This window comes from Nonomuraea sp. NPDC003214, from assembly GCF_053590035.1.
Genome location: NZ_JBSFSX010000007.1, coordinates 168,958 through 223,362, shown reverse-complemented (window position 1 = coordinate 223,362; position 54,405 = coordinate 168,958). Strand labels below are relative to the sequence as shown.

The window sequence follows — 54,405 nt, the reverse complement described above, 5'->3', positions numbered from 1 at the left end:
GGGCGCGCCGAGGTTGCGGCCCGCCTCGACCACGCGCACGTGCGGGAAGTGGCGCCGGACGAAGCCGGGAGTGCCGTCGGTGGAGCCGTTGTCGACGAGGATCACCGGCCCCGGATGGCGGGGGAGCGAGCGTTGCAGCGCGCGCAGCCGGTTCATCGTGGCCACGACGACCGTCACCCGGCTGGAGTTGTCCGTCACACGGCCTCACCTTTCCGGTGAGGACCGGCTTACTCGCGTTGACGCCGGGCGGCGGGTGCGATAGAAAGACGGTAACAGTGTTACCGTGCAGAAACGGTGTTACCAGTGACCGTGTACCAGCAGGCCCAGCGCGAAGGCCAGGACGTCGTCCGGGCCGCCATCCTCGACACCGCGACCCACCTCCTGGTGACCGAGGGCCCCGCCGCGCTGACCGTGCGCCGGATCTCCGGCGAGGCGGGCTGCTCCACGAAAGTGATCTACACGCTCTTCGGCGGCAAGGACGGCCTCGCCGAGGCGCTCTGGCTGGAGGGGTTCGCCCGGTTCGAGCAGCGGCTGCTCTCGGTGCCCGGCGACGGGCCCCTGGAGCGCCTGCAGGTCGGGATCACCGCCTACCGGGCGTACGCGCTGGACCAGCCCGACTACTACCGGGCCATGTTCATGGGCGCGCTGTCCCGGTTCGAGCCCGGCGCCGACGCGGCACACGCGGCGCGCCGGACCTTCGACCTGCTCGTGACCTGGGTCCAGCAGTGCCTCGACACCGGCCTGCTGCGCGGTCCCGCCGCCGTGGAGATCTCCGACGTGCTCTGGATGGCCATGCACGGCGCCGTGAGCCTGGAGATCTCCGGTTACTTCGAGCCGGAGGAGGCCGAGGCGCGTTACCGGCTCCTCTGCGCCTCGGTGCTCCACCCCTTCCTGACCCACGACGAGAGGACCACCTGATGGACACCCCGTACCGGGGCGGATTCACGCCCGCGACCGAGGAGATCACCGCCTACGACCTGCCGGTCACCGGCCGGATCCCGGCCGAGCTCAACGGCCGCTACCTGCGCAACGGGCCCAACCCGCTCGGCCTCGACGACCCCGGCGCCTCCCACCTGTTCCTCGGCGCGGGCATGGTGCACGGCGTGCGGCTGCGCGACGGCCGCGCCGAGTGGTACCGCAACCGGTGGGTCCGCAGCGTCGACGTCGCCGGGCGGCTCGGCGAGCAGCCCAGGTCCGCGCTGTCGCACGCCGGCCTGGACTTCTCGCCCAACACCCACGTGATCGGCGTGGCCGGGCGCACGTACGCGACGATGGAGGCCGGCACGCTGCCGTACGAGCTGGACTACGAGCTCGAGACGCTCGGCCCGGTCGACTTCGACGGCGGCCTGCCCGGCGGTTACGCCGCCCACACCCACCTCGACCCGGTCACCGGCGAGCTCCACGCGGTCGCGTACTCCGTCAACTGGGACCACAACCAGCACATCGTGCTCGACGCCAAGGGCACGGTGATCCACACGCGCGACATCCAGCTCGCCGACAAGCCGATGATGCACGACTTCGCGCTCACCGCCCGCTACGTCGTCCTGTACGACCTGCCGGTGACGTTCAGCATGGCCCACGCCGAGCAGGGCGCGCCGATGCCGTACGCGTGGAACGACGACCACCCCTCCCGCGTCGGCCTGATGTCGCGCGCGACCGGCGAGATCCGCTGGGTGGAGATCGAGCCGTGCTGGGTCTTCCACACCCTCAACGCCTACGACGACGGCGACCAGGTCGTCGTCGACGTGGTCAGCTACCCCAAGCGGTTCGTCGACGCCCGCCTCGACCGCGGCGGCGAGCCGACGCTCGACCGGTGGCGGATCGACCCGGCGTCCGGCCGGGTGAGCCGGACCCGGCTGGACGAGCGGGCCCAGGAGTTCCCCCGCATGGACGAGCGGCGCACCGGCCTGCCCTACCGCTACGGCTACACCGCCGCCACCCACGACCTGACGGACGTCCTCTACCCCGGCGACGCCGAGATGGAGGACCTGCCCGACGAGGCGTTCGACAACACGCTCGTCAAGCACGACCTCAGGAGCGGCACCCAGGAGCGGCGGCAGTTCGGCCGCGGCGCGTACGTGGGCGAGCCGGTGTTCGTCGCCGCCGGCGAGGCCGAGGACGACGGGTACGTGCTCTCCTACGTCAACAACCCCGACCGGGGCGCCGCCGACCTGGTGATCCTCCCGGCGCAGGACTTCACCGGCGAACCCGTCGCCGTCGTCCACCTGCCCGCCCGGGTGCCGCTCGGCTTCCACGGGAGCTGGGTCGCCGACTGACGGGAGGCGGTAGCCTCTTCAGGTTGGGTAAAGAAGCTGAAGAGGGAGAGTCGTGACCGGTCTGGTCGTCGCCATGGACGGCCCTTCGGGGTCGGGCAAGTCGAGCGCGTCGCGCGGAGTCGCCCGCGCGCTGGGTCTGCGCTACCTGGACACCGGCGCCCAATACCGGGCCATGACCTGGTGGATGCTCAAGCAGGGCGTCGACCTCACCGACCCGGAGGCCGTCGCGGCGCGCTGCGGCGAGGCCGAGATCGTCTCCGGCACCGACCCCGACGCCCCGTCCATCCACGTCGGCGGCACGGACGTGTCCGGGCCGATCCGCGAGGACGAGGTGACCGGCGCGGTGTCCGCCGTGGCGGCGGTCCCCGAGGTGCGCGCCCGGCTGGTCGCGCTCCAGCGGGAGATCATCGGCGCCGGGGGCATCGTGGTCGAGGGCCGCGACATCGGCACCGTCGTCGCTCCCGCCGCCCCCGTCAAGATCTTCCTGACGGCCAGCCCCGAGGCCCGCGCCCTGCGGCGCTCCGCGGAGCTGACCGGCACCACGGCCGAGGCGCAGGTCGCGGCCCTGGCCAGGCGTGACACCCTGGACTCGACACGCAAGACGGATCCACTCTCGATGGCGGCTGGCGCCGTCGAGCTCGACACCACCGCGCTCAACCTCGAGGAGGTCATCGCGGAGGTGCTGAGACTGGTCAAGGAGCGCACCTGAGGGTGCGGGACTCATAAGGACGAACACTGTGTCAACGGGGGATTGGGTCGAGGCAGACCTCGACGATCTCGAAGTATCCGACGAGCAGGCCGACAGCGGCCCGCTCCCGGTCGTGGCCATCGTCGGCCGCCCCAACGTGGGCAAGTCGACGCTGGTCAACCGGGTCATCGGCCGCCGTGAGGCGGTCGTCGAAGACGTGCCGGGCGTGACCCGCGACCGCGTCACCTACGAGGCCAACTGGCGTGGCCGCCGCTTCACCGTCGTCGACACCGGCGGCTGGGACCCCGACGCCACCGGCATGAACCTGCGCATCGCCGAGCAGGCGCAGGTCGCCGTCGAGCTGGCCGACGTCATCGTGTTCGTGGTCGACGCGAGCGTGGGCGCCACCGACGCCGACGAGATCGTCGGCTCGGTGCTGCGGCAGTCCGGCAAACCGGTCATCCTGGCCGCCAACAAGGTCGACAACCAGCAGCTCGAGCTGGAGGCCGCGGCCCTGTGGTCGCTCGGCCTGGGCGAGCCCCACCCGGTCTCCGCCCTGCACGGCCGCTCCAGCGGCGACCTGCTCGACGTCGTGCTCGACGCGCTCCCCGAGACGCCCGCCGTCACGTTCGGCGAGCAGCGCGGCCCCTACCGGGTGGCGCTGCTCGGCAAGCCCAACGTCGGCAAGTCCTCGCTGCTCAACAAGCTCGCGGGCGAGGAGCGGGTGCTCGTCGACCCGATGGCCGGCACCACCCGCGACCCGGTCGACGAGCTGATCGAGCTCGGCGGGCGCACCTGGCGCTTCGTCGACACCGCCGGCATCCGGCGGCGCGACCGCGAGCTGCAGGGCGCCGACTTCTACGCCGCCATGCGCACCAGGGCGGCGCTGGAGCGCTCGGAGGTGGCGATCGTGCTCATCGACGCCAGCGAGCCGCTCACCGAGCAGGACCTGCGCATCATCACCCTGGTCATCGAGTCCGGCCGCGCCATGGTCGTCGCCTTCAACAAGTGGGACCTGGTCGACGAGGACCGCCGCTACTACCTGGAGAAGGAGATCGACCGCCAGCTCGTCCGCACCCCGTGGGCGCTGCGCGTCAACATCTCCGCCAAGACCGGCCGCCACATGGACCGGCTCGTCCCGGCCCTGGAGAAGGCGCTCGACTCCTGGTCCACGCGGGTGCCCACGTCCAGGCTGAACGCGTTCCTCACCGAGCTGATCCAGCAGACGCCGCCCCCCGTGCGCGGCGGCAAGCAGCCGAAGATCCTGTTCGCCACCCAGGCGTCCATCGAGCCGCCCAAGTTCGTGCTGTTCACCTCGGGCTGGCTGGAGGACACCTACCGCCGCTTCATCGAGCGGCGCATCCGCGAGGAGTTCGGCTTCGCCGGATCGCCCATCGAGGTCACGATGAAGATCCGCGAGAAGCGCCCGAAGAAGGACCGCTGATACGATGCGGGACAACGCGTAGACGGAGACGAGTAACCGGGGCCCGCGCGGGCCGAGAGAGCCGCCGGGCGCTGTGAAGGCGGCCCCGCGCCCCCCGGTGAAGACACTCCCGAGTGCGAGGAGGAAATGCCTCGCCGGTCTGACCCCCGTCATCGGGTCCTGGAGGCCGCCCCTCGCGGGCGGTGAAAGTGCGGTGGCACCGGGAGCTCCCTTCTCCCCCGCACTCCCAAGGGGTCACGCATATCCGCGAGGAGTTGTGATGATCTCTCGTGTCCTGTCCGCCGAGCTCGCCGAGTTCGCCGGACGACGAGTGACGATCGCCGGCTGGGTCCATCGCCGCCGGCAACTGAAATCCGTGTCCTTCCTCATCGTCAGGGACCGAGCCGGGCTCGCCCAGGCGGTCTTCCACGACGCCGCCCTGCCCGGCGAGGAGAGCGTCGTCGAGGTCACCGGCACCGTGACGGCCGGCGAGCAGGCGCCAGGCGGCGTCGAACTCACCGAGGCCCAGGTGCGCGTGCTGACCGAGCCGGTTCAGGCGCCGCCGTTCGACCTCTACCGGCCGTCGATCCCCGCCGCGCTGCCGACGGTGCTCGACCACGCCCCCGCCGCGCTGCGCCACCCGGCGCTGCGCGCGCCCCTGGAGATCTCCGCCGCGTCCGTCGCCGGGTTCCGCGGCACGCTCGACCGGCTCGGCTTCACCGAGGTCCACACGCCCAAGATCGTCGCCTCGGCCACCGAGTCCGGCGCGAACGTCTTCGGCATCGGCTACTTCGGCCGGCCCGCCTACCTCGCCCAGTCGCCCCAGTTCTACAAGCAGGCGATGGTCGGCGTGTTCGAGCGGGTCTACGAGGTGGGGCCGGTGTTCCGCGCCGAACCGCACGACACCGTCCGCCACCTCGCCCAGTACACCAGCCTGGACGCCGAGCTCGGCTTCGTGCGCGACCACCGCGACGTGATGGCGGTCCTGCGCGAAGCCCTGGCGGGCATGCTCGACTCCGTACGGGACCACGCCCCCGCCGCCGTCGCCACGCTCGGCGCCCGGCTGCCCGACGTGCCCCAGGAGATCCCCGCCATCCACTTCACCGAGGCGCAGCGCATGACCGGCGAGGACGAACCCGACCTGTCACCCGCCCAGGAACGGTGGCTGTCGGAATGGGCGCTCGCCGAGCACGGGTCCGAGTTCCTGTACGTGACCGGCTACCCGATGGCCAAACGACCCTTCTACACCCATCCCGACCCTGACCGGCCCGGCTACTCCAACGGCTTCGACCTGCTCTTCAGAGGGCTGGAACTGGTGACCGGAGGACAGCGGCTGCACCGGCACCAGGACTACCTGGACGCCCTCGCCGCCCGGGGTGAGGACACCGCCCCGTACGAGGGCTACCTCCAGGCGTTCGCGTACGGGATGCCGCCGCACGGAGGGTTCGCGATCGGGCTGGAACGCTGGACCGCCCGGCTCACCGGCGCCGCCAACATCCGGCAGGTCACCGCGTTCCCGCGCGACCTGCACCGCCTCACGCCGTGACCCCGGGGTGACTCCGGGGTGACCCGCCTCTGCCGGGGGCGGGTCACCCCTTCCTGGGCATCAGCAGCGCGACCGCCGCGCCCGCCAGGCAGATGAACGCCGTCACCAGGAACATCTCCGTGTACTCGACATGCAGCGCCGCCTCCACCCGCGCCGTGTACGCCTCCAGCCGCTCGGCGTAGACCGCCGCGTCGACGCCGAACGGCAGCGGCGTGTCCAGATGCGCCGTGAGCGACTGGAACCGGTAGAAACCCCACGCGGACACGGCGGCGATGCCGATGAGCATGCCCATCATCCGCGCCACCACGACCGCCGACGAGGCCACCCCGTGCTGGCGCGGCGGCGTCAGCCGCAGCACCGCCGCCGACACCGGCGCGATCACCAGGCCCACCCCCAGCCCCGCCACCACCAGCGTGCCGTCCACCATCGCCCGCGCCTCCGCCAGCTCCAGCGGCCACCGGCTCATCAGCGCATAACCGGCCGCCGCCACCAGCAGCCCGCCCACGGTCACCAGCCGATCGCCCAACCGGCGCGCCAGCAGCCCGCCCAGCAGCGCGCCCACCGGCAGCGCGATCAGGAACCGGCCCAGCACCAGCGCCCCGTCCAGCGCGTCCAGCCCCAGCAGCGTCTGCGCCGTGAACTGCACGAACACCATCGTCACCAGGAGCGCCGCGCCCGTCAGGAAGCTCACCGCCAGCGTCGCCAGCAGCGGGCCCTTGCGCACCCGCGACAGATCCAGCAGGCGCACCGGGGAGCGGATCTCCCACCACACGAACGCCGCCCCCGCCACCAGGCCCGCCCCGATCACCGGCAGGCCCCACGGCGGCAGGACGGCATGGGCGGGATCCGGGTTGTACAGACCCACCACGAGCAACGCCAGCGCCAGCGCCAGCAACCCGCCCCCGACCAGATCCACCGCCTCCGCCTGAGAACCCTTGCTCCCGGCCTGCTCCACAGCCTCTTCGACGGAACCCCGCCCCTCCAGGGCACGGGCGCCCTCGGCGGGGATGGGCACGTCGGAAGGGTGGGCGCCCTCGGCGGGGGCGGGTCCTTCCAAGGGGAGGGGTTGCGCGGGCGCGGGGAGCCCGTCCACGAGCCCGGGGGAACCGGGGGTTTCGGCGGCGGCGTGCCCTCCCGATGGGACGGCTTGTGCGGGTGCGGGGAGCCCCTGTGCGAGGCCGGGGCCGCCGGAGGAGGCGGGGGCGTCAGCGGGGGGCCGTTCTTCCGGAGAGCGGGCGTCCTCGCCGGAGGGGTGGGTGCCCTCGGCGGGAGCTGCGGGGGAGGGGGGTGGGGGTTTGGTGGGGGAGGGGAGGGCGTGGTGGACGGCCAGGGCGGCGGCGAGGGTGAGAGGGACGTTGATCCAGAAGATGGCGTGCCATCCGCCCACCTCGACGCCCAGCAGCGAGGCGGCGGGGACGCCGGCGAGGAGGCCGCCGTAGACGGGCCCGAGGGCGCTGCCGAGCTCCTGGGCGGCCCCGACCGCGCCGAGGGCCAGGGGGCGCTCCCGCTCGCCCCACAGGTCGCCGATGAGCGCCATCGTGATCGGCAGCAGCGCGCCCCCGGCCACGCCCTGGACGGTGCGGCCGGCCACCACCATCACCTCGCCGGACGCCAGCGCCGTCAGCACGGAGCCGGCCGCGAAGGCCGCCAGGCAGGCGTGGATGAGCGGCCGCCGCCCGAACCGGTCGGACAGCCGCCCCAGCAGCGGCATCGCCGCCACGTACCCGAGCAGGAACCCGGTGACCACGGGCGTGACCCGTTCGAGCCGGTTGAGCGGGATGCCGATGTCGGTGGCGATGTCGATGAGGACGGTCACGACCACGTACGCGTCGAGGGCGGCGAGCAGCACCACCGCCCCGCCCACGCCGAGGACGACCCGGCGGGCGCTCCTCATCCGGCGGACGGCGCCGACGACGACGATGACGACGGCGGGGGCGTGATCGTCACCGGCGCGTCGTAGTCGGCGAACGAGACCGTCACCGTGCCCTCGCGCAGCTGCAGCAGCACCTTGGTGAGCCTGCTGCTGGCCCGGTCGACCCAGACGGTGCCGTTGACGCCCTCGGTGACGCCGGGCACCAGCGTGCTCAGCGCCTGCCCGGTGAAGGCCACGTCGACCCGGTAGGCGCCGTCCTCCTCGGCCCGGACGAGCGGGTCGGCGGCGGTGGCGAGCAGCCCCGGGATGCCCTTGGCGGAGTCGAGGATGAGCGACGGGTCGTAGAGCTGGGCGAGCTGCTGCCGGGTCATCTCCTGGTAGCCGCCGGTCGGCCCCTTGAAGTGGACCTTGTCGCCGATGAGCATGAACGACACCTCCTGGAGGTTGCCGAACACCTCCAGCGTGATGGTCCCGTCGGCGTCGCCCTCGGCGGTGAGCCGCCCGTCGGCCTTCTTGACGGGCACGTTCGGCTTGCCCTCGGTGGCGATGGAGAACGCGGCGGATCTGACCGTCTTCATCGCCTCGGCGGCCTGGCGCATCAGGTCGGGCCCGGCGGGCAGCGCCGCGCCCTCGCCTGCGGAGGAGCAGGCCGCCAGGGCCACGACGGCCAGGGCCACCACGAGCAGCTTTCTCAACATGAGCGGATCGTAGCGAGCGGGACGGACACCCGGGCGGCCCCTGCGGTATCGACTGCGTGTCAGCGCAGTTTCTTCAGATGCTCCACGATGGGCCCGTAGGCGGCCTCGAGCTCCTTGAGCTGGTCGTCGGTGAGCCGGTCGACGAAGTGCTCGCGCACCCCGGCCACGTGGTCGGGCGCCACCCGCTGGATCGTCTCCCAGCCCTCGTCGGTCAGCACGGCGAACGTGCCGCGCCGGTCGTCGCGGCAGTCTTCGCGGGTGACCAGGCCCTTGGCCTCCATCCGGGAGATCTGGTGGGAGAGCCGGCTGCGGGACTGGATGGTCGCGTCGGCCAGGTCGCTCATCCGCATGCGCCGCGCCGGGCTCTCGGACAGGTTGACCAGGATCTCGTAGTCGTTGAGTGACAGGGCGTGTTCCTGAAGCTCCCGGTCCAGGCGGTGCATGAGCAGCTTGTGCAGGGCCAGGTGGGTTCGCCAGGCACGCTGCTCAGCGGGGGAAAGCCAGCGAGGCGCGCTCATGATCTCCAATCTAGCGCACGTAGAGTGACGAAGGTGGGGGAGAAGTCGGGAGAGAGCCTGGGCACCGTGCTGGTGGCCGGGGCGGCGAACCTCGCCATCGCGGTGGCCAAGCTGCTGGCGGGGATCGTCAGCGGGTCGGCGGCGATGCTGTCGGAGGCGGCGCACTCGGCGGCCGACACGGTGACGGAGGTGCTGCTGCTGGTCGCGGTCCGGCGTTCGGGCAAGCCGGCCGACCGGCGCCATCCGTTCGGGTACGGCAAGGCGGGGTTCTTCTGGGCGATGATGGCGGCGTTCGCGACGCTGGCGGGCGGCGCCGGGTTCTCGATCACCCACGGCGTGCACGAGATCGTCCGCGGGGAGGAGTTGTCGGCGCTCACCCCGGCGTACGTGGTGCTGGCGGTCTCGTTCGTCATCGAGGGGGTGTCGTTCCTCAAGGCGTACGGGCAGCTGCGCGGCGAGGCGGGCCGGTGGCGGGTCAGCCCGCTGCGGCTGGCCACGAAGACGTCCGACACGGCGCTGAAGGCGGTGCTGCTGGAGGACGGGGCGGCGCTGGCCGGGCTGGTGATCGCGGCGCTGGGGCTGCTCGGCTCGCAGCTCACCGGGTCGTCGCTGTGGGACGGCCTGGCGTCGGTCCTCATCGGCGTGCTGCTGCTGGTGGTCGCGCTCACGCTCATCCAGGCGAACCTGTCGCTGCTCATCGGCCAGGCGGCGCCGCGGCCGATCGAGACGGGGGTGCGCGCGGTGCTCCTCGTCCAGCCGGAGGTGGAGGACGTGGTCGAGCTGCTCACCATGGTCATCGGGCCGGGCCGGTTCCTGGTCGCGGCGAAGATCGACTTCCGGGACGAGGTGCGCGCCGGCGGTGTGGAGCGCGCCTGTGAGGAGGTGGACCGCAGGCTGCGGGAGCGCTTCCCCGGCATCGACCAGGTGTTCCTCGACCCCACCCCGCCCCGCCGCCGCTAGTCGAACGCCATGACGATCGCCACGCCGACGACGTGCATGACGACCACGGCGACGAGCAGCGACACGAACACGAACTTGGCCGGCCCGTGCTCGAACGTCCGGCCCTCTTCGAGGGGGCGTCGCTGGGCCATCCGGTCCGCGATGCGCTCCTCCAGGGGCTTCTTGTAGAACATGCGCCCACATTATCCGGACATCGGCAGGCGGGTGGCGGGCGAGTCGGTGATCACGGCCACCAGGACGTCCGGCTCCGCGCGCCATTCCAGCAGGTGGCGGCCTGTCCAGTCCGGTTCGGCCGTGGCCATCTCGGCGAGGGTCAGCTCGCCCCGCTTGATCAGCGCCTCCTTGCGCACCCAGTGGCGGATCAGGTCCTCGTTGCCGCGCGCCCCGGCCAGCTCGGCGGGGGTGAGCGCGATCGGGGCCAGCGTGCGGTCGAGCGGGCCGGGCGGCACCCGCTCGGCGTCCACGCCGACGCGGCCGGGGCCGGCCGCCGCGCACACGTAGCCGCGCGTGTGGCTGAGGCTCACGCCCAGTTCGGGGGCTTCGACCAGGTACGGCCTGCCGTGCCCCGGCCCGTGCACGTCGCAGTGCTGCGCCAGCGTCAGCTCGCCGGGATCGGCGCCCAGCACCCGGCCGGCGCAGAGCCGTACCAGCAGGTGGGCGGCGACGAACGCGATCCGGTCGGGGGCGAAGCGGAAGCGCCCGGCGCGGTCGCGCTCGACGTCCGTCAGCCACTCCAGGGGCGCGCGCACCTCGTCGGGCGGGCAGCCCATCGCCGCCGCCAGGGCCGTCGCAGGAGTGATCGTCACTGGGTGGATCGTACCTCCCGCGCAGGGAATTTGAGGGGGATTTCACCGCCCGCCAACCCCTCCAAATACGGATAAATCCTAGGATTAAGTGATATTTCGGGATAAGTCGCGCACTGGGGGTGGCGGCATGGTCCAGCTGATCAAGCCGGAGCTCGACAGGCTCCGCGACCGCTGCGCCGGGCGGGTCGTCACCCGCCACGACACCGAGTACGACGTGCTGCGCTCGATCTGGAACGGCGCCATCGACCGCCGCCCCGCCGTGATCGTCCGGTGCAGCGGCCCCGAGGACGTCTCGGCGGGCGTGCTCTTCGCCCGCGAGGAAGGGCTGGAGATCTCCGTACGCGGCGGCGGCCACGGCTTCGGCGGCTCGGCCGTCACCGACGGCGGCCTCATGCTCGACCTCAGCCCGCTGCGCCTGGTCGACGTCGACCCCGCCACCCGCAGCGCGGTCTGCTGCGGCGGCGCCACCTGGGCCGACGTCGACGCCGCCACCCAGGCCCACGGCCTGGCCACGCCGGGCGGCACGATCAGCCACACCGGCATCGGCGGCCTGACGCTCGGCGGCGGGTTCGGCTGGCTGACCCACAGGCACGGGCTGACGATCGACAACCTCGAGGCGGCCGACCTGGTGCTGGCCGGGGGCGAGCAGGTGCACGCCTCCGCCCGGGACCACCCGGACCTGTTCTGGGCCCTGCGGGGCGGCGGCGGCAACTTCGGCGTCGTCACCGCGTTCACCTACCGGCTGCACCCCGTCGGCCCGGCCGTGCACGTCGCCGTGCTGTTCTGGGAGGCCGAACGCGGCAGGCAGGCCGCCGAGGTCATCGACGCCGCCGCCACGGGCCTGCCGGACGACGCCGCCGTGCTGATCGGCTTCGGGATGAGCGCCCCGCCCGCCCCGTTCGTGCCCGAGGAGCACCGGCTGCGCCCCGGCCACGCGCTGATCGTCGCCGGGTTCTCCACGGCCGAGCGGCACGAGGCGGTGCTGGCCGCCATCAGGCGGGAGCTGGAGCCGCTGTTCGAGTTCGTCGCGCCGATGCCGTACACGCAACTGCAGTCGCTGCTCGACGAGAGCGCGCCGTGGGGGATCTCCGCCTACGAGAAGGCGCTCGACCTGCCCGGCCTCACGCCCGAGGCGATGACGGCGATCTGCGAGCAGGCGGCGGGCAAGTCCTCCCCGCTGTCGTTCCTGCCGACCTTCCGGCTCGACGGCGCCTTCGCCGCCAGGGACGACGACGCCACCGCGTTCAGCGGCAGCCGCGCGCCGCACTACACGATGTCCATCGCCGCGATCACGCCCTCGGCGGACGAGCTGCCCGCCGAGCGGGAGTGGGCGCGCTCCGCCTGGGAGGCGCTGCTCCCGTACGCCGGGGGCACGGGCTCGTACGTGAACTTCATCGCCGACCGGGACGAGGAGCGGGTGCGCGCCTCGTACGGGGCGAAGTACGACCGGCTGGCGGCCGTCAAGGCGGCCTACGACCCCGACAACGTCTTCCACCTGAACGCCAACGTCAGGCCCCGGCCGGGGCGGGAGGAACCGCCCCGGCCGTGACCGTCATCGGGTGAGGCGGTAGCCGGGCAGCCCGGGGATCGGGCCGGTCGGCGGCCGGTGACGCAGGGCGGACACCTCGGCCGGCGGCACGGCCTGGCACCGCAGGCCCCGCTCCGGCGGGTCGACGGAGACCAGGTAGGCGTCGATCGCCCGCGTCGGGCAGTCGCCGCGGCCGTAGATGCCGTGACCCCAGCCCTCGTAGGTGATCAGCCGGGCCTCACGGCCGATCTGCCGCGCCGCGCTCACCGCCCACGGGTAGCCCGTGGCCGGATCGTGCAGGGCGTTGCCCAGCAGCAGCGGGGGCGTGCCGTCGACGCGCAGCCGGTGCTGCGGGTTGGGGATCGGCGCCTCGGTGCCCAGGCACGCCGCGGTGATCGGGTGCGCCGCCGCGCTCACCAGCATGTCCGGCGCGATGCGCGCGGACCTGCGCAGGTGCTGCTCGTAGGCGCGGTAGTCGCGGATGGGCAGCAGGTAGTCCTGGCAGAAGACGCGCGTCGGATCGTTGATCGTCTCCTCGGCCGACGAGGCGGAGGAGGGCTGGGTCAGGATCGGGCGGGCGGTCGGCGCGCCGCTCTCCACCGCCACCAGGAACTCGGCCAGCTCCTTGAACGCCGGGCCGTAGAACGCGCCGAACGCCTGCCCGATCAGGTCGAGCTTGCCCAGCTTGATCTCCGGGGAGCCCGGCAGGCTCAGCTCGCCGAGCTCCGCCCGCGCCAGCAGGTCCGCCCAGACGGCCCGCACGTCCCTGCCGTGCAGCGCGCACGTCCGGGTGCGCTCGCACCAGGCGACGAACTCGTCGAAGGAGTCCTGCGCGGTCCACGACTCGGTGTCGAGGAACGCCCGCGTGCCCAGGCTGTGGTCCATGTTGCTGTCGAGCGCCAGCGCGCGGATCCGGTGCGGGAAGCGCTCGGCGTAGAGCTGGCCGATGAGCGTGCCGTAGGAGATGCCGTAGTAGGTGAGCTTGTCGTCGCCGAGCGCGGCGCGCAGGGCGTCGAGGTCGCGCACCACGCTGCCGGTGTCGACGTGGTCGAACAGCGGCCCGGTGCGGGCCCGGCAGTCGTCGCGGTAGCGCCGGTTGTGCGCCAGCAGCGCGTCGAACCCGGCCTGGTCCTTGATCGACAGCGGGTCGGGCGCCTGGAGGGCCAGCTCCAGCGAGCACAGGACCGGATGGCTGCGCGCCACGCCGCGGGGGTCGAAGCCCACCACGTCGAAGCGGCTGGTGATCTCCGGGGTGAAGCCGAGGTAGTCGCCCACCACGGCGTCCACGCCGGAGCCGCCGGGGCCGCCCGGGTTGATGACGAGCGAGCCGATCCGGGCCGCCGGATCGCTCGCCTTGCGCCGGGCCAGCGCGAGCTCGAACGTCTCGCCGCGCGGCTTGCGCCAGTCGACGGGCACGGTCAGCGTGCCGCACTCGGCCGACGGGTCCTCGGCGCACGGAGCCCAGGAGATCGCGCCCGCGCCCGCGCTCGCCGTTGCCGGCGTCAGGGGCGCGAGAAGGCTGAGGACGAGGGCGGGAAGGAGCGAGAGGATCAGGACAGGTCTTCGCACTGCGCGTCCAATCGTCGGGGATCCGATCATCGACCGGATCTTCCGACAAGACCATCCGACTGGAGGACGAAACGGATGTCATCCTCCAGGCCGACATCAGCGCAGCAGACCGGCCATCCAGTCCTCCACCTCGTCGGGGTGGCGGGGCAGCGCGCCGGACATCAGACGGGCGCCGTCGGCCGTGATGACCAGGTCGTCCTCGATCCGCACGCCCAGGCCGCGGAACTCCTCCGGCAGGGTGAGATCGTCCGGCTGCAGGTACAGGCCGGGCTCGACGGTGAGCACCTGGCCCTCCTCCAGGACGCCGTCGAGATAGACCTCGGCGCGCGCCCTGGCGCAGTCGTGCACGTCCAGGCCGAGCATGTGGCCGCTGCTGCACAGCGTGTAGCGGCGGTACAGGCCCGTCTCCATGAGCGTGTCGGGCGACTCCTTGAGCAGGCCCCAGTCGTTCAGCCCCTCGCAGATGACGCGCATGGCCGCCTGGTGGAAGTCGCGGAAGCGGGCGCCGGGCCGCAGCGTGGCGATCGCGGCCGCCTGCGCCTCGTACACCAGCTCGTACACCTGCCGCTGCACCGGCCCGAACCGGCCCGACAGCGGCAGCGTGCGGGTGACGTCGGCGGTGTAGAGCGTGTCGGACTCCACGCCCGCGTCGAGCAGCAGCAGGTGCGCCGGGTCGAGCGGGCCGTCGTTGCGGATCCAGTGCAGCACGCAGGCGTGCGCCCCCGAGGCCACGATGCTGTCGTAGCCGGTCGCGTTGCCCTCCAGCCGCGAGCGCAGCCCGAACACGCCCTCCAGATAGCGCTCGCCGCGCGGGTGGCCGAGCGCCGCGGGCAGGGCGCGCACCACGTCCTCGAAGCCGCGCGCGGTGGCGTCGACCGCCCCCTGCAGCTCGCCGACCTCCCACTCGTCCTTGATCAGCCGCATCTCCGACAGGAAGCCCTCGAACTCGGCGTCGCCGTCGCCGGGCGCCACCATCGCGTCCACGGCGGCGTCCACGCCGCGCAGCACCCGCGCCGAGCCCTTCAGGTCCAGCTCACGGATGTGCGCGCAGTCCACCTGGTACAGCTCCGACGCCTCGGCCAGGTCCGGCCTGCGGCCCACCCAGAACTCGCCGTAGCGGCGGTCGCGGTAGAACTCCTCGCCCTCCTCGCGGGGCGAGCGCGGCCTGACGTACAGCCGCGCCTCGCCGGACGGCTCGATCACGAGCACGTCGTCCGGCTCGCCCGCGCCCGTCAGGTACGCGTACGCGCTGTGCGGGCGGAAGCGGTAGTCGCTGTCGTTGCTGCGGACCTTGAGCCGCCCCGACGGCACCACCAGCCGCTCCCCGGGGAACCGGCTCGCCAGCGCCGCCCGCCGCTTGGCCGCCCACGGCGCGACCGGCAGCGCCGTGACGTCCGTGCGCCGGGTGTCGGCCCACCCGGTCCGCATGAACGCGGCCAGCTCCCCGGTGATCGGCAGGTCGTGGCTCCCGGTGTTGAGCGGCTCGTTCATCAGGTGTCTCTCCGCAGGTGGATCGTGATTATCCCGGACTTTCGGTACGGCAGCTTACGTGACTCCTTGACGGGCTCCCACCCGGTTGCTTGCCTGGGACGACAAGCGCTTAACCGGGTGCCCGCCGGGGTAACTCAGAGCCGAGGTGGTGCAGATGCTCATCGGGACGATCCTGCGCGGCAAGGGAAGCGGCGTCACGACGGTGGCGCCGGAGGCCACCGTCCGCGACCTGCTGGACAAGCTCGCCGAGCACAACATCGGCGCCGTCGTGGTCTCCGCCGACGGCGTGACCATCGACGGCATCGTGTCCGAACGCGACGTGGTGCGCCGCCTGCACGACCGGGGCGCCGCCATCCTCGCCGAGCCGGTGTCGTCGATCATGACGGCCGAGGTGCGCACCGTCGCGCCCGGCGACCGGGTCGACGAGCTGCGCAAGATCATGACCACGCACCGGGTGCGGCACATGCCCGTGGTCGAGGACGGCCGCCTGGTCGGCATCGTCAGCATCGGCGACGTGGTCAAGAGCGCGATCGAGGAGCTGGAGACCGAGAAGGCGTCGCTGGTGGACTATCTTCACCGCTGACCGGGGTGGGACCCTGGTCGGGTGATGTACGGGCCTCCCGAATACCCTCGCGCGTCCAGCAGCCCGACGATCATCCTGCTGGTGTCGGGGATGACCGGTGTGCTGGGGTTCCTGATCGGCTTCTTCGCCGGGCTCGGCTCGGGGGAGACGGCCGCCCCACCCGCGCCCCGGGTCACGGTGACGGTCGAGGGGCCGACGGCCGAGCCGGAGCCCGCTCCGACGGCCACCGAGGCTCCCGGCACGGGCGCGCCCGACACCGGCGCGCCCGACACCGGCACGCCCGACACCGGCGCGCAGCCCCCGGGCACCGGCACGCCGCCCGTGACCGCCGGGCCCGGCGGCGGCAACGCCACGCTCCGCACCCTGGTCGTCGGCGTCGACATCCAGCCCGGCACCTACCGCACCACCGGCCCCGTCACCGCCTCCCAGAGCTGCTACTGGGCCCGGATGAAGGGCACCACCGCCTCGATCGCCGACGTGATCGACGCCGGCATGCCGACCGGCCCCGCCACCGTCACCATCCTCGCCACCGACAAGTCGTTCCAGACCGGCGGCTGCGCCGAGTGGACCAAGGCGTGAAGCAGGTGTTTGCGGAGGCCACACCGCACGTAGGAGGATTCCCTCAGCCCACCTAGGAGGATGACATGTCGGTGTTGCGGAGCTTCGTGGACAGCGTACGGAACGGCTCGATCGAGGTGATCGACCTGACCGCGCCCCTCTCCTCGGACACGCCGATCCTCCAGCTCCCCGAGCCGTTCGGCAACACGATCCCGTTCCGCCTGGAGGAGATCAGCCGCTACGACGACCGCGGCCCCGCCTGGTACTGGAACGACATCCACACCGGCGAGCACACCGGCACCCACTTCGACGCCCCCGTCCACTGGGTCACCGCCCGCGACGGCCAGGACGTGTCCCAGGTGCCCGTGACGAGCCTGCTCGCCCCCGCCGTCGTCCTCGACTTCGCCGCCGAGGCCGCCAAGGACCCCGACTTCCTCCTCCAGGTCGACCACGTCAAGGAATGGGAACGCGCCAACGGCCCGCTCCCCGACGGCGGCTGGCTCCTCTACCGCACCGGCTGGGACTCCCGCTCCGGCGACCAGGCCGCGTTCCTCAACGCCGACGAGACCGGCCCGCACACGCCCGGCATCTCCGTCGAGTGCGCCCGCTGGCTGGCCGAGGAGACGCCCGTGCTCGGGCTCGGCGTCGAGACCGTCGGCACCGACGCGGGCGCCGCCCACTCCTTCGACCCCGCCTTCCCGTGCCACTCCTACCTGCTGGGAGCCGGCAAGTACGGCCTCACCCAGCTGCGCAACCTCGACCGGCTCCCGGTGACCGGCGCCGTCGTCGTCGCGCCGCCGCTGCCCATCCTCGGCGGCTCCGGCAGCCCCGTACGCGTGCTCGCCCTCGTCGAGCGCGGCGGCGGCGAGGCCGGGCAGGCACGGTGACCGTCGCCGAGGCCGTCGGGCGGGCCCTGGCCGCCGCCGGGGCCCGCGTCGCGTTCGGGGTGGTCGGCAGCGGCAACTTCCACGTCACCAACGCCCTCGTACGGCACGGCGCGCGCTTCGTCGCCGCCCGCCACGAAGGCGGCGCGGCCACCATGGCCGACGCCTACGCCCGTACGAGCGGCCACGTCGGCGTCGTCACCGTCCACCAGGGGCCCGGGCTCACCAACGCGGTCACCGGCATCGCCGAGGCCGCCAAGAGCCGCACCCCGCTCGTCGTGCTGGCCGGCGAGGCCACCGACGCGCGCTCCAACTTCCACGTCGACCAGGACGCCCTGGCCCGCTCCGTGGGCGCCGTCGCCCTGCGCGTCACCTCCCCGGCCACGGCCGTCGCCGAGGCCCTGGAGGCGTTCCGCCTGGCCCGCGACGACCGCCGCACCGTCCTGCTCAACCTTCCCCTGGACCTCCAGGCCGCCGACGCCGAGGCCCGTACGGAGTCCTCCCGCGTCGAAGAAGTCCCGGACCGAGGGGGCGCCGCCCTGGAGGGGCCCGCCACCGGCCAGGAAGATCTTCGCGCCAGGGTGGCGGAGCTCGCGCGGTTGTTGCGGGAGGCGCGGCGGCCGGTGTTCGTGGCGGGGCGCGGGGCCAGGCGGGCGCGGGCCGAGGTGGAGGAGCTGGCCGGGCGGGCCGGGGCGCTGCTGGCGACCTCGGCGGTCGCCCGGGGCCTGTTCCGGGGCAGCCCGTGGGACCTGGACGTGAGCGGCGGGTTCGCCACGCCGCTGGCCGCCGAGCTGATCCGCGAGGCCGACCTGGTGGTGGGCTGGGGGTGCGCGCTGAACATGTGGACCACCCGCCACGGCGCGCTCATCGGCCCGGACGCCACGGTCGTGCAGGTGGACCTGGAGCCCGAGGCCGTCGGCAGGCACGTGCGCGCCGACCTGGGGGTCATCGGGGACGTGGCCGTGGTGGCGCGCGCGGCCGGGGACGCCCTCGCGGCCGGGCAGCCGTCCGCGGGCTACCGGTCGGCGGAGGTGGCGCGGCGGATCCGGGAGGAGGGCCGGTGGCGGGACGTGCCGTACCAGGACGAGAGCGGCGGCGGCCGGATCGACCCGAGGACGCTCAGCATCGGCCTGGACGACCTGCTGCCCGCCGAGCGCACCGTGGTCACCGATTCCGGAAATTTCATGGGGTATCCGGCGATGTTCATGGATGTCCCCGACGAGGCCGGGTTCTGCTTCACCCAGGCGTTCCAGGCCGTCGGGCTGGGCCTGGCCGGCGCGATCGGCGCGGCCGTGGCACGCCCGGACCGGCTGACGGTGGCGGCGCTCGGCGACGGCGGCGCCTGGATGGGCGCGGCCGAGCTGGAGACCGTCGTGCGGCTCGGCCTGCCGATGGTGGTCGTGGTGTACGACGACGAGGCCTACGGCGCGGAGGTGCACCACTTCGGGCCGGGCGGCGACCCGCTCGACACCGTGCGGTTCCCGCCGGCCGACCTTGCGGCGGTGGCGCGCGGGCACGGGTTCGCGGCGGTGACCGTGGGCGCGGCGGCGGACCTGGCCGGGGTGGCCGACTGGCTGAAGGGGCCGCGCGACCGGCCGCTGCTGGTGCACGCCCAGGTCACCCGGGAGCGCGCCTCCTGGTGGCTGGAGGAGGCGTTCCGGGGCCACTAGAGCTTGCGCTGGGTGCGGGCCTCCTCGGCGGCCGACAGCACGGTGGCCAGCGGCGCGCCGCCGCCCGCCGCGACGGCGGCGGCGATCGCGCCCTCCACGAACGGCACGTCGGCCAGCACCACCCGGCCCGGCTCCACCAGCAGCCTGGCGGTCAGCACCGAGCTGCCGAGGTCGGGGATGAGCACCACGCCGTCGCCCTCGTCGACCTGCTCGACGGCCTGGTCGATGAGGTCCACGCTGGTGCCGGTGCGGCCGTCGCCGGTGCCGCCGCACGCGGCGACGCGCACCCGCTCGCCGGCGATGCACCGGGCCAGCGAGGCCACCTCGGCGGCCAGCCCGGCGCTGTGCGAGATGAGGATGAGCCCGACCATCAGGACGCCACCGCCGCCAGCGCCGCCATGATGATCGCCGCCGAGGCCGCCCCGGGGTCCTCGTGGCCGACGCTGCGCTCGCCGAGATAGCTGGCGCGGCCCCGGCGGGCCCGCAGCGGGATCGTCGCCCGCGCCCCCTCCTCGGCAGCGCGGGCCGCCCGCTCGAACGCCTCCCGCGCCGCGATCTCCTCCTGTACGGCCCGCGTCAGCTCCCGGGAGGCGGGCACCAGCGCGTCCAGCATCGTCTTGTCGCCCTGCGCCGCCTTGCCCAGCCGTTCCACCGCCCGCACCCCCGACTCGAACGCCGCGGCGAACACGGCCAGCGTGACCGGCGAGTCCATGCTCTTGCCCATCTGCCGGAACGCCGACCCGTACAGGGGACCCGAGGCCCCGCCGACGCGGCGGATCAGGGTCGTGCCGGCGGACACCAGCGCCTGCACGGGCGTGGCGGGCGGCCACTCGGCGAACGCCTGCCGCACCTCGGTGAAACCACGGTCGAGGTTCGCGCCGTGGTCGGCGTCGCCGATGGCGGCGTCGAGCGCGGTGAGCCGGTCGCGCTGCAGTCGCACCAGCCGGCCCGCGTCCTCGAACCAGGCCAGGAAGAACGCCGTGTCCATCCCCTCGCCCGTCCCGCGGTCCATCAGCTCGCCCATCCCGCCCATCAGCGCCCCCAGCGCAGCCCCGGAGTCTCGACCGGTGCGTCCCAAAGGCGCGTCAGGTCGTCGTCGAGCCGGCACACGGTCACCGAGAAGCCCTGCATGTCCAGGCTCGTCACGTAGTTACCCACCAGCGAGCGCGTCACCCGTGCCCCCTTGCCCCGCACGAACGACTCCACCTCGGCGAAGACCACGTACAGCTCCATCAGCGGGGTCGAGCCCATGCCGTTGACCATGACGAGCAGGTCGCCGCGCAGCGGCAGGTCGCCGTGGATCGCCTCCATCGCGATCGCGGCCAGCTCGCGCGCCGACACCAGCGGGACGCGGGCGCGGCCGGGCTCGCCGTGGATGCCGATGCCGAGCTCCACCTCGTCGTCGGGCAGGTCGAAGGTGGGCTTGCCGGCGGCGGGGGAGGCGCAGGAGGTGAGCGCGATCCCGAACGAGCGGCTGCGCCCGTCCACGTCGGCGGCCACCCGGGCCACCTCGGCCAGCGGCGCGCCCTCCTCGGCCAGCGCCCCGGCGATCTTCTCCACGAACACCGTGGCCCCGGTGCCGCGCCGCCCGGCGGTGTAGAGGGAGTCCTGCACGGCCACGTCGTCGTCGACGATCACCTTCGCGACCTCGACGCCCGCGCACAGCTCGGCGGCCATCTCGAAGTTGAGCACGTCGCCGGTGTAGTTCTTGACGACGTGGAGCACCCCGGCGCCGCCGTCGACGGCCCTGGTGGCGTCGAGGATCTGGTCGGGCACCGGCGAGGTGAAGACGTCGCCGGGGCAGGCGGCGTCCAGCATGCCGTGGCCGACGAAGCCGGCGTGCAGCGGCTCGTGGCCGGAGCCGCCGCCGGAGACCAGCGCCACCTTCCCCGGCCTCGGCGCGTCGGCCCGGTAGACCACGCGGTCGCGCACCCGCAGGGACGGATGGGCGGCGGCCAGGCCGTTCAGCGCGTCCTCAACCACGGACTCGGCCGTGTTGATGAGCTTCTTCATGGTGAGAACATCTGCCCGTTATGACGCCCTGGCAAGCACCCCGGCGTGGAGGGCCGGCCGGGTAGGCTACCGTCTGCACATGGCTGAGATCGTGTACCCGCCGGTGATCGCCGCCGCGCGGACCCTCTTTCGCGTGCTCGACTACCGCTTCCACTTGGAGGGCACCGACAACGTGCCGCGTTCCGGCGGCGCGGTGCTGGTGAGCAACCACATCAGCTATCTGGACTTCATCTTCGCCGGGTTCGGCGCGCTGCCGTCCAAGCGGCTGGTGCGGTTCATGGCCAAGCAGGACGTGTTCGACCACCGGATCTCCGGGCCGCTGATGCGCGGCATGCACCACATCCCGGTCGACCGGGGGGCGGGCGCGGGCTCCTACGCGACGGCGCTGCGCATGCTGAAGGCGGGCGAGGTGGTGGGCGTGTTCGCCGAGGCCACGATCAGCCGGTCGTTCACCGTCAAGGAGATCAAGAACGGCGCGATCCGGATGGCGCAGGCGACCAAGGTGCCGGTGATCCCGGTGGCGCTGTGGGGCAGCCAGCGGCTGTGGACCAAGGGCAGGAAGAAGCAGCTCCTCCAGCGGCACGTGCCGATCACGATCCTGGTCGGCGAGCCGATGCACCCCAAGCGCGGCGAGGACGTCAACGAGCACGCGGCCGACCTGCGCGAGCGGCTGACGGCGCTGGTCGACCGGGCGCAGCGCACCTACCCGGAGATCCCGCCGGGCGTGTGGTGGCAGCCGGCGCACCTGGGCGGCACCGCGCCGACCCCGGAGGAGGCCGCCGCGATGGACGCCGCCGAGGCCGAGGCCAGGGCCGCCAAGCGGGGGACCGCCGAGCGGGAGGACTAGATCGCCGCCTGATAGCTGCTGGCGCGCATGCCCGCCAGCAGCCCCGCGGTCTGCTCCGGGGTGAAGCGGCGCACCGGGTCGTGGTGCAGCAGGCCCTCGATGAGCGGGCGCATCACGCCGGCCCGGCGCGGCGGCGGGAACCGGCCGCTGCGGGCCATGCCGAGCACGGTCGCGGCGTCCTGCCCCGGGTAGGGCGGCTGGCCCTCGATGGCGCTGTAGAGGGTGGCGCCGAACGACCACATGTCGGCCTCCTTGCTGGCCGGGCCGCCGTAGAGTCGCTCGGGGGCCATGAACGCGGGGGTGCCGCGCAGCCGCCGCGAGGTCGTCATGCGGATGTCACCCTCGGCGGTCGCTATGCCGAAGTCGCTCAGCACGACCCGCTCGCCCGTCAGCATGACGTTGGCGGGCTTGACGTCACGGTGCAGCACGCCGGCCTGGTGCGCGGTGCGCAGCGCGGCGAGCAGGTGCTGGCCGATGGCCGCCACCGACTGCGCCGGCAGCGTGCCGACCTGCGACAGGAGCTGGTGCAGCGACAGCCCGTCGAGATACTCCATCACGATCCAGAGCTTGCCGCCCTCTTCCATGAGGTCGTGGACCGTGACGATGTTGGGGTGGCTGAGCCGGGCCGCCATCCTCGCCTCGCGAAGGACACGACGGCGCACCATCTCGGCCTCGCCGGCGAGCGTCAGCTCCTTGAGCGCCACCTCACGGTGCAGAAGCTGATCGAACGCGCGCCAGACGACGCCCATGCCCCCACGACCGGCCTCCTCGTTCAGGAGGTACCGTCCGCCGATCTCCCGCCGCATACCATCCCCTCTTTGACAGGGGTAATCATGTCATCTCTGCGCGCAGCTTTGGGTGCCTAACGTGATCTGGATATGTCGGGAATCGTAGCTTGGCTGGTCAACGGCGCGGAAATTCGCCCGCGAACGACACGCCAGAGCAGGCCGACGGCCACGAGCGACAGCACGACGGACCCGCCGAACACCGCGGGCAGCCCGGCCGCCTCGCCCAGGACGCCGCCGAGCGCGGCCCCGACGGGCATCCCGCCCATGCCGATCAGCCGGTAGGCGGCGTTCACCCGGCCCAGCAGCTCGGTGGGGATCAGCCGCTGCCGGGTGGTGATGACGAGCACGTTGGACACCGCGCTGGAGATGCCCCACAGCAGCGCCGTCGGGTAGAGCAGCCAGGTGACGGGCACGAACAGCGGCACCAGGTGCAGCAGGGTGTTGAGCAGCCACATGCCGATCAGCGTCCGGCCCTCGCCGAGCAGCCCGGAGATCCGCTCCGACACCAGCGCCCCGGCCGCCGCCCCGGCGGCGAACACGGTCAGCATGAGCCCGTAGCCGCTCGGCTCCAGCCCGAACCGCGACTCCTCGCCGACCAGCCACAGCACGAACACCCCCCAGTAGGCGGCGGTGGCGAAGTTCAGCGTCCCGGCGGTCAGGGCCAGCGCCCGCAGGAACCGCTGCGACCACAGCCAGCGCAGCGCCTCGGCGATCTCCCCGGCCATGGGCCGCCGGGCGCCCGCCGGCTGGTAGGAGCCCCGCATGCCCAGCAGGAGCAGCCCGGCCGCGGCGTACAGGAGACCGGGCCCGCCGAAGACGGCGGCGGGCAGGAGGGTGACGAGGACGCCCGCGAGCGGGGAGCCGGCGAACTCGTTGCCGATCATCTGGGCGCTCTGCAGCCGCCCGTTGGCCCGCGTGAGGGCCTGGGGCTCGACCGCCATCGGCAGCACGGACTGCGCGGAGGTGTCGGCGAGCACCTCGGCCACGCTCGCCAGCAGCACGGCGGCCAGCATGACCCACAGGTTCATCAGCCCGAGCACGGCCAGCGCCCCGGCGGCCACGAGCACGCCCGCGCGCAACGCGTTCGCCGTCACCATGATCCGCCGCCGGTCCAGCCGGTCGGCCAGCGCCCCGGCGGGCAGCGCGAACAGCAGCCACGGCAGCGTGGTGGCCGCGCCGACGAGCGCGACCTGCGCGGGGGAGCGGGTGAACGACACCGCCAGCAGCGGCGCGCCCACCTTGAGCACGCCGTCGGCCAGGTTCGACAGCGTGGCCGACGACAACAGGAAGCCGAACGATCGATTCACCGGGACACTCCGATAGTGTGTAAGGAAAAGTGTGCAAACAAACCTTTGCAAAGATAGGTGTGCACAGTGATGTCCCGCAAGAGCCCTTCCGCGCGGAAACTCGACGCGAGCGCGCTCAAGTCCTTCGCCCACCCGCTCCGCCTGCGCCTGTACGAGCTGCTGGACGAGCACGGCCCCTCCACCGCCACCCGGCTCGCCGCCCTCGTGACGCAGAACACCGGCGCCACCAGCTACCACCTGCGCGAACTCGCCCGGCACGGGATGATCGAGATCGCCCCCGAGCTGGGCCGAGGCAAGGAGAAGTACTGGCGGGTGGTGCCCGGCGGCTTCTCCTACGGCGACCCGCCCGGCGACCCCGAGACGGCCGGCGCGCTGGAGTTCCTCCTCGACGACCTCGTCCGGCGGCGCGGCGCCGAGCTGTCCCGATGGCGCGAGGAGGAGCCGCGCACGCCCAAGGAGTGGGTAGAGGCCAGCGTCCTCGGCCGCCGCTCCCTGCGCCTGACCCCCGACGAGACCCGCGACCTGCGCGACGAGGTGTTCGAGGTGATGGAACGCTACCGGGCCCGCTCCGACAGCCGCTCCCACGACACCCCCGGCACCGGGCACGTCGTCATCCACTTCGACGTCCTGCCCACAGGCATGACGGACTCCTAGGGGCCGCCCTCATCACTTCCGCGCATACCGGTGAACGCGCCGGGGACGGCCTGCGTACCTCCTGCCGACCAGCGAGAACCGGAAGGGGATGAGGGCACGTGCGACCCCGACGCGGCCGTACCCTGCTCGCCGCCTGCTGTGCCGCCTGCTGTGCCGCCTGGTGTGCCGCCGCGCTGCTGACCGGCTGCGGCGGGCAGGCGGCCCTGCCCAGCGCCGACACCGCCCGGGTGGCGGACCTCCTGGAGACCGACATCCCGGAGGAGAGCCTGGCCCCGCCCGCCACCAGCCTCACCGACCCCACCGACGCTCCCGACGCCACTGGCGCCCCCACCGGCGCCCCGGCCGCCTCGCCCGCGCCCGGCCTGCGCGACGACCGCACGTGGCCCACCGAGTCCGGCCCGCTGTCGCCCGCCGACCGCGACCTGATCAAGAAGGTACGGCTGGCCACGCTCTGGGAGATGACGATCGCGCAGGAGGCCGTCCAGCGCGGCGCCAGCGCCAAGGTGCGCACGATCAGCGCCGAGATCGCCGAACAGCACCACGGGCTCGACGCCGAGGCCAGGGAGCTGGCCAAGCGGTTCGACATCCGGCTGCCGGTGGAGCCGACCGAGACGCAGCAGCGCTGGATGGCCGACATCTCCGGCAGGTCGGGCCGCGACTACGACGTCACGTTCGTGAAGTGGCTGCGGCTGGCGCACGGGCAGATCTTCGGCCTCATCGGCGCCGTGCGCGGCAGCACCCAGAACACGCTCGTCCGCAAGTTCGCCGAGACGTGCAACGCGGCGGTGCTCAACCACCAGCGCCTGCTGGAGAGCACCGGCCTGACCGGCCCCGAGTCCTTCCCCAGCCCTCCGCCCGTCTGAACGGGGCCCTCTTCCTGCGGCCGCGACCTGAGGATGACCCCGGCGCGACCTGGTGACGATGTGCGCGGGGGCGGCGGGGCGGCACTCTGGGCCGGGTGAACACCTCTCAACCAGGACACCGGCGTTCCGCCGTGCCCCTCGTGATCGTCGCCGCCTGGTCGGTGAGCTACCTGGTCCTCGGCCTCCTCTGGGCGTCCGGCGGGCCCGGATACCCCTTCGACGCGGGCGGGGAGGGCGTGGGCAACACGCTGCTCGACCCCCTCCCGGCGGCGGCCGGGGGCGGCGCGCTGGCGGGGGCGGCGCTCGTGGCGGGCGTCGTCGCCGCGCTCGCCGCCCGGGGGCCGCTCGCCCGGCCCGCCGCCGTCGTGGCCGTCGTGGCGGGCGCCGCGCTGGCGGTGCTCCTGCCCGACGTGCGCATCATGATGACCGCCGGCTACCTGCCGGTGATGCTCGTGGCCGTGCTCGCCGGGCAGGCCGAGTTCTCGCTGATCGTGTCCATGCTGACCTGGCCGACGGTCAACCTGCTGATCCTGATGGCGGCCGGGGTGGCCCTGATGGCGCTGGGAACGCGCACCCTGCTCCCGGGGGCGCAGCGCGCCGGCGGCGCGGACGGGGCACAGCGCGCCGGCGGCGCGGAGGGGGCGCTGCGGGCGGGGCGGTGGGCCGTCGCCGTCGCGGTCGCCGTCCCCGTCGTCTACGCGATCACCCGCGTCGGCTGGCTGCTCGGGATCCCCGTCGGCATCAGCGACGACTTCCTCGCGAGCATCGCCTCGATCACCCCGATCGGCGCGGGACTCGCCACGCTCGGCCTCCTCGGCGCGGTCCTCACGCTCGGCCTGGTCCGGCCGTGGGGCGAGATCTGGCCGCGCTGGGTGCCGTTCCTGCGCGGCCGTCCCGTCCCGGCCCGCCTTCCCGCCTACGCGGCGCTGATCGTCGCCGTGCCCATCACGTCCGCCGGGCTGATGTACGTACGCAAGAAGCTCACAGGTGAGCAGGCCGGCCCGCCCGGAGCCGTCGACGAGCTGGGCGCCTGGCTGCCGGAGATGCTGTGGCCGCTGTGGGGCGCCGCCCTGGCCGTCGCCGGGCTCGCCTACCTGGCCCGGCGCCGCGACCCCGCCGCCGCGATCCGGCCGCGCCGCCGACCATAATGGCGGGTGTGCGCGAGTCCCTGTCCCAGGCCGAGGCCGCGGTGGACTCGTTCCTCGGCCGGCACCGGCTGAGCGTCGACGCCGTGCTCGCCGTGCTGCTGGCCGTGCCGCTGGGCCTCGTCTCCTCCGGCCTGCTCCGGGCCTCCGACAGCCCGCTCTCCCTGCGCCTGCTGGCGGGCGCGGCGGTGCTGGTGGTGCACGCGTGCGTGATCCCGCGCCGCGTGCGCCCGCTCGCCGCGTACGGCGTGGCCGCCGCGGCGATGCTGCTGCTGGGGCTGCTGCCACCCCTGCACGACCCGGCCGGCGCCTACTACCCGGCGGTGATGCTGCCCAGCTCGCTCGTCTTCGGGCTGCTCCTCTACACGGCGTCGGCCCGGCTCGGGCTGCGGCTCGGGCTGGCCTGCCTGGGCGTCGCCCTGGCCGGGGTGGTCGTGGTCCTGGCGCGGGTGTGGGCCCCGGCCTCGTGGGGCGGCTCGTCGGGCGGCTACGGCCTGGCCGCCTGGCGGATCGGGCTGTCGGCCGGCCTGGTCGCCGTGACCGCGTGCCTGTGGTGGCTGGGCCGCCTCAGCCGCGTGCGCGCGCTGTACGTGGCCGAGCTCCGGGCCAAGGCCGAGCGCGCCGAGGCAGACCGCGCGCGGGAGCGGGCCGAGGCGGCACGGGCCGAACGCGACCGGATCAGCCGGGAGATGCACGACGTGGTGTCGCATTCGCTCGCCGTCATGGTCAGCCAGGCCGAGGGCGGCAGGCTGTCCGATCCGGGCTCGCCCGGGGCCGCCGTGTTCGCCACCATCGCCGGTGTCGGCCGCGACGCCCTGCGCGACATGCGCGGCCTGCTGGGCGTGCTGCGCGCCGACGGCGGCACCGCGCCGCAGCCCGGCCTCGGCGACCTGCCCGCCCTGCTCGACCACGTGCGCACGACCGGCGTACGGCTGTCCGTGGCGGAGAGCGGCGAGCCGCGCCCGCTGCGGCCCGCCGCCGACCTGACCGCCTACCGCGTCGTCCAGGAGGCGCTGACCAACGTCATCAAGCACGCCGGACCCGAGGCCACGGCGGAGCTGGCGCTGGCGTGGAGCCCCGGCGCGCTGCGCATCACCGTCCGGAACGACGACGGCGGCCCGGACGGCGGGCCGGGCGGCGGGGAGCCGGGCGCCGGGCTGACCGGGATGCGCGAACGCCTCCGCATGGTCGGCGGCGCCCTGGAGACCGGCGCGCGGCCCGGCGGCGGCTTCGAGCTGTCGGCCGTCGTCCCCTACGAGCCGAGGAGCCTCCCATCATCCGCATCATGATCGTCGACGACCAGGAGCTGCTGCGCCACGGCGTCACCATGGTGGTGCGCTCCCAGCCCGACATGGAGGTGGTCGCCGAGGCGGCCGACGGCGCGGAAGCCCTGGAGAGGCTGAAGGCGCTGCGCGTCGACGTGGTGGTGATGGACATCCGGATGCCCCGCATGGACGGCGTCACCGCCACCCGGGAGATCCAGCGGCTGGCCGACCCGCCCAGGGTGCTGGCGCTGACCACGTTCGACCTCGACGAGCACGCGCTGGCCGCGCTGCGGGCGGGCGCGAGCGGGTTCATGCTGAAGGACGCCCCCGGCGAGGAGATCATCGCGGCCATCCGGCACGTGCACCGGGGCGACGCGATCATCGCGCCCGCCACGACCCGGCGCCTCGTCGGCAGGCTGGTCGCCCCGGGCGGCGGCGACCCCGAGGCCCTGCTGGGCGCCCTCACGCAGCGCGAGCGCGAGGTCTTCCTCGGCCTGGCCAAGGGCGCCTCCAACGCGGAGATCGGCGCCGAGCTGTTCCTGTCGGAGGCCACGGTCAAGACGCACGTCGGCCGCATCCTGACGAAGTTCGGGCTGCGCGACCGGGTGCAGGCGGTGGTCCTGGCCTACGAGTCGGGCGTCGTCACCCCGGGCGACCGCCGCCCGTAGGGCGCAGGCGCTGGGAATCTTCAAAATTTTACGTTCTCAGTGACTCTCCGTGGCGCTTCAGTTACGGTCAGTGCTGCCGGGGCGCGCCACGTACCCGGCAGCACAACCCTCCGAGTCATCGAGAACGGGAACAATGCAGACACTCAAGAAGATCGTCGTCGTAGCGGCAGCCGTCGCCGGGGTCATGGCCACGCCGGCCGCCGTCGGCGCCGCCGCGGCCCACACGGGCGACCGCGACGGAGGCCCGGGCGGCCTGCTGTCCAACGTCTCCGGACGCAACTCCTCCGGCCACGCCAACCTCTGCGGCACGGGCAAGCTCGCCCTGCTCAAGGAGCGCACCTGCATCAGCGAGGACCGCCACCACCCCGGCAGGGGCGGCGACGTCGCCGGCCCCAGCGGCGGCATCCTGTCCAACCTGATCTTCGCCCGCAACGCCTCCGGCCACAGCAACAACTGCGGCAACGAGACGATCTCCATCATGAGCCGCACCACCTGCGTGACCGTGCACGGGTAACGACCGAGCACCCGCCGGGGGCCTGCCCGCCCAGGCCTCCGCGCCCTTCCCGTGACGACCACAGACCGAGGCGATGATGGCATCACATGATCCGCAGCTGTGCATAGGCGCCGTGATCCCGCAGACCGGCAGGCTGGCCCGGCTCGGGGACCCGCTGTCGTTCCTGCTCCCGTGGCTGGCGCCACAGCTGACCCGCGTACGCAACGGAAACCGCCTGCACCCCCTGCGCGTCGCGGTCCGTGACAGCCGGTCGGACCCCGCACATGCCCGCCGGGCCGTGCGGGAACTGGTGGACCAGGAGCAGGCGCACATCGTGATCACCATGGCCGGCACCCAGGTGCTGCCCGCGGTGGTCGACGCCTGCGAGGCACTCCAGGTGCCCTGCGTGTCGACCACCTTCCCCTGGCAGGCGTACATCCACCGGCCCGGCGCCAGGGAGCCCAAGCGGTTCGCCTGGGCCTACCACTTCGCCTGGGGTCTGGACGACATCGCGACCGTGTTCGCCGAGATGTGGGAGCGTCTGGGGCCGGCGCGGACGGTGGGATGTCTGTGGAACGACGACGTTCAGGGCCGTCTGCTGCGTCACGACCGCGACGGCTTCCCGCCCGTGGCCGTGAGACGCGGCCACACCCTGATCGACCCCGGCGGCTACCGCGAACCCGCCGCCGACCTGAGCGACCACGTCGAGCAGTTGCGCCGTCACGGCGCCGACGTCGTCACCAGTGCCGCCACCGCCGCCGATCTGGCGCTGTTCCACCGGCAGGCCCGCGAGGCGGGGCTGCACCCGCGGCTGATCACCTGCTCGCGGTGGCTGGCCTACCCCCACGCCGGCGCCGCCGGGGCTGAGGAGCTGGCCCGGGCGAGGGTGGGCACCCTCGTCTACTGGACGCCGAACCACCCCTACCGTTCCGGCCTGGACGGCACGACGGCCGCCGGCCTGGCCGAGGCGTACGAGCGGGCCACGGGCAAGCCGTGGCTGCAGCCCCTGGGCCTGGCCCACGCCCTCCTCGAGGTCGCCCACCACGCCCTGACCCACGCCGCGGACCCCACCGACCGGCGTGCCATCGCCCAGGAGATCGCCCGCACCCGCATCCGGACCATGGCCGGGTCGCTGGACTGGACGAGCGGCCCCACCCCCAACATCGCGCTCGTCCCCCTGTCCGGCGGCCAATGGCAGCCGACCCGCTCCGGGCACGAGCTCGCCGTGGTCACCAACACCGGCCAGCCCGAGGTACCCATCACGGGGGACCTGACGCCGGCGGCCCTGCGCGGCTGAACACGCCGATGCCCCGGCCCCTCAGGGTCCGGGGCATCGCAGGAGATGTCAGCCCATGTGCGGGTAGCGGTGATCCGTCGGCGGCACGAACGTCTCCTTGATCGTGCGGGAGTTCACCCACCGGATCAGGTTGAAGATCGAGCCCGCCTTGTCGTTGGTGCCGGAGGCGCGGGCGCCGCCGAACGGCTGCTGCCCGACCACGGCGCCGGTCGGCTTGTCGTTGACGTAGAAGTTGCCGGCCGCGAAGCGCAGCCGCTCCGACGCCGAGGCGATCGCGTAGCGGTCCTGGGCGATGATCGACCCGGTCAGCGCGTACGGGGCGATGCCCTCCATCTGGTCCAGGACGGCGTCGAAGTCGGCGTCGTCGTAGACGTGCACGCCCAGGATCGGGCCGAAGTACTCCTTGACGAAGATCTCGTCGGCCGGGTCCGCGCACTCCAGGATGGTCGGCTTCACGAAATATCCGGCGGAGTCGTCGTACGAGCCCGTCAGCACGTCGATGTTCGACGCGGCGCGCGCCCGGTCGATGGCCTCCTTGTGCTTGGCGAAGGCCCGCTCGTCGATGACCGCGCCCATGAACGTCGACAGGTCGGCCGTCACGTCGCCCACGGTCAGCGACTCGGCCACGCCCACGAGGTCGTCGCGCATCCGGTTCCACACCGAGCGCGGCACGTACGCCCGCGAGGCCGCCGAGCACTTCTGCCCCTGGTACTCGAACGCGCCCCGGACCAGGGCCGTGGCGAGCACGCCCGGGTCGGCCGACGGGTGGGCCAGCACGAAGTCCTTGCCGCCGGTCTCGCCGACGAGGCGCGGGTAGCTCCGGTAGCCGGCGATGTTGGCGCCCACCGTGCCCCACAGGTGCTGGAAGGTCGCCGTCGAGCCGGTGAAGTGGATGCCCGCGAGCTCCGGATGCGTCAGCGCCACCTCGGAGATCGCCTGGCCGTTGCCCGTCACCAGGTTGATGACGCCGGGAGGCAGCCCGGCCGCCTCCAGCAGGCGCATGGTGAAGTGCGCCGCGAACTGCTGCGTCGGCGACGGCTTCCACACCACGACGTTGCCCATGAGCGCGGCCGACGTCGGCAGGTTGCCGGCGATGGCGGTGAAGTTGAACGGCGTGATCGCCAGCACGAAGCCCTCGAGCGGCCGGTACTCCATCCGGTTCCACACGCCCGGCGAGGAGATCGGCTGGTCGGAGTAGAGCTGACGGGCGTAGGAGACGTTGAAGCGCAGGAAGTCGATCAGCTCACAGGCGGCGTCGATCTCCGCCTGCTGCACCGACTTCGACTGGCCGAGCATCGTCGCCGCGTTGAGCGTCGCCCGCCACGGCCCCGCCAGCAGGTCGGCGGCCTTGAGGAAGATCGCCGCCCGCTCGTCGAAGGAGAGCGCCCGCCAGGCGGGGGCCGCCCGCAGCGCGCTCGCGATCGCGTCCTGCACGTCCTGGGCCGTAGCGTCGTTGGTACGCCCCAGGACGGCGGCCTTGTTGTGCGGCTGCACCACGTCGATGGGCGCGCCGCCGCCGAGCCGCTGCTCGCCGTCGATCGTCATCGTCAGGTCGATCGAGGCGCCGGCCAGCTCCTTGATCCGGTTCTCCAGGGCGGCGCGCTCGGCGCTGCCCGGCGCGTAGCCGTAGACCCGCTCGTTGGCGGGAACGGGCACGTTGCTGATGGCATCCATGTTCACTTACCCCCAAGGGCACGAAGGAAGAAGGCGACATTGGCGGGGCGCTCGGCCAGCCGGCGCATGAAATAGCCGTACCAGTCGTCGCCGTAGGGGACGTAGACGCGCATCGTGTGACCGGCCCCGGCCAGGGCCTCCTGCCGGTCGGTGCGGATCCCGTACAGCATCTGATACTCGTAGTCGCCCCTGGAGCGCCCGAACCGGTCGGCGAGCAGCTCGGTGATGGAGATCAGGCGGTCGTCGTGGGTGGCCACCATGGGGTACCCCTTCCCCGCCATGAGGATGCGCAGGCATCGCACGTACGCCTTGTCCACGGCGGACTTGCCCTGGTGGGCGACGGAGGCGGGCTCCCGGTAGGCGCCCTTGACCAGCCGGACGCGCGAGCCCTCGCCGGACAGCGCGCGGCAGTCGTCCTCGCTGCGGAACAGGTACGCCTGGATGGCCACGCCGGTCGACGGGTAGTCCTCGCGCAGCGCGCGCAGGATGCCGAGCGTGGAGTCGACCGTGGTGTGGTCCTCCATGTCGAGCGTGACGGTGGCGCCGATGGCGTCGGCGGCGGCGCAGATCTCGCGCGCGTGCTCCAGCGCCATCGCGTCGTCGAGCTCCTGGCCGACGGCCGACAGCTTGACCGACACCTCGCCGCGGCGGCCCAGCTCCAGCGGGCGCAGCTGCTCCAGCAGCGTGATGTACGCCTTCGCGGTGGCGGCGGCGGCGCCGGCGTCGCGGGTCTCCTCGCCGAGATGGTCGACGGTCACCGCGAGCCCGGTGTCGCGCAGTCGTTCGATCGCGTCGCGGGCCTCCTGGACCGTCTCGCCGGCGACGAAGCGGTCGACCACCTTGCGCGTGAGCGGGAAGCCTGACACGGAGCGGCGCACGAGCGCGCTCCGGGATGTGGCGAGCAGCAGTTGACCCAACATGCTTCCAGCCTAAAACTGCAGCTCAAACGGGGCCATGAACGGGCGTAACGGCGGGTGTGGCAGGCTGTCATACAAATGCACAACACCACGGATCTGCAGGAGATCGTCGACGAGGTCGCGGGCCTGCTCGGCGCGTCGGCCACGCTGGAGGACCGCTCGTTCCGGCTGCTCGCCTACGGCGCGCAGCATGGCGACATCGACACCGTCCGCCAGGAGTCGATCCTGCGCCGCCGCGCCACCGGCGAGGTGCGCGACTACTTCGAACGCTACGGCATAGCCCGCGCGCACGGCCGGGTCCGCATCCCGGCCGACGCCGACCTGGGCGTGCTGGCCCGCGTGTGCTGGCCGCTGCGCCACGGCGAGGTCGTCTACGGCTACCTGTGGCTGCTCGACTCCGGCAGCCTCACCGACGCCGCCCTGGACCGGGTGGCGCCGCTGGTCGCCCGCGCCGCCGCCGCGCTCGCCCAGGAGGCCAGGAGCCGCCGCGACCTCGGCTACGGGCTGCGCGCGCTGCTGTCGGACGACCCGGAGGAGCGCGCCGGCGCCTCCATCGAGATGCCCGGACCGGTGACCGCGATCGCGGTGCGCGAGTCGCCGGAGCGCGTGGCCGCCCTGTGGACGCTGCCGCGCGGCGTGCTCGCCCGCGCCGGCTCGCCGGTGGCGCTGCTCGCCCCGGCGCACCTGGCCGCCGAGGTCGCGCAGACCGTCCTCGGCGCGTACGGGACCGCGGCGGGCGTCGGCGGCACCCGCGCCGATCCGGCCGACGCCTGGCAGAGCTGGCGCGAGGCCCGCCACGCGCTGCGCGTCGCCGAGCACTTCCCGCGCTTCGCGCCCGTCGCCCGCTGGGAGGACCTGGGCGCGCACCGGCTGCTGGCCAGGCTCGGCCAGGGCGACCTGCGCGAGCTCGCCGGCGAGGTCGCCGTGCTGGACCCCGAGCTGGCCCAGACCGTCGAGACGTACCTGGACCTGGGCGGCCATGCCCAGAAGGCCGCCGCCGCGCTCGGCATCCACCGCCAGACGCTCTACTACCGGCTGGGCAAGGCCGAGCGGCTGACGCACCGCGACCTGACCGACGGCGACGACCGGCTCACCGTCCACCTGGGGCTGAAGGCCGCCCGGCTGCGCGCGTAGGGCGGGCAGGCGGGCTCAGGCCAGGTGGCGCAGGGCGCTCCCGTCGCCGGGGCCGCCCCGGCTGGCCAGGCCCCTGGCGACCTGGCCGCGCAGCGCCGCGTCCTTGTGGCCGTCGTACTTGAACTTGCCGCGGATCTCCTCCACCGCCAGCCGCAGCCCCTGGAGGCCGGACAGCAGCCGGGGCATCTCCGCCGGGTCGCCGTGGCCCGGCTCCAGGTCGCCGAGCTGGGCGCGCAGGATCTCCAGCTTGCCCGCCTCGTCGGCGACGATCTCGGCCCGGCAGGTCACCTGGACCGAGGAGTAGTAGGTGGTCGGCACGCCCAGCGACGGGTCCGTGCCGGGCTCGGCCCGCCAGGCTCCCGGGATGTACGACCACGGCCCGGCGACCGACAGCAGCACCCTCGGGTTCTCCTCGACGGCCGCCCAGATCGGGTTCGGCCTGGCCAGGTGCAGCCAGATCGTGCGCTCGTCCACGAGCAGGAACTGGGTGGGCACGACGACGGGCACCTCACGCCCCCTGCCCGAGGCGATGAGGTGCCCGAACGCGTTCTCCCGGAGATAGGCGAGCGACTGCTCGCCGGAGCCGGCATCCCAAGGGTGGATCAGCATGGGATGACGATATAGGGGGGTGTCTAGGCGCAGGCCGCCTCGTACACCCGCAGCAGCTCCTGGCTGACCCGCTCCCACGAGTAGCGGGAGCGCGCCCGGTCCGCGCCGGCGTAGCCGAGCGCGGTGCGCAGCGTCGGGTCGGTCAGCAGCTCCCTGGCCAGCCGCGCGGTCCTGGCGGGCCGGTCCGGCGGCACCAGCAGCCCGGTGACGCCGTCGATCACGGAGTCCAGGTGCGCGCCCACGGCCGAGGCGATCACCGGCACGCCGCAGGCCATCGCCTCCAGCGCGACGATGCCGCTCGTCGTCTCGCGCGGCACCGACACGACGGCGTCCGCGCCGCGCATCAGCTTGGGCACCGCCGCCCGCTTCACCTGGCCCAGCAGCGTCACCCGGTCGGCCACGCCGAGCTGCTCGGCCAGGGCGCGCAGCCGCCGCGCGTCCCTGTCGTCGCCGAGGTCCTCGGGGGCGGGGCCGCCGGCCACCACGAGCTCCACGTCCGCCAGCCCCGGCAGCGCCCGCACGATCGTGTGCGCGCCCCGGTCGGGGGAGAGCGGGCCGACGTGCAGCAGCCGCTTGCGGGTGCCGCGCGAGACGGCCATGCCCTGGCGGTGGAAGCGCTCGGTGTCGACGCCGTAGGGGACGATCGCGATGCTGGTGCGGGGGACGCCGATGCGGATCAGCGCCGACTCCTCGTCGCCCGAGCCCGCGATGACCGCGTTCGCCCGGCGGCCCAGCGCCCGCTCCAGCTTCACGTGCGCGGGGTCGACGGTGTGGAAGGTGTGCGTGACGGGCACGTCCAAGCCCTTGGCGCCGGAGACGGCGGCCAGGCCGCAGGTCCACGAGTGCGCGTGGATCACGTCCGGCCGCTCCTGCTGCCAGCGGCGCATCAGGTAGCCGCCCACGTCGTTCAGGTATGGGGCGACGTCATCAGGGGTCAGGCTGCGGGCCGGGCCCACGTCGATGTACTCCACCGTGACGCCCGGGGCCACCCGCGTCCTGGGCTTGCCGTCGGCGCTCTCGCGGCGGGAGTAAATGGTGACGTGGTGGTCGCGGCCGAGTTCGCGCGCCACGGAGAGGATGTGGTGGCGCTTGCTGCCCGAGCCGGAAGCGACGATCGCGATATTCATGGCACACCTCAGCGTGAAAAAAGCCTTCAAGGTGTGCCTGCGTCTTAGGCACGATCTAACTACGGACGACCATACCCACTTTCCCGCGAATCGCAAACCATGCCTCATGAGTCAGGTGATCACACGCCGCGGAGCGCGAGGATCACGATCTCGTCCCACACCTGCCCGCCGGAGAAGGCGTTGCGGTCGGCCTCGATCGCCTTGACCACCGTCGACGGGGCCTGACCTGCGGATCTGCCCAGCACGTCGGCCAGCCGCTCCTCGCCGTAGGGCTCGCCCACCTCGTTCCTGGAGGAGATGAGCCCCTCCGAATACAGCACCAGCGTCTCGCCGGCCGCCAGCGTGATCTCCTCGGTGCTGGTCTCCGCCTCCGGCGCGATGCCCAGCGGCACCCCGCCGCCCGCCGCGAAGCGCACGTGCCCGTCGGGCTGCACCAGCGCCGCCGGATGGTGCCCGGCCGACGACATGCGGATCCGCCGCCCCTTGACGAGCCCCGCCACGGCCATGACGAACATGCCGGTGCCCTGCTCCACCAGCGCCTCGTTCACCTTGCGCACCACCGCGTCCGGGTCGGACTCCCAGGTGCCGAGCACCCGCAGCCCGCCCCGGACCATCGCGCTGACCGAGGCGGCCTCCTCGCCCTTGCCGGCCGCGCCGCCCATCGCGAAGCCCCAGCCGCCCGCCATCGGGAACACGTCGTAGAACTCGGCGCCGACCGACGAGCCCGGATGGTAGATCGCCGCCGCCTCGTAGCCGGGCACGTCCGGCAGGCTGCGCGGGGCCACGCTCGCCGACAGCGCGTCGGCGGCCCGCGACCGGCTCTGGAAGCTCGTCTGAGCGCGGAGCGCCAGCCCGAGCTGCACCCCGACCTCCTCCATCACGCTCAGGTCGGCCAGCGTGAACGGCGGCCGGTCGTGCCCCCGCACCAGCGTCAGCGCCCCGTCACCGGCCCCGATCGGCACGCACAGCAGCGAGCCCGCGCCCATCGCCGTCAGCAGCGGCCCGTCCGGGCAGAAGCCGAGCAGCGTCTCGTCGTCGACCATCTCGTGCACCACGCCCGAGCCGCGCTCCAGCACCTGCGCCACCACCTGCGCGCCCGCCGGGTCGCTCGCCTCCACCTGGCGGACCAGGCCGCCGAGCGGCACGTTCTTCGGCGCCACCACCGCCGAGCGGCGCGGCAGCCCGTCACGCAGCTGGTCGGCCACCACCCAGTCGGCCCACCCGGCGGCCAGCAGCCGCGTCGCCCGAGGCAGCGCCACCGGCTGGCGCATCGCCTCCTCGTCCAGCAGCAGCGCCGCCATCCTGGCCAGCAGGTCCTGCCGCCGGGCCGCCGCCAGCAGCAGCGCGCCGTCGGAGTCCTGCGGCCCGCCGGTCCCCGGCTCCGGCAGCTGCGTCTCCGTCGGCAGCGCCACCACGGCCACCATCTGCTGCGGCTCGCCGGGCATCGTCAGCCTGGTCAGCGCGAGCTGCACCGTGTGCGTGCGGCCCTGGTGGGCCAGCCGCGTCTCGAACGCCGCCGGCTGCCCAGTCCGCAGCACCGCCGTCAGGTGCGAGCGGAACGCCGCCCGCCGCGACACGTCCACCAGCAGCGGGAACGAGCGTCCCACCAGGTAGCCGTCGGGGCTGCCCAGCACCCGGGAGGTCTCCGGGTTGATCCGCCGGACCACGCCGCCGCCGTCGAGCACGACGACCGGCACGGGGAACGCCCGGAACACCTGGCGCAGCAGCTTCAGCTCCCGCTGGGAGCCGTCCTTCTTGCCGGCCGCCCGCTTCGGCGACCTGCGCAACTGCTCGCGGGCCTCGGCCAGCAGCTCGGCGGCGGTGTCGAGCTCCGCCAGCGCGGCGTCGAGCGTCGGCGCGAGGTCGGCGGGGTAGGCCGCACGCGCCTCCCGCAACGACGAGACACGCCCGGCCAGTGCGTCGAGGGCGTGTTCGAGGTCCGGCATGGTCATCCTCCGACGCTACGCCACACGGGATAATGGCAGCCATAAGGGGTAGGGGCAGAATAGCTATGGAATCGACCGTGATGATCACTCCCGGGCTCGCCCGCAACCTGGCGGCACTGGGCAGGCTCGGCGAGGACACCTCGACCGAAAGCGTGCTGCGCGGCCTGACGACCGCGCTGGCGGACGGCGTGCCCGGCTGCTCGGGCGGCTCGGCCGAGCACTGGCACGAGCACCGCGTCCTGGTGTCGGGTTCGCACAGCGAGCTCATCATGCTCGTCGAGGGGGAGCGCGCGCTCGGCGAGGGCCCGTCGACCGAGGCCAGGAAGACCGGCGCCCGCATCGCCGTCGGCGACGTGCTCACCGACACCCGCTGGCCGCGCTACGCGGCGCTCGCCACCCGCAGCGGCGTCCGTTCGGTGCTCGCCGTCCCCATCCGCATCCCGCCTGCCCTGCTGGTCGTGGGCCTGTACTCGGTACGGCGCGGCGCGTTCTCCCCGCAGGGCTCGCACGCCCTGGCCGACATGCTGACCGAGCAGGTCGGCGTGGCCCTGGCCAACATGTGGGACTTCGAGGAGGTGCGCACCGACGCCGCGCAGCTCCAGGAGGCTCTGGCCGGCCGGGCGCTCATCGACCAGGCCAAGGGCATCATCATGCAGACCAGCGGCTGCACCGCCGAGGCGGCCTTCGAGGAGCTGCGCCGGATCTCCCAGCACCACCAGGTCAAGGTGGCCGACCTGGCCCGGCTCCTGGTAGAGGAACACCAGCGCAAGAACCGCCGCTAGCCGATCGCCGCCAGCGCTTCGTCGAGCGTGTCGTAGATGGGCAGGCGCTGGGCCAGCCCGGTGATCCACATCACCTTGGACTTGGAGTATTCAACCCCGATGAGGGCGAACTTCGCGCCCGCGCCGAGGCTCGTCTGCCAGTGGTGGACGATCAGCCCGAGCGCCCGCGAGTCCATGAACGTCACCCCGCCGAGGTCCAGGATGAGGTCCGGGCCGGCGAGCGCCAGGTAGTCGGCGAACTGCTCGCGGGTGGTGGCGTCGAGGACACCGTCGACCTTGATGACCGCGATGTCGTCCACGGTCGACGATGTCAGGCTGAGGGCCGCGACGGACCCGCTGCCGTTTTCGGGCATTGTCACGGGGCAACTTTACTGTCACTCAAGTGGAGAGGAATACTTCCACCGGAGTGGGGGATACTGGAGTCCGAAGTCCAGCAGAGGGCTTCCGTCTCGAACGAGCGAGGCGTGCCTCTGCATGGGCTTTTTCCCGTTGCGGAGGGCGCCTGCAACCCATATGAGGAGCAGCCATGGCTGTGCAGGACCTCGTCCTCGAAGACATGACCGCGGAAGAACTCCTGGCCGAGATGGTCCGCGAAGACACCCCCGACGGTCTGCGGGAACGGCTGCGCGAGCGCATCGTGGAGATGCACCGGCCGCTCGCCATGGAAATCGCCCGGCGCTACCGTTATCGGGGCGAACCGCTGGAGGACCTGCTCCAGGCCGCGTACGTTGGCCTCATGAAGGCGGTCAACGGTTTCGACCCGACCCTCGGCCACGCCTTCAGGGGCTACGCGGTGGTGACCATGACCGGTGAGGTCAAGCGCCACTTCCGCGACCGCACCTGGGCCATCCGGGTGCCGCGCCTCTACCAGGAGCGCCGTTCCGAGCTGAACCGGCTCGTCGCCGACCTCAGCCAGGACCTCGGCCGCTCGCCGACCGTGGCCGAGCTGGCGGCGAAGATGAACATCTCGGAGGAGGACGTGCTGCTCACGCTCGACGCCTCCGCCGCCTACAGCACGCTGTCGCTGGACGCGCCGCTGGGCACCGACGACGACGCCGCCTCGCTCGGGGACGTCATCCCCGAGGACGACGACACGCTGAGCACGATGGTCGACCGGGAGGCGGTCAAACCGCTCATCGACGCGCTCCCCTCGCGGGAGAAGCACATCCTCCTGCTGCGGTTCTTCGGCAACATGACGCAGGCCGAGATCGCGGCGGAGTTCGGCATATCGCAGATGCACGTGTCCAGGATTCTGCGTAAGGTACTCGACCAGCTCCGCGCAGAGCTGCTGGTCGGTTGAGAAGGCGGTCACCGGGTGATGACGGAGGACACAGATCCTCGGGCGGGCTCCACGGGCCCGCCACCCGGTGCGCCCGTGCGCAAGCTGCCGTTCCGGCTCGCGGACCTGCCGCGGGTCCGGGAGTTCGCCGAGTCCGAGGCCCGTGGCTTCGGCATGCCCGACGAGGCCGTCAACGACGTGGTCATCGCCGTGAACGAGGTCGCCACCAACGCGGTGACCCACGGCGACGACCACGCGCACGTGCGTGCCTGGCCCGACAGCGGTGACCTGGTCGTCGAGGTGCACGACGACGGCTCGTGGAAGCCCGGCCCGATGCCCGGCGCGGTGGGCGGGATGGGGCTGTGGGTGGCCCGGCTGCTGTCCAGCGATCTCACGCTGCGGATCGGGAGCGGGGGAAGCACGGTCATCATGCGCTTCCCGGGCAAGAACTGACGCGTACGGCGCGCCCGGCGTGCTCGCCTTCGAGCACGCCGGGCGCGGTGTGCGCGCAGGTCAGCGGCGGGTGCGTCCGCCGCGCCAGCCGCCGTAGCTCTTGATGCTCGCGGTGCCGATGCCGGCCTGGTGCAGCGCCAGCAGCGTCAGGCCGAGCAGCATGAACGTGGTGCCGGAGATGCCCGCGGCGATGCGGGCGTTCAGCAGGTCGAGCAGGAATCCGAGGCCGAAGACGATGGCCGCGACGATGGCGAGCATGTCACCTCACCTCGTTCCGGAGCCGGTCAGGGCGAGCAGCTGCTCCAGCATGCCGCGGTACTCGCGCAGCGCCAGCCGGAGCTGTTCGGTGTCGCCGTCGCCGGCGCCCTTCCAGCGCTCGCGCAGCTCGCCGGTGCGGGCGTTGAGCGTGCTCGTGAGCGTCTCGACGACCTCGCCGACCAGCCCGTCGGCCCGCTGGACCGCCTCTCCGGGGTCGTCGACGAACGCCGTCTGCAGGTCGCGCCAGCGCGCCTGCACCTCGGCCGGGTCCTGGTCGAACAGGGCCCGCTCCTGCGGGGCCGCGTGCGCGGGCGGCTCGCCGGCCACCGCGGTCGCGGGCACCGGCTCGGGCGTCCCCTCGTGGCCCGGCACCCGCTCGTGCCCGGGCCGGTCGTGATCGGGCGTCTCGTGTCCGGGCGTGCTGTGCGCGGGCGTGCTGTGCGCGGGCGTCTCGTGCTCGGGCCGGTCGGGCGTCCGGCGGGCGGGCTCCGTCTCGGGGACGGGCCCGGCCACGTGGACGTCCTCCGGCCGGTGCGCCGGATCCGGATCGGCGATCATCTCCTCGCCGGTCCTGGCGTACGGGTCGCGGTACGGCTCGTCGGCGAGCACGTCCGCCCCCTGGTCCGCGCGGCCATCGGCGTCCCGGTCGAGCGGGTCGTGGCCGAGAGGGTCGCGGTCGTGCGTGTCGCGGTCGTGGGTCTCGTGGTCCGTGGGGGAGCGGTCGTCGCCGGGCCGGTCGGCCCGCTGCGACGGCACCTTCAGCTCATCGCGGTTCATCTGTCGTCACCGTCCTCGGGATGTCTCGTGAAGCAGCTCCTCGAAGAGCGAGCGGTAGTGCACCATCGCCTGCCGCAGCTCCTCGGTGGACGCCTCCTTGCGGGCCGCCCGCCCGCTGATCTCGTGCGCCTTGCGGTAGTGGTCGAGCGTCGCCGCGTGCCCGACCGACAGGTCGGACAGCCGCTGCTCGAAGTTCTCCGTCGGGTAGCCGCGCTCGGCCATGACGGCGGTGACGAGCTGGTCAGCCTCCGTCACGGCGAAGCCGGGGGCGTCGACGAAGCGCTCCTGGACCTCCGTCCAGCGCGTCGCGTAGGTCTCGCGGGACTCCTCCGGCAGCGGCCGGATGTCGAGCTCGGCGTGCCGCTGCTCACGGGCGAGCAGCTCCTGCTCGACGTCCCGTTTGTTGTCGTGCTCGGCCATCATGCGCTCGTATTCGGGGCCGAAGCGCTCGCGGAGCCGGCCCCTGCGCTGCTGCTGCAGCGCGACATAGGCCACCGCGGCGAGCGCCACGACCGCGAGCACGACGACGGCCACCCAGATCCAGGTGGACATGATGTTCGCCTCCGGTCTTTTGTCGGGGACCGGCGACTGCCCTCGAACGGGCTCGCGAAACCCGTATGTCAGCGCTCTTCGAGGCCCTCCAGGGCCGCTGCCAGCACCGATGCGACGTGTGAGCCCTCAGGGGCGGCCGGGGTCTCCGCGAACCCGGCGGCCGGGTCGTAGGTCACGTCCAGCCCGGCGTCGACGAGCCTGCGCGCCCAGCGCAGCGCCGTGTTGAGCCGTTCGGCCGCCGGCGGCCTGCCCTGTGCGGCGGCCGACAGGTTGCGCAGGTTGGTGGCGGGGCCCGACTGGGCGTGCGCGCGGGCCAGCTTCCACGGCAGCGCGGCGCTGTGGTCGAGCATCGGCTTGGCCAGCCCGGCGGCGCGTTTGGCCTGGAGCACCCCGGACTCGCTCACCCCGAAGCGGGCGGCCAGCTCCTGCACGCTCAGCCCCTCGGCGACGAGCCTGGCCAGCTCCGCCCGGTCGATCGTCGGCCTGCGCCCCACCCGGCACCTCCCCGGACATGGAATCACCCGATCACCGCCAGGCGATGATCGGGTGAGAAAAGCGTCGGGACGACAGGATTTGAACCTGCGACCCCCTGACCCCCAGTCAGGTGCGCTACCAAGCTGCGCTACGTCCCGCCAGGCCGCTGAGCTGAACCTTTTGTGCCGGTCCTGCGTGGCCTTGCGGGGAAAACACTACCACGGGCGGCGCACCTCTCAGCGCCACCTTTACCGGGCCCGCCCGGGGGCGGACCGCACGGATTCCCCCGTACGCGCCCCGATCCGGTGACGGCCCCGCCGCCCTCGGGTGCCTCGCCGCGGGCGGCCGGAGGCCGGGCTCTAGGCTTGCCCCATGGGCATGGTCGGGACGGTCGGGCTGGTGCTGCACCCCAGGCGCGACTCCAAGCAGGCGATCGACACCATCCTGCGCTGGGCGGGGGCGCGTGACGCCACCGTGCTCGGGCTGCCCGACGAGGTGGACCGGATCGACTGCAGCGCGGTCGCGGTCGACGCGGCGACGCTGGCCGGGCGGGCCGACCTGCTGGTGAGCCTCGGCGGCGACGGCACGATGCTGCGCACCATGCGGCTCATCGCCGGGCGTGACACCCCGGTGCTGGGGGTGAACCTGGGACGGCTGGGCTTCCTGGCCGAGATCGACGTGGCCGAGCTGGCCGCGACGCTGTCGGCCATCGACGGCCACCACTACTCGGTCGAGCCGCGCATGGCGATCCGCACCCGGCTGGCGGGGGAGCCGGAGCTGACCGCGTTCAACGACATCGCGCTGGCCCGCATCCCGGGGGAGGGGCTGGCGGCGGTCACGGTCAAGCCGTCGGGTCACCCGTTCGTCAGCTACACGGCCGACGCGGTGATCGTGGCGACCTCCACCGGCTCGACCGCCTACAGCTTCTCGGCCGGCGGGCCGGTGGTCTCGCCCCGGGTGGAGGCCGTGCTGGTGGTGCCGGCGGCGGCGCACTCGGCGTTCAACCGGGCGCTCGTGCTGCCCGCCGACGAGGAGGTCACGCTGGAGGTGCTGCCCGCCAGCGGGCGGCTGGCCGTCGAGCTCGACGGCGCGGTGGTCGGCCACCTGTGCCCGGGTGACACCGTCACGGTGTCGGCGATGCCCGGCGCGGCCAAGGTGGTGCGGCTCGGCACCACCTTCTACGAGCGCGCCCGGCGCAAGCTGCGCGTCGGCGGGAGCGTGGAGGCGCTCTGATCCGCCGCCCGGCGGTGCCGTGCCCGTGAGGGCGGCGGCGCCTGGCCGGGCGCGGGCGGGTGGTCGTGCGGGTCGCCGGGCGGCTCGTCGTGCTCGTGCGGGTCGCGGCGGCTGGAGACCAGCGCGGCCAGCGCCGTGGTGATCGGCACGGCGGCGATCAGGCCGAGCGTGCCGACCACGCTGCGGGCGATCTCCTGCGTGATGACGGGCGTCGTCAGCACCTCGCCGAGCGGCTGCTCGCCGACGCTGAACAGCAGCAGCAACGGCAGCGACGCGCCCGCGTACGCCAGGATGATCGTGTTGATGACGGAGGCGATGTGCGCCCGCCCCACCCGGCTGCCCGCCCGGTAGAGGCGGCGGAAGCCGTAGGAGGGGTTGGCGGCGGCCAGCTCCGCGACGGTGACGGCCTGGGTGACGGTCACGTCGTCGAGCACGCCGAGCGCGCCGATGATGATGCTGGCCAGCAGCAGCCCCTGCGTGTCGATCGACAGGCTCATGCCCAGCGTGAACGCGCTGTCGTCGGTGACGCCGTTGAGCCTGGCGAACCCGATCACCAGGTAGGACAGCACGCCGGTCAGGGTGAGGCTGGCCAGCGTGCCGAGCACCGCCATCGACGTGGCGGCGGTGAAGCCGTGGGTCAGGTAGAGGACCGTCAGCATGATGGCCGCCGCGCCCGCGATGGCCACCAGCATGGGCGGCTTGCCCTCCAGGATGCCCGGGATCACGAACGTCAGCAGCAGCACGAACGTGATGCCCAGCCCGGCCAGCGCCGTCAGCCCGCGCCACCGGCCGAAGGCGATGACCGCCAGCGTGAACGCCACGCCCAGCAGCCACAGCGGGCTCGTCCTGTCGTGGTCGGACAGCTGGTAGGCGGGCGTGCCCGGCTCCGCCTCGGCGTGATGCAGCAGCACGACCGCGTCGCCCGCCGCGAACCGCTGCGAGCCCGGCGCGCTCGGCAGCGCCATCGTCACGGTCTTGCCGTCGTCGAGCATCACGCTCGCCTTGCCGCAGGTCGCCGGGTCGGGCCGGGGTGCCTCGGGCGCGTCCTCCGGGCACGGCTCCAGCACGACGGCGGTGACCGTGCCGGTGAGCCGCTCGAAGCCCGCGTGCTGCTGGGCCGCCTCCTGCCGCCCCTCGGGCCACAGCCACACCAGCGCCACGAGCGTGGCCAGAGCCAGCGGCACCAGCACCGCCAGGGTCGCCACGACGGCCCGCCGCGACGTGCGCACCCGTGTGCCGTGCGCGTGGTCAGCGCCCATCCCCCAAGGCCTCCTCAGGACTCCGAAGTGCGACAGTACTGCACCCGCGCGGGTGGGGTAGCCCGTGTGCATGGGCACGTTGGTGGGCACCTCCGGATGGCAGTATCGCGACTGGCGCGGCGTGCTCTACCCCGAGGGCGTCCCGCAGCGGCTGTGGCTGGAGACGTACGCCGCCGAGTTCGCCACCGTCGAGAGCAACAACGCCTTCTACCGGCTGCCGCCGCCGCGCACGTTCGCCGCCTGGCGCGAGCGGACCCCGGACGGTTTCGTGATGGCGGTCAAGGCCAGCCGGTTCCTCACCCACATCCGGCGGCTGGCCGAGCCGGAGGAGCCGGTCGCCCGGCTGATGGCGGCCGTCGCCGGGCTCGGCGGCAAGCTCGGGCCGATCCTGCTGCAGCTCCCGCCCACGCTGCGGGCCGACCTCGGCCGCCTGGACCGGTGCCTGCGCTGCTTCCCCGCCGGGACGCGGGTGGCGGTGGAGTTCCGGCACCCGTCCTGGTGGACGGACGGGACGCGCGCCGTCCTGGAGGCGCGCGGGGCGGCGCTGTGCTGGGCCGACCGGCTCGGCCGCCCGCGCAACCCGTTCTGGGACACCGCCGGCTGGGGCTACGTGCGGCTGCACGAGGGGCGGGCCGGTTTCGCGTACGGCGACACGTCCCTGAAGACGTGGGCCAGGCGGGTCCGCGAGTCCGGCTGGCGGGACGCGTACGTGTACTTCAACAACGACCCGGGCGGCGCGGCGGTGCGGAACGCCGCGCGGTTTGCCAGACTCCTTTGAATGCGCACCCGTCTGTACAGGAACGGCCGTCTGGTGAAGGAGGGCTTCCCCATCGCGGAAGTCTCCGACCACGTGGCCGACCGGGGCAACGTCGTCTGGTTCGACCTCTGCGCGCCGACCGAGGAGGAGGTCGCGGCGATCGGCGAGGAGCTCGGGCTGCACGAGCTGGCCGTCGAGGACGTGCTCCACGAGTACCAGCGCCCCAAGCTGGACATCTACGACAACCACCTGTTCATCACCGTGCACGCGGTGCACTTCGACGGCGGGCGGTTCGCGCCGGTAGAGATCGACGTGTTCATCACCCCGAACGCGCTGGTGACCGTCCGGCAGAGCGCCGCCTTCGACATCGGCGAGGTCGTCAGGCGCTGGGACAAGGCCGCCCACCTGGCCTCCCACGGCGTGGCGTTCCTGCTGCACGGGCTGCTCGACACCGTCGTCGACGGGCACTTCGCGCTCGTGCAGGAGCTCGACCAGCAGGCCGAGGACCTGGAGGACGAGCTGTTCGAGGAGCGGCCCGCCGACGGCCGCGAGCTCCAGCGCAGGATGTACGAGCTGCGCAAGACCACCGTCAGGTTCCGCAAGATCGCGGTGCCGATGCGGGAGATCGTCTCCACGCTGCTCCGCCGCGACCAGGAGCTGATCGCCGGCACCGGCATGGCCCCCTACTACGAGGACGTCTACGACCACGTGCTGCGCACCGCCGAATGGGTGGAGTCGCTGCGCGACCTGGTGGCCAACATGCGCGAGACGCGGCTGGCCCAGCAGGGCTTCCGGCTGAACGAGATCATGAAGCGGCTGACCGGCTGGGCCGCCATCATCGCCGTCCCCACCATGATCACCGGCTTCTACGGTCAGAACGTGCCCTATCCGGGCGAGGGCCAGCCGTGGGGCTTCTGGATGTCGCTGTTGCTGGTGGCGCTGGTCTCGGTGGCGCTGTACGCGGCGTTCAGGAAGAGGGACTGGTTGTAGGGCGGCGGGCACGGGCCGCCCCGCCCGGCCCTGGCGGCCCCCACCGCGACGCGCACCGCCCGCGCGCCCCGCTCCGGGTGCAGCGGCAGGCAGCGGCCCCCGGCCAGCAGCGTCCGCCGGCCGATCGGGGTGGCCAGCAGCGGCAGCTCCTCGTACGTGACGGGCTCGGCCAGGACCAGCAGCCACCCGCCGCCCGGCAGACGGCGGCGCTCGCCCTCCAGCGCGTAGTAGTCGAGCACCCCGCCGCCGGTCGACACGACCGCCCGCATGGTGAACCGGCGGCCCTCGGCCGTGAACACCTCGGCCGACGGCGCCCGGTAGACGCTGTGCACGTAGCCGAGCGCGAACACGCCGGAGGCGGGCAGCGGCAGCCCGTTGACCGCCGGGCGGCCGGCCCCGTCGCCGGAGCCGGCCGCCAGCACGAGCGCGGCGAGCGCGAGGGCCGCCCGGCTCAGCCCTTCTCCTTGTAGTAGCGGGCCGCGCCCGGGTGCAGCGCGACCGGCTCCACCTGCTGGGCCAGCGCCCGGTCGAGCTTCTCGGCCTCCGGGTGCACCTTGACCAGCTCGGCCTTCTTCTCGAACAGGGTCCGGGTGATGTCGTAGGCGAGCTGCTCGGGCATCGCGTCGGGGACCAGCAGCACGTTGGCGATGCCGACCGTCCTGACCGTGCCCTGGAGCTTGTAGACGCTCATGTCGATGTCGAGCCCCACGTACTGCTTGCCGTACTTGGCCTGCATCCCGGCCAGCACGTCGCTGGTGTCGAGCATCTTCATGTCGGGCTTGGTGGTAGCCAGGTCGACCACCCCGGCCGTGGGCAGGCCGCCGACCCACACGAACGCGTCGATGGTGCCGTCCTTGATCGCCTGCACCGACTCGTTGATCGACAGCTGCTGCTTGGTGATGTCGCTGTCGGGGTTCAGCCCGGCGGCCTCCAGCATGCGGCGGGCCACGACCTGGGTGCCGGAGTTCGGCGGGCCGAGCGAGACCGTCTTGCCCTTGAGGTCGGCGACCTTCTCCGCCGCGACGCCGGGCGCCACCACCACGTGCGAGTAGTTGTCGTAGATCCGGGCCAGCGCCTTGACCGGCTGCTTCGCGGTGAACGAGCCGGTGCCCGCGACCGCGTCGGCCGCCGTGTCGGACTGGGAGAAGCCGATGTCGGCCTTACCGGTGGCCAGCAGCTTGATGTTCTCGATCGAGGCCGAGGTGACGGACGCGGTGGCCTGGGTGTTGGCGATGTTGTTCGACAGCTGCGCGGCCAGGCCGCCGCCGTAGACGTAGTAGACACCCGTGGTGCCGCCGGTGGCGACGGACAGCCGGTTCCCCGAACCGCCGCAGCCCGCGATCAGGGCGAGCGCGGCGAGCACCGCAAAGATCCGCTTCACGCTGGGGTTCTCCTTCTCCTGATGAGGTGTACGGCAGCCGCGACCGCCAGGACGGCCAGGCCGGCCGCGATCGGGACGGGTTCGAGGAACAGCAGCAGCACGGCGGCGCAGGCGGCCAGCAGGCGCTCCGGCACGCCGCTCAGCCCGCCGGTGGCCATCGCCAGCGCGGCCACCGCGACCGCCGAGACCGCCGTCATCGCCAGCACCGTGCCGATCGGCCCCTGGCCGAGCAGCGCCTGCCCGTTGGGCGTCAGCACGAACGCGAACGGCACCAGGAACGCCGGCAGTGTGTAGCGCCAGGTCAGCAGCATCGTCCGGTACGTGTTGCCGCCCGTGATCGCCGACGCCGCCACCGCCGACAGCGCCGTCGGCGGGCTCACCTCCGACAGGACCGCGTAGTAGAAGACGAACATGTACGCCTCGGGCTCGGTCACGCCCAGCGTCATGAGCGCCGGGCTGATGATGACCGCGGCGATGATGAAGCTCGCGGTCACCGGCACGGCCAGGCCGAGCAGCATGACCGCCCCGGCCGCCAGCAGCGTGGTGAGCACCAGGCTGCCCGCGGCGAAGTCCACGATGATCTTGCTCAGGTTGAGTCCGAGCCCGGTCTGGGTGATGACGCCCACGATGATGCCCGCCGCCGCGCACACCGCCGTGACCGGCAGCACCTCCAGCGTGCCCTTGGCCAGCGCGTGCCAGACCCGCCGCGGGCCCATCCGGTGCGCCGGGTCCAGGAAGGACAGCCCGAACGCCACCACCGTGGCGATCACCACCGACAGGAAGGCCGAGTAGTCCAGCGCCATCAGCACCACGATGATCAGCAGTGAGCTGAAGTGGTAGCCGAAGCGCAGCAGCAGCCTGCCGACGGGCGGCGCGTCCACCGGCACCGCGCGCGTCCCGAACCGGCGCGAGTCGATCTCGATCGCCAGGAAGATCCCCAGGTAGTACAGGATCGTCGGGACCGTCGCGTAGATCAGCACCTCCAGGTAGCCGACGTTGAGGCGCTCGGCGATGATGAACGCCGCCGCGCCCAGCGTCGGCGGCGACAGGATCGCGCCGATGCCGCTGGCCGCCAGGATCCCGGCCGCGGGCTCCCTCGGGTAGCCGGCCCGGCGCAGCACCGGCCAGGCGACGCTGCCGAGGCTCACGGTCGTGGCCACGCCCGAGCCCGACACGGTGCCCAGCAGGAAGCCCGCCGTGGTGACCGTCCGGCCGGGGGCGGCGCGCGACCTGCGGAAGGCGGCGAAGCTCAGGTCGATGAAGAACTTGCTGGCGCCGGAGAAGTCGAGGACGGCGCCGTAGACGGTGAAAAGGATGATGTAGCTGGCGGCGACCTGCAAAGGGACGCCGAAAAAGCCTTCGGTGCCCGTGTAGAGCTGCGAGACGATCTGGGCCAGGTCGAATCCGCGGTGACCGATGGTCCAGTCAATGGGCAAATACACCCCGAAATAGGCATAAGCCAGGAAAAATGCACATATGGCGGCCAAAGCCCAGCCGACGGTGCGCCGTACCGCCTCCAGCAGCAGCCCGGTCAGCGCCAGCCCCGCCACCACGTCCAGCCCGGTCAGCGCCGCCCCGGACCCCCGGTCCCGGAAGGCGTCGATGTCGGCCAGCGGATAGACCAGCACCGCCACCGACAGCACCGCCAGCACCCAGTCGCCGGCGGTCGGCCACTCCCGGCCCGCCTCCGATCCCGCGCCCGGCCCCGCGTCCGCCTCCGATCCCCCGCCCCCGCCGGACGCCGGCTCGTCCGGCGCGGCCGCCGTCGCCGCGGGGAGCGTCTCCGTGGGGGTGACCGTCTCCACGGTGGCGGCCGCGCCCGGGGCGGCGGCGGGCAGCTCGACAGTGGGGGCGACGGCGGGGGCGGCGGCAGGGACCTCCACGGTGGCGTCGTCGGGCGCGGCGAACTCCGGGAGCGTCGGCGCCACCGCCCCGTCCGCGGACGGCGGCGGCCGGCGGCGGCGCAGGCGGCGGAGCGCGGGTCCCAGTCCGGAGCGGTAGGCCAGGAACACCAGCGGCAGCGCCACCGCCAGGAACGTCATCCGATGCTGCAACGCCTCGACCGGCCAGAAGACCACCGCGATCGAGTAGGCCGACAGCAGGGCGCCGACGATCCACACGGCGAGCCGCAGGATTCCGCCGAGCCGCCGGGCGGGCCGTTCTTGTTCGTGCGCCGAAACCAGGTCGGCCTCTCGGTCGCTCAGCTCGGTCACAACGATTCCTCCCGACACGGCACTGGGGGCAATTTACGAGGGGTTTACAGGCCGTGGGAAGACTCCGTTACCTTTATGGGATTATTGTCCGCCTGAAAACCGTGGCCTGGCCCGAGCGGCCAATTCGGCGAGCGGCACCGCGCCCGCCTGGCTGCCGTCCCGCAGCCGCACCGACGCCGCACCGCTCGCCGCCTCACGCGGGCCCACCACGAGCTGGTACGGCACCAGCCGGTGGGCCCGGATGCGGGCGCCGAGGCTGCCCTTGGCCGCGGGGGCCAGCTCGGCCCGCAGCCCTTCGGCGACGGCCCGCCGTACCAGGTCCTCGGCGGCGGGCTGCTCGGCGTCCGACAGCGGCAGGACGACGGCCTGGACGGGCGCGAGCCAGGCGGGGAACGCGCCGGCGTGCACCTCGACGAGGTGGGCGAGCAGCCGTTCCAGGCCGCCGACGACGCTGCGGTGCACCATGACGGGACGCCCGCCGCCGGCGTAGGACAGCTCGAAGCGCTCCGGCTGGAAGTAGTCGACCTGCACGGTGGACAGGGTGGACTCGCGGCCGGCCGGGTCGGCGATCTGGATGTCGATCTTCGGCCCGTAGAAGGCGCCCTCGCCGCGTTCCTCGTCGTACGGGCGCCCGCGCCGCTGGAGCACCTCGCGCAGCACGGCCTCCGAGCGCGCCCACAGCTCCGGGTCGTCGACGAACTTGGCGCCGTCGCCGCGCAGCGACAGCCGGTAGCGGGCGGCCCGGATGCCGAGCTGGGCGTGCGCGGCCTCGATCAGGTCGAGCGCCGCCGACACCTCGCCGGCCGCCTGCTCGGGGCGGCAGAACACGTGCCCGTCGTTGAGCTGGATGGCGCGCACCCGGGTGAGGCCGCCGAGCACGCCCGACAGCTCCGAGCGGTACATGCCGCCGAGCTCGGCCAGGCGCAGCGGCAGGTCGCGGTGGCTGCGCTGGCGGGAGCGGTAGACGAGCGCGTGGTGCGGGCACAGGCTGGGCCGCAGCACGTACTCCTCGCCGCCGACGCGCATCGGCGGGAACATGTCCTCGGCGTAGTGCGCCCAGTGCCCGGACCGCTCGTACAGCTCGCGTTTGCCGAGCACGGGCGAGTGGACGTGCTGGTAGCCGTTGCGGCGTTCGAGCTCGTGCACGTAGTCCTCGACGGCCTTGCGCACGGCGGCCCCGGCGGGCAGCAGGAACGGCAGCCCGGAGCCGATCAGCGGGTCGGTGTCGAAGATGCCCAGCTCGCGGCCGAGTCTGCGGTGGTCGTTCATGATCGTCCTTTGCGGTGAAAGGGCGAACGACCGATCCGATCCCGGGCATTCGCCCGGGAGACAGAAGTCAGCGCGCCGGGACTGGGTCCGGCGTCGTCGTGACGGAAGCGCGCTGCATACGGGCACCCTAACACCGGCGGCCTCGCCAAGGCCCTGCAAAAAACGGCAAATGATATAAAGAACCGTGGCCGAGATCACCCTGCCCGTGCGCCAGCTGCGGGCGTTCGCCGAGGTCGGCTACCAGGTCGCCGGGGGGAGCGGAGCGCACGGCGCGATGGCGGCGCTGCGCGAGGTGGTGCCGCTGGACGCCTACGAGTTCGTCGCCTTCGACCCCGCCACCGGCCGCCACCACAGCGTCGTCTCCGACGGCCACCGGCGCATCGACGGTGACGCGGCCGAGGAGTACGCGGCGCTGGAGGCGTACCGCAGGGCGATGGCCACCCGGGCGCCGGTCGCGATGCCCGAGCCGGGCACCGAGCGCTACTTCCGCCGCCACCTGGCCCCGTACGGCTGGCGGGCCGGGCTGACGGCGCCGCTGTTCCTGGCCGGGGGCCGCTACACCGGGCTGCTGCACCTGGCCACCCGCGACGCCTTCCCCGAGCTGACCGCCGCGCTGGTCGGCGCGGTGAGCCCCATGCTCGCGCACGTCACCGACCTGACCCGGTGCGTGATCGACCCGGTGGGGCTGCCGGGCGGGTTCCGGGCGGTGGCGTTCGACCGGCTCGGCGTCCGGCGCGGCGTGCCCGGCCTGGAGACCTCGCCGGAGCTGTGGGACGACCCGGCGATCGCCGCCTACGCGCGGGCGTTCATCGACTCGCGCGAGCTCAACCGGCACGGCCTCTGGCTCGACGGGCAGGGCCGCTGGCACGAGATGCGGCTGCTGCGGGCCGGGGTCGGCTTCCAGGGCGGGCTGCAGGGCGCCGTGGTGGCCGAACGGCCCTGCGCGCTGCCGTACGAGCTGACCGGCCGCGAGGTGGACGTGCTCACCCGGGTCGCGGCCGGTGACTCCAACCCGCAGATCGCCGCCGCGCTGGTGCTCAGCGTCCGCACGGTCACCACGCACCTGGAGCACATCTTCGCCAAGCTGGGATGCGACAGCCGCACCCGGCTCAGCACCAAGGCGCTGGCCGAGGGCCTGTGCCGGCTGGACGTCTGAACACCGCTCGTTGTTTTCGGGGAAGTCCGCTGATCAGGACGGCGACCGTCGCCGTCCGGCACGAGACACCACGGAGGACATGATGACGACCACGCCGAGCGACCCGGCCGGGGCGCTGCCCGGCCGCCCGCCCGTCGTCGACCTGGCGACCTGGCAGGCGGCCAGGGACGAGCTGCTGGTCCGGGAGAAGGCCCACACCCGTGAGGGCGACGCCATCGCGGCGGCGCGCCGCCGGCTGCCGATGGTGGAGTTCGACGGGACGGCCGAGGTCGTCGGCGCCGACGGGCCGGTGCCGTTCCTGGACCTGTTCCAGGGGCGCGAGGAGCTCGTGGTCTACAAGCACATGTGGTACGACGGCGCGCCGCACCAGGGGCAGTGCGAGGGCTGCACCACGATGGCCTGGCATCTGAAGGACTCCGTCGTCTACCTCAGCACGCGGGGCGTCTCGTTCGCCGTGCTGACCCCGGGCCGCTGGGACGAGGTGGCCGCCTTCACCGCGTTCATGGGCTACACCCAGCCGTGGTACTCGGTGCGCGGCCTGGACGAGCCGCTCGGCGGCGGCATGGCCGCCCTCTCCTGCTTCCTGCGCGAGGGCGAGCGGGTGTTCCTGACCTACTCCACGACCGGCCGGGGCAACGAGCCGGCCAACGGCTGCTTCGGGCTGCTCGACATGACGCCGTACGGGCGCGGCGAGGCGTGGGAGGACAACCCGGAGGGCCGCCCGGAGGGCCGTCACCCGTGCTGGTACTGGCGCTCCGACGTGGACGGCGCCGCCACCTGGGGGCCGGACAGCCGCCCGGTGCCGCAGTGGACCCGCCCCGGCGCCACCCCCGAGAAGACCCTCGGCCGCGACGGCTCCCACCACTGACGCGGGCGGCCCGGGGCTCAGCCGGTTCCGGTACGGCTCCGGGCGGTCCACCCGGCGGGCACGGTCACCAGCAGCAGCTCGAACCACACGCGGGTGGCGCCGTCGTGCCGGGTGAACCCCCAGCGGTGGCTGAGCGCCTCCAGCAGCGGCAGCCCCCGCCCGCCCGTCGCGTACGGGTCGGCCCGGCACACGCACGGCGGCGCCTCCGAGCCGCCGTCCTCCACCCACACGCGCACCAGGTCCCCGGAGACCCGCACCGCCACCGTGAACGAGCCGCCGTCGCCCGAGCGCGAGTGCAGGATCGCGTTGGTGGCCAGCTCGCTGGTCAGCAGCGCGCAGTCGTCGTGCAGCGGATGGTCGCGGCCGAGCACGGCGGTCACCAGGCCGCGCGCCCCCGCCACCTGCGACGGCACCCCCGGGAAGCGGAGCGCGAGATCGTGTTGCGAGTCCGGCGTGGCCACGGTGGAACCCCCCTGAATGCGGCGACGTCATGAGACGCGCCACGCCGGGGCGGAGGATGGTCGCGAAAAGGTGCGAATGCCCTTGCCCGCGCGGCACCAGGGCCGATGTCGCGCGGGAGAGGCGGGGTAGCGCGTCCCCGGCAGGTCACGAGGCGCGGGCGCCTAGTACGCTGCGATCGACGAGTCGACTAGGAGGAGTGCCTGCGTGAGCAGCCTGGAGGCCGTCTGGGTGCAGCGGTACGACCACCCGGGGGCAGCGGTCGTGACCGGAGTCTTCGACATCCTGCACGTGGGCCACGTGCGCTACCTGGGCGCGGTGGCCGCGCGAGGGCTGCCGCTCGTCGTCGGCGTGGAGGACGACCCGCGGGTGCGCGCGTGGAAGGGCCCCTCGCGGCCGTTCAACCCGGCGGCCGAGCGCGCCGAGC

At 73.2% G+C, this 54,405-nt stretch carries 58 protein-coding genes and 1 tRNA gene (2 of these 59 cut by a window edge); 29 read left to right on the top strand and 30 right to left on the bottom strand.

Annotated features, from left to right (window positions below; translation table 11 throughout):
• Positions 1-156, bottom strand: the start of a protein-coding gene (locus ACWDXC_RS23050; RefSeq protein WP_449985806.1) for a glycosyltransferase family 2 protein. Its footprint begins 657 nt before the window's first position; the window shows 156 of its 813 coding nt (coding positions 1-156); the start codon lies at positions 154-156; its stop codon lies off the left edge, out of view.
• Positions 157-303: 147 nt separating this feature from the next.
• Between ACWDXC_RS23050 and ACWDXC_RS23045 the strand changes: the two genes are divergently transcribed.
• From ACWDXC_RS23045 to aspS, 5 genes are all read left to right on the top strand, one after another.
• Complete coding sequence (locus ACWDXC_RS23045; RefSeq protein WP_449985185.1) at positions 304-918, top strand: TetR/AcrR family transcriptional regulator; 615 nt, start codon at positions 304-306, stop codon at positions 916-918.
• Entirely contained in the window at positions 918-2,276 is a 1,359-nt protein-coding gene (locus ACWDXC_RS23040; protein ID WP_219502641.1) for a carotenoid oxygenase family protein, read from the top strand. Before ACWDXC_RS23045 ends, ACWDXC_RS23040 begins: the two co-directional genes overlap by 1 nt.
• Before the next feature lie 52 nt (positions 2,277-2,328).
• Positions 2,329-2,985: a (d)CMP kinase gene (gene cmk / locus ACWDXC_RS23035; protein WP_449985182.1), complete on the top strand. Its 657-nt coding sequence runs from the start codon at positions 2,329-2,331 to the stop codon at positions 2,983-2,985.
• A 28-nt stretch (positions 2,986-3,013) separates the two neighbouring features.
• Entirely contained in the window at positions 3,014-4,408 is a 1,395-nt protein-coding gene (gene der, locus ACWDXC_RS23030; protein ID WP_449985179.1) for a ribosome biogenesis GTPase Der, read from the top strand.
• Between the two features lie 259 nt (positions 4,409-4,667).
• Positions 4,668-5,933, top strand: coding sequence for an aspartate--tRNA(Asn) ligase (gene aspS, locus ACWDXC_RS23025; protein ID WP_449985177.1), 1,266 nt, complete (start codon positions 4,668-4,670; stop codon positions 5,931-5,933).
• Positions 5,934-5,976: 43 nt separating this feature from the next.
• Here the strand turns inward: aspS and ACWDXC_RS23020 are convergent, their stop codons facing one another.
• Genes ACWDXC_RS23020 through ACWDXC_RS23010 form a run of 3 tightly spaced genes read right to left on the bottom strand, consistent with a single transcriptional unit; the run spans position 5,977 to position 9,022 of the window.
• Positions 5,977-7,827, bottom strand: a complete 1,851-nt coding sequence (locus ACWDXC_RS23020; protein WP_449985174.1) for an MFS transporter — start codon at positions 7,825-7,827, stop codon at positions 5,977-5,979.
• Complete coding sequence (locus tag ACWDXC_RS23015; protein ID WP_449985170.1) at positions 7,824-8,504, bottom strand: LppX_LprAFG lipoprotein; 681 nt, start codon at positions 8,502-8,504, stop codon at positions 7,824-7,826. The genes ACWDXC_RS23020 and ACWDXC_RS23015 overlap by 4 nt, the downstream gene beginning before the upstream one ends.
• Positions 8,505-8,563: 59 nt before the next feature.
• Positions 8,564-9,022, bottom strand: coding sequence for a MarR family winged helix-turn-helix transcriptional regulator (locus ACWDXC_RS23010; RefSeq protein WP_219513405.1), 459 nt, complete (start codon positions 9,020-9,022; stop codon positions 8,564-8,566).
• A gap of 33 nt (positions 9,023-9,055) precedes the next feature.
• Here ACWDXC_RS23010 and ACWDXC_RS23005 point away from each other — a divergent pair, with 33 nt between their 5' ends.
• The gene (locus tag ACWDXC_RS23005; protein WP_449985167.1) at positions 9,056-9,982 is read left to right on the top strand and encodes a cation diffusion facilitator family transporter; all 927 of its coding nucleotides are present in this window, start codon (positions 9,056-9,058) and stop codon (positions 9,980-9,982) included.
• Here ACWDXC_RS23005 and ACWDXC_RS23000 read toward each other — a convergent pair.
• Both ACWDXC_RS23000 and ACWDXC_RS22995 read right to left on the bottom strand, forming a co-directional pair.
• Positions 9,979-10,155 carry a hypothetical protein gene (locus tag ACWDXC_RS23000; protein ID WP_357590915.1) on the bottom strand — a complete coding sequence of 59 codons (177 nt, stop codon included), beginning with the start codon at positions 10,153-10,155 and terminating at the stop codon, positions 9,979-9,981. The genes ACWDXC_RS23005 and ACWDXC_RS23000 overlap by 4 nt on opposite strands.
• 9 nt (positions 10,156-10,164) lie before the next feature.
• Positions 10,165-10,788: a 4'-phosphopantetheinyl transferase family protein gene (locus tag ACWDXC_RS22995; RefSeq protein ID WP_449985164.1), complete on the bottom strand. Its 624-nt coding sequence runs from the start codon at positions 10,786-10,788 to the stop codon at positions 10,165-10,167.
• Positions 10,789-10,915: 127 nt separating this feature from the next.
• Between ACWDXC_RS22995 and ACWDXC_RS22990 the strand changes: the two genes are divergently transcribed.
• Positions 10,916-12,337 (top strand): FAD-binding oxidoreductase, encoded by a 1,422-nt coding sequence (locus ACWDXC_RS22990; RefSeq protein ID WP_449985161.1) that lies wholly within the window; start codon positions 10,916-10,918, stop codon positions 12,335-12,337.
• Between the two features lie 3 nt (positions 12,338-12,340).
• On the opposite strand, the gene ACWDXC_RS22985 is transcribed toward ACWDXC_RS22990, so the two are convergent.
• Positions 12,341-13,885 carry an alpha/beta fold hydrolase gene (locus ACWDXC_RS22985; RefSeq protein WP_449985159.1) on the bottom strand — a complete coding sequence of 515 codons (1,545 nt, stop codon included), beginning with the start codon at positions 13,883-13,885 and terminating at the stop codon, positions 12,341-12,343.
• 96 nt (positions 13,886-13,981) lie between these two features.
• Positions 13,982-15,376, bottom strand: coding sequence for an aminopeptidase P family protein (locus ACWDXC_RS22980; protein ID WP_449985156.1), 1,395 nt, complete (start codon positions 15,374-15,376; stop codon positions 13,982-13,984).
• Positions 15,377-15,530: 154 nt separating this feature from the next.
• Between ACWDXC_RS22980 and ACWDXC_RS22975 the strand changes: the two genes are divergently transcribed.
• From ACWDXC_RS22975 to ACWDXC_RS22960, 4 genes are all read left to right on the top strand, one after another.
• Positions 15,531-15,959: a CBS domain-containing protein gene (locus tag ACWDXC_RS22975; protein WP_219513364.1), complete on the top strand. Its 429-nt coding sequence runs from the start codon at positions 15,531-15,533 to the stop codon at positions 15,957-15,959.
• A gap of 90 nt (positions 15,960-16,049) precedes the next feature.
• Positions 16,050-16,538: a hypothetical protein gene (locus ACWDXC_RS22970; RefSeq protein WP_449985153.1), complete on the top strand. Its 489-nt coding sequence runs from the start codon at positions 16,050-16,052 to the stop codon at positions 16,536-16,538.
• A 65-nt stretch (positions 16,539-16,603) separates the two neighbouring features.
• Entirely contained in the window at positions 16,604-17,404 is an 801-nt protein-coding gene (locus ACWDXC_RS22965) for a cyclase family protein (protein WP_219513361.1), read from the top strand.
• Positions 17,401-19,071, top strand: coding sequence for a thiamine pyrophosphate-binding protein (locus ACWDXC_RS22960; protein ID WP_449985150.1), 1,671 nt, complete (start codon positions 17,401-17,403; stop codon positions 19,069-19,071). The genes ACWDXC_RS22965 and ACWDXC_RS22960 overlap by 4 nt, the downstream gene beginning before the upstream one ends.
• Here the strand turns inward: ACWDXC_RS22960 and dhaM are convergent.
• Genes dhaM through dhaK form a run of 3 tightly spaced genes read right to left on the bottom strand, consistent with a single transcriptional unit; the run spans position 19,068 to position 21,084 of the window.
• Positions 19,068-19,442 (bottom strand): dihydroxyacetone kinase phosphoryl donor subunit DhaM, encoded by a 375-nt coding sequence (dhaM, locus tag ACWDXC_RS22955; protein WP_449985147.1) that lies wholly within the window; start codon positions 19,440-19,442, stop codon positions 19,068-19,070. The two genes, ACWDXC_RS22960 and dhaM, sit on opposite strands and share 4 nt — an antisense overlap.
• Positions 19,442-20,104, bottom strand: coding sequence for a dihydroxyacetone kinase subunit DhaL (dhaL, locus tag ACWDXC_RS22950; protein WP_357590904.1), 663 nt, complete (start codon positions 20,102-20,104; stop codon positions 19,442-19,444). The genes dhaM and dhaL overlap by 1 nt, the downstream gene beginning before the upstream one ends.
• Positions 20,104-21,084, bottom strand: coding sequence for a dihydroxyacetone kinase subunit DhaK (dhaK, locus tag ACWDXC_RS22945; protein ID WP_449985145.1), 981 nt, complete (start codon positions 21,082-21,084; stop codon positions 20,104-20,106). The genes dhaL and dhaK overlap by 1 nt, the downstream gene beginning before the upstream one ends.
• Before the next feature lie 79 nt (positions 21,085-21,163).
• Here dhaK and ACWDXC_RS22940 point away from each other — a divergent pair, with 79 nt between their 5' ends.
• Positions 21,164-21,931 (top strand): lysophospholipid acyltransferase family protein, encoded by a 768-nt coding sequence (locus ACWDXC_RS22940; RefSeq protein WP_449985142.1) that lies wholly within the window; start codon positions 21,164-21,166, stop codon positions 21,929-21,931.
• Here ACWDXC_RS22940 and ACWDXC_RS22935 read toward each other — a convergent pair.
• On the bottom strand, positions 21,928-22,737 hold the full coding sequence (locus ACWDXC_RS22935) for a serine/threonine-protein kinase (RefSeq protein WP_219513351.1): 810 nt from the start codon (positions 22,735-22,737) through the stop codon (positions 21,928-21,930). The two genes, ACWDXC_RS22940 and ACWDXC_RS22935, sit on opposite strands and share 4 nt — an antisense overlap.
• A 56-nt stretch (positions 22,738-22,793) precedes the next feature.
• Positions 22,794-24,026, bottom strand: a complete 1,233-nt coding sequence (locus ACWDXC_RS22930) for an MFS transporter (protein WP_449985138.1) — start codon at positions 24,024-24,026, stop codon at positions 22,794-22,796.
• A gap of 69 nt (positions 24,027-24,095) precedes the next feature.
• Between ACWDXC_RS22930 and ACWDXC_RS22925 the strand changes: the two genes are divergently transcribed.
• The 7 genes from ACWDXC_RS22925 (at position 24,096) to ACWDXC_RS22895 (ending at position 30,411) form a co-directional block, all read left to right on the top strand.
• On the top strand, positions 24,096-24,680 hold the full coding sequence (locus ACWDXC_RS22925) for an ArsR/SmtB family transcription factor (RefSeq protein WP_449985135.1): 585 nt from the start codon (positions 24,096-24,098) through the stop codon (positions 24,678-24,680).
• Between the two features lie 98 nt (positions 24,681-24,778).
• The gene (locus ACWDXC_RS22920) at positions 24,779-25,543 is read left to right on the top strand and encodes a DUF4142 domain-containing protein (RefSeq protein WP_449985132.1); all 765 of its coding nucleotides are present in this window, start codon (positions 24,779-24,781) and stop codon (positions 25,541-25,543) included.
• Positions 25,544-25,674: 131 nt separating this feature from the next.
• Complete coding sequence (locus tag ACWDXC_RS22915; protein ID WP_449985129.1) at positions 25,675-26,691, top strand: hypothetical protein; 1,017 nt, start codon at positions 25,675-25,677, stop codon at positions 26,689-26,691.
• Between the two features lie 8 nt (positions 26,692-26,699).
• A complete protein-coding gene (locus tag ACWDXC_RS22910) occupies positions 26,700-27,977 on the top strand; it encodes a sensor histidine kinase (protein ID WP_449985127.1) in 1,278 nt (425 codons plus the stop codon).
• Complete coding sequence (locus ACWDXC_RS22905; RefSeq protein ID WP_449985124.1) at positions 27,974-28,621, top strand: response regulator; 648 nt, start codon at positions 27,974-27,976, stop codon at positions 28,619-28,621. Before ACWDXC_RS22910 ends, ACWDXC_RS22905 begins: the two co-directional genes overlap by 4 nt.
• A gap of 133 nt (positions 28,622-28,754) precedes the next feature.
• Entirely contained in the window at positions 28,755-29,135 is a 381-nt protein-coding gene (locus ACWDXC_RS22900; RefSeq protein WP_449985122.1) for a hypothetical protein, read from the top strand.
• A gap of 112 nt (positions 29,136-29,247) precedes the next feature.
• On the top strand, positions 29,248-30,411 hold the full coding sequence (locus ACWDXC_RS22895) for an ABC transporter substrate-binding protein (RefSeq protein ID WP_449985119.1): 1,164 nt from the start codon (positions 29,248-29,250) through the stop codon (positions 30,409-30,411).
• A gap of 48 nt (positions 30,412-30,459) precedes the next feature.
• On the opposite strand, the gene pruA is transcribed toward ACWDXC_RS22895, so the two are convergent.
• Positions 30,460-32,085 (bottom strand): L-glutamate gamma-semialdehyde dehydrogenase, encoded by a 1,626-nt coding sequence (pruA, locus tag ACWDXC_RS22890; RefSeq protein WP_449985116.1) that lies wholly within the window; start codon positions 32,083-32,085, stop codon positions 30,460-30,462.
• 2 nt (positions 32,086-32,087) lie between these two features.
• A complete protein-coding gene (locus ACWDXC_RS22885) occupies positions 32,088-33,005 on the bottom strand; it encodes a proline dehydrogenase family protein (RefSeq protein ID WP_219513279.1) in 918 nt (305 codons plus the stop codon).
• A 75-nt stretch (positions 33,006-33,080) separates the two neighbouring features.
• Here ACWDXC_RS22885 and ACWDXC_RS22880 point away from each other — a divergent pair, with 75 nt between their 5' ends.
• Positions 33,081-34,136 carry a PucR family transcriptional regulator gene (locus ACWDXC_RS22880; protein ID WP_219513276.1) on the top strand — a complete coding sequence of 352 codons (1,056 nt, stop codon included), beginning with the start codon at positions 33,081-33,083 and terminating at the stop codon, positions 34,134-34,136.
• A gap of 15 nt (positions 34,137-34,151) precedes the next feature.
• On the opposite strand, the gene ACWDXC_RS22875 is transcribed toward ACWDXC_RS22880, so the two are convergent.
• The 3 genes from ACWDXC_RS22875 to ACWDXC_RS22865 form a co-directional block, all read right to left on the bottom strand.
• The gene (locus ACWDXC_RS22875; protein WP_449985112.1) at positions 34,152-34,745 is read right to left on the bottom strand and encodes an FMN-binding negative transcriptional regulator; all 594 of its coding nucleotides are present in this window, start codon (positions 34,743-34,745) and stop codon (positions 34,152-34,154) included.
• A gap of 23 nt (positions 34,746-34,768) precedes the next feature.
• Complete coding sequence (locus ACWDXC_RS22870) at positions 34,769-35,872, bottom strand: glycosyltransferase (protein ID WP_219513274.1); 1,104 nt, start codon at positions 35,870-35,872, stop codon at positions 34,769-34,771.
• Between the two features lie 119 nt (positions 35,873-35,991).
• Positions 35,992-37,824: a GAF domain-containing SpoIIE family protein phosphatase gene (locus tag ACWDXC_RS22865; protein WP_364172060.1), complete on the bottom strand. Its 1,833-nt coding sequence runs from the start codon at positions 37,822-37,824 to the stop codon at positions 35,992-35,994.
• Between the two features lie 74 nt (positions 37,825-37,898).
• Here ACWDXC_RS22865 and ACWDXC_RS22860 point away from each other — a divergent pair, with 74 nt between their 5' ends.
• A complete protein-coding gene (locus ACWDXC_RS22860; protein WP_375073500.1) occupies positions 37,899-38,600 on the top strand; it encodes an ANTAR domain-containing protein in 702 nt (233 codons plus the stop codon).
• Here the strand turns inward: ACWDXC_RS22860 and ACWDXC_RS22855 are convergent.
• Positions 38,597-38,953: an STAS domain-containing protein gene (locus ACWDXC_RS22855; RefSeq protein WP_219519923.1), complete on the bottom strand. Its 357-nt coding sequence runs from the start codon at positions 38,951-38,953 to the stop codon at positions 38,597-38,599. The two genes, ACWDXC_RS22860 and ACWDXC_RS22855, sit on opposite strands and share 4 nt — an antisense overlap.
• A 173-nt stretch (positions 38,954-39,126) precedes the next feature.
• Between ACWDXC_RS22855 and ACWDXC_RS22850 the strand changes: the two genes are divergently transcribed.
• Together ACWDXC_RS22850 and ACWDXC_RS22845 are read left to right on the top strand one after the other, a co-directional pair.
• The gene (locus ACWDXC_RS22850; RefSeq protein WP_219519899.1) at positions 39,127-39,900 is read left to right on the top strand and encodes a SigB/SigF/SigG family RNA polymerase sigma factor; all 774 of its coding nucleotides are present in this window, start codon (positions 39,127-39,129) and stop codon (positions 39,898-39,900) included.
• Positions 39,901-39,975: 75 nt separating this feature from the next.
• Entirely contained in the window at positions 39,976-40,332 is a 357-nt protein-coding gene (locus ACWDXC_RS22845; RefSeq protein ID WP_308126270.1) for an ATP-binding protein, read from the top strand.
• A 60-nt stretch (positions 40,333-40,392) separates the two neighbouring features.
• Here ACWDXC_RS22845 and ACWDXC_RS22840 read toward each other — a convergent pair whose 3' ends face one another.
• From ACWDXC_RS22840 to ACWDXC_RS22820, 5 genes are all read right to left on the bottom strand, one after another.
• Positions 40,393-40,590 (bottom strand): hypothetical protein, encoded by a 198-nt coding sequence (locus ACWDXC_RS22840; RefSeq protein WP_219519906.1) that lies wholly within the window; start codon positions 40,588-40,590, stop codon positions 40,393-40,395.
• Between the two features lie 6 nt (positions 40,591-40,596).
• The gene (locus tag ACWDXC_RS22835) at positions 40,597-41,367 is read right to left on the bottom strand and encodes a hypothetical protein (protein ID WP_449985107.1); all 771 of its coding nucleotides are present in this window, start codon (positions 41,365-41,367) and stop codon (positions 40,597-40,599) included.
• A gap of 6 nt (positions 41,368-41,373) precedes the next feature.
• Entirely contained in the window at positions 41,374-41,919 is a 546-nt protein-coding gene (locus ACWDXC_RS22830; RefSeq protein ID WP_219519912.1) for a hypothetical protein, read from the bottom strand.
• A 68-nt stretch (positions 41,920-41,987) separates the two neighbouring features.
• Positions 41,988-42,413, bottom strand: coding sequence for a helix-turn-helix domain-containing protein (locus ACWDXC_RS22825; RefSeq protein ID WP_364172056.1), 426 nt, complete (start codon positions 42,411-42,413; stop codon positions 41,988-41,990).
• A 64-nt stretch (positions 42,414-42,477) separates the two neighbouring features.
• Positions 42,478-42,551, bottom strand: a tRNA-Pro gene (locus tag ACWDXC_RS22820).
• Positions 42,552-42,765: 214 nt separating this feature from the next.
• Between ACWDXC_RS22820 and ACWDXC_RS22815 the strand changes: the two genes are divergently transcribed.
• Positions 42,766-43,626, top strand: coding sequence for an NAD(+)/NADH kinase (locus tag ACWDXC_RS22815; RefSeq protein ID WP_449985103.1), 861 nt, complete (start codon positions 42,766-42,768; stop codon positions 43,624-43,626).
• On the opposite strand, the gene ACWDXC_RS22810 is transcribed toward ACWDXC_RS22815, so the two are convergent.
• Positions 43,572-44,885 (bottom strand): YibE/F family protein, encoded by a 1,314-nt coding sequence (locus ACWDXC_RS22810; RefSeq protein ID WP_449985100.1) that lies wholly within the window; start codon positions 44,883-44,885, stop codon positions 43,572-43,574. The two genes, ACWDXC_RS22815 and ACWDXC_RS22810, sit on opposite strands and share 55 nt — an antisense overlap.
• Positions 44,886-44,955: 70 nt before the next feature.
• Here ACWDXC_RS22810 and ACWDXC_RS22805 point away from each other — a divergent pair, with 70 nt between their 5' ends.
• Together ACWDXC_RS22805 and ACWDXC_RS22800 are read left to right on the top strand one after the other, a co-directional pair.
• Positions 44,956-45,663 carry a DUF72 domain-containing protein gene (locus ACWDXC_RS22805; RefSeq protein ID WP_219517800.1) on the top strand — a complete coding sequence of 236 codons (708 nt, stop codon included), beginning with the start codon at positions 44,956-44,958 and terminating at the stop codon, positions 45,661-45,663.
• A complete protein-coding gene (locus ACWDXC_RS22800; RefSeq protein ID WP_449985097.1) occupies positions 45,664-46,632 on the top strand; it encodes a magnesium transporter CorA family protein in 969 nt (322 codons plus the stop codon).
• Here the strand turns inward: ACWDXC_RS22800 and ACWDXC_RS22795 are convergent.
• The 4 genes from ACWDXC_RS22795 to thrS form a co-directional block, all read right to left on the bottom strand.
• A complete protein-coding gene (locus ACWDXC_RS22795) occupies positions 46,527-47,054 on the bottom strand; it encodes a DUF1850 domain-containing protein (protein WP_449985095.1) in 528 nt (175 codons plus the stop codon). The genes ACWDXC_RS22800 and ACWDXC_RS22795 overlap by 106 nt on opposite strands.
• 29 nt (positions 47,055-47,083) lie before the next feature.
• Positions 47,084-48,013 (bottom strand): TAXI family TRAP transporter solute-binding subunit, encoded by a 930-nt coding sequence (locus ACWDXC_RS22790; RefSeq protein WP_449985093.1) that lies wholly within the window; start codon positions 48,011-48,013, stop codon positions 47,084-47,086.
• The gene (locus ACWDXC_RS22785; RefSeq protein WP_449985091.1) at positions 48,010-50,226 is read right to left on the bottom strand and encodes a TRAP transporter permease; all 2,217 of its coding nucleotides are present in this window, start codon (positions 50,224-50,226) and stop codon (positions 48,010-48,012) included. Before ACWDXC_RS22785 ends, ACWDXC_RS22790 begins: the two co-directional genes overlap by 4 nt.
• A gap of 81 nt (positions 50,227-50,307) precedes the next feature.
• Complete coding sequence (thrS, locus tag ACWDXC_RS22780; protein ID WP_357590877.1) at positions 50,308-51,495, bottom strand: threonine--tRNA ligase; 1,188 nt, start codon at positions 51,493-51,495, stop codon at positions 50,308-50,310.
• 184 nt (positions 51,496-51,679) lie between these two features.
• Between thrS and ACWDXC_RS22775 the strand changes: the two genes are divergently transcribed.
• Positions 51,680-52,651, top strand: a complete 972-nt coding sequence (locus ACWDXC_RS22775) for a helix-turn-helix transcriptional regulator (RefSeq protein ID WP_375073390.1) — start codon at positions 51,680-51,682, stop codon at positions 52,649-52,651.
• Between the two features lie 79 nt (positions 52,652-52,730).
• Positions 52,731-53,519: a DUF899 domain-containing protein gene (locus tag ACWDXC_RS22770; protein WP_449985086.1), complete on the top strand. Its 789-nt coding sequence runs from the start codon at positions 52,731-52,733 to the stop codon at positions 53,517-53,519.
• 17 nt (positions 53,520-53,536) lie between these two features.
• On the opposite strand, the gene ACWDXC_RS22765 is transcribed toward ACWDXC_RS22770, so the two are convergent.
• The gene (locus ACWDXC_RS22765) at positions 53,537-53,980 is read right to left on the bottom strand and encodes an ATP-binding protein (RefSeq protein WP_449985083.1); all 444 of its coding nucleotides are present in this window, start codon (positions 53,978-53,980) and stop codon (positions 53,537-53,539) included.
• 205 nt (positions 53,981-54,185) lie between these two features.
• Here ACWDXC_RS22765 and ACWDXC_RS22760 point away from each other — a divergent pair, with 205 nt between their 5' ends.
• Positions 54,186-54,405 carry the 5' end (the start) of an adenylyltransferase/cytidyltransferase family protein gene (locus ACWDXC_RS22760; RefSeq protein ID WP_219517809.1) on the top strand. 248 nt of this gene lie beyond the right edge of the window, so only the first 220 of its 468 coding nucleotides appear in the window; its start codon is at positions 54,186-54,188; the stop codon falls past the right edge of the window.

Excerpts from the sequence above, each read along its gene's own strand:
- ACWDXC_RS22810 (WP_449985100.1), bottom strand. The coding sequence starts at position 44,885 with ATGGGCGCTGACCACGCGCACGGCACACGGGTGCGCACGTCGCGGCGG.
- ACWDXC_RS22975 (WP_219513364.1), top strand. The coding sequence starts at position 15,531 with ATGCTCATCGGGACGATCCTGCGCGGCAAGGGAAGCGGCGTCACGACG.
- dhaL (WP_357590904.1), bottom strand. The coding sequence starts at position 20,104 with ATGGGCGGGATGGGCGAGCTGATGGACCGCGGGACGGGCGAGGGGATG.
- ACWDXC_RS23040 (WP_219502641.1), top strand. The coding sequence starts at position 918 with ATGGACACCCCGTACCGGGGCGGATTCACGCCCGCGACCGAGGAGATC.
- ACWDXC_RS22815 (WP_449985103.1), top strand. The coding sequence starts at position 42,766 with ATGGGCATGGTCGGGACGGTCGGGCTGGTGCTGCACCCCAGGCGCGAC.
- dhaM (WP_449985147.1), bottom strand. The coding sequence starts at position 19,442 with ATGGTCGGGCTCATCCTCATCTCGCACAGCGCCGGGCTGGCCGCCGAG.
- ACWDXC_RS22900 (WP_449985122.1), top strand. The coding sequence starts at position 28,755 with ATGCAGACACTCAAGAAGATCGTCGTCGTAGCGGCAGCCGTCGCCGGG.
- ACWDXC_RS22855 (WP_219519923.1), bottom strand. The coding sequence starts at position 38,953 with ATGCCCGAAAACGGCAGCGGGTCCGTCGCGGCCCTCAGCCTGACATCG.
- ACWDXC_RS22800 (WP_449985097.1), top strand. The coding sequence starts at position 45,664 with ATGCGCACCCGTCTGTACAGGAACGGCCGTCTGGTGAAGGAGGGCTTC.
- ACWDXC_RS22965 (WP_219513361.1), top strand. The coding sequence starts at position 16,604 with ATGTCGGTGTTGCGGAGCTTCGTGGACAGCGTACGGAACGGCTCGATC.
- ACWDXC_RS23010 (WP_219513405.1), bottom strand. The coding sequence starts at position 9,022 with ATGAGCGCGCCTCGCTGGCTTTCCCCCGCTGAGCAGCGTGCCTGGCGA.
- ACWDXC_RS22840 (WP_219519906.1), bottom strand. The coding sequence starts at position 40,590 with ATGCTCGCCATCGTCGCGGCCATCGTCTTCGGCCTCGGATTCCTGCTC.
- ACWDXC_RS23020 (WP_449985174.1), bottom strand. The coding sequence starts at position 7,827 with ATGAGGAGCGCCCGCCGGGTCGTCCTCGGCGTGGGCGGGGCGGTGGTG.
- ACWDXC_RS22935 (WP_219513351.1), bottom strand. The coding sequence starts at position 22,737 with ATGCGGCGGGAGATCGGCGGACGGTACCTCCTGAACGAGGAGGCCGGT.
- ACWDXC_RS22885 (WP_219513279.1), bottom strand. The coding sequence starts at position 33,005 with ATGTTGGGTCAACTGCTGCTCGCCACATCCCGGAGCGCGCTCGTGCGC.
- ACWDXC_RS22830 (WP_219519912.1), bottom strand. The coding sequence starts at position 41,919 with ATGTCCACCTGGATCTGGGTGGCCGTCGTCGTGCTCGCGGTCGTGGCG.
- ACWDXC_RS22925 (WP_449985135.1), top strand. The coding sequence starts at position 24,096 with ATGTCCCGCAAGAGCCCTTCCGCGCGGAAACTCGACGCGAGCGCGCTC.
- ACWDXC_RS22850 (WP_219519899.1), top strand. The coding sequence starts at position 39,127 with ATGGCTGTGCAGGACCTCGTCCTCGAAGACATGACCGCGGAAGAACTC.
- ACWDXC_RS22990 (WP_449985161.1), top strand. The coding sequence starts at position 10,916 with ATGGTCCAGCTGATCAAGCCGGAGCTCGACAGGCTCCGCGACCGCTGC.
- ACWDXC_RS22870 (WP_219513274.1), bottom strand. The coding sequence starts at position 35,872 with ATGAATATCGCGATCGTCGCTTCCGGCTCGGGCAGCAAGCGCCACCAC.
- ACWDXC_RS22970 (WP_449985153.1), top strand. The coding sequence starts at position 16,050 with ATGACCGGTGTGCTGGGGTTCCTGATCGGCTTCTTCGCCGGGCTCGGC.
- dhaK (WP_449985145.1), bottom strand. The coding sequence starts at position 21,084 with ATGAAGAAGCTCATCAACACGGCCGAGTCCGTGGTTGAGGACGCGCTG.
- ACWDXC_RS23015 (WP_449985170.1), bottom strand. The coding sequence starts at position 8,504 with ATGTTGAGAAAGCTGCTCGTGGTGGCCCTGGCCGTCGTGGCCCTGGCG.
- ACWDXC_RS22875 (WP_449985112.1), bottom strand. The coding sequence starts at position 34,745 with ATGCTGATCCACCCTTGGGATGCCGGCTCCGGCGAGCAGTCGCTCGCC.
- ACWDXC_RS22770 (WP_449985086.1), top strand. The coding sequence starts at position 52,731 with ATGATGACGACCACGCCGAGCGACCCGGCCGGGGCGCTGCCCGGCCGC.
- ACWDXC_RS22905 (WP_449985124.1), top strand. The coding sequence starts at position 27,974 with ATGATCGTCGACGACCAGGAGCTGCTGCGCCACGGCGTCACCATGGTG.
- thrS (WP_357590877.1), bottom strand. The coding sequence starts at position 51,495 with ATGAACGACCACCGCAGACTCGGCCGCGAGCTGGGCATCTTCGACACC.
- ACWDXC_RS22860 (WP_375073500.1), top strand. The coding sequence starts at position 37,899 with ATGATCACTCCCGGGCTCGCCCGCAACCTGGCGGCACTGGGCAGGCTC.
- ACWDXC_RS22835 (WP_449985107.1), bottom strand. The coding sequence starts at position 41,367 with ATGAACCGCGATGAGCTGAAGGTGCCGTCGCAGCGGGCCGACCGGCCC.
- pruA (WP_449985116.1), bottom strand. The coding sequence starts at position 32,085 with ATGGATGCCATCAGCAACGTGCCCGTTCCCGCCAACGAGCGGGTCTAC.
- aspS (WP_449985177.1), top strand. The coding sequence starts at position 4,668 with ATGATCTCTCGTGTCCTGTCCGCCGAGCTCGCCGAGTTCGCCGGACGA.
- ACWDXC_RS23000 (WP_357590915.1), bottom strand. The coding sequence starts at position 10,155 with ATGTTCTACAAGAAGCCCCTGGAGGAGCGCATCGCGGACCGGATGGCC.
- ACWDXC_RS22940 (WP_449985142.1), top strand. The coding sequence starts at position 21,164 with ATGGCTGAGATCGTGTACCCGCCGGTGATCGCCGCCGCGCGGACCCTC.
- ACWDXC_RS22880 (WP_219513276.1), top strand. The coding sequence starts at position 33,081 with ATGCACAACACCACGGATCTGCAGGAGATCGTCGACGAGGTCGCGGGC.
- ACWDXC_RS22980 (WP_449985156.1), bottom strand. The coding sequence starts at position 15,376 with ATGAACGAGCCGCTCAACACCGGGAGCCACGACCTGCCGATCACCGGG.
- ACWDXC_RS22865 (WP_364172060.1), bottom strand. The coding sequence starts at position 37,824 with ATGACCATGCCGGACCTCGAACACGCCCTCGACGCACTGGCCGGGCGT.
- ACWDXC_RS22805 (WP_219517800.1), top strand. The coding sequence starts at position 44,956 with ATGGGCACGTTGGTGGGCACCTCCGGATGGCAGTATCGCGACTGGCGC.